The 57,671-nt window shown below is 62.0% G+C and carries 45 protein-coding genes (2 of these 45 only partly in view); 20 read left to right on the forward strand and 25 right to left on the reverse strand.

The window, feature by feature from the left end; translation table 11 throughout:
- The 4 genes from ACFSQR_RS04605 to ACFSQR_RS04620 form a co-directional block, all read left to right on the forward strand.
- Positions 1-222, forward strand: partial view of an EAL domain-containing protein gene (locus ACFSQR_RS04605; RefSeq protein WP_377728446.1) — the end only. Its footprint begins 2,661 nt before the window's first position; 222 of the gene's 2,883 nt are visible here — the last part of the coding sequence; the start codon falls outside the window, past its left edge; its stop codon occupies positions 220-222.
- A 119-nt stretch (positions 223-341) separates the two neighbouring features.
- Positions 342-524, forward strand: coding sequence for a hypothetical protein (locus ACFSQR_RS04610; RefSeq protein WP_377728447.1), 183 nt, complete (start codon positions 342-344; stop codon positions 522-524).
- A gap of 64 nt (positions 525-588) precedes the next feature.
- Positions 589-1,902 carry a M16 family metallopeptidase gene (locus ACFSQR_RS04615; RefSeq protein ID WP_377728448.1) on the forward strand — a complete coding sequence of 438 codons (1,314 nt, stop codon included), beginning with the start codon at positions 589-591 and terminating at the stop codon, positions 1,900-1,902.
- A gap of 3 nt (positions 1,903-1,905) precedes the next feature.
- Complete coding sequence (locus ACFSQR_RS04620; protein ID WP_377728449.1) at positions 1,906-3,288, forward strand: M16 family metallopeptidase; 1,383 nt, start codon at positions 1,906-1,908, stop codon at positions 3,286-3,288.
- An 85-nt stretch (positions 3,289-3,373) separates the two neighbouring features.
- Here the strand turns inward: ACFSQR_RS04620 and ACFSQR_RS04625 are convergent, their stop codons facing one another.
- On the reverse strand, positions 3,374-3,727 hold the full coding sequence (locus tag ACFSQR_RS04625; RefSeq protein ID WP_377728450.1) for a hypothetical protein: 354 nt from the start codon (positions 3,725-3,727) through the stop codon (positions 3,374-3,376).
- A gap of 356 nt (positions 3,728-4,083) precedes the next feature.
- Between ACFSQR_RS04625 and ACFSQR_RS04630 the strand changes: the two genes are divergently transcribed.
- Positions 4,084-4,257 carry a hypothetical protein gene (locus tag ACFSQR_RS04630; protein WP_377728451.1) on the forward strand — a complete coding sequence of 58 codons (174 nt, stop codon included), beginning with the start codon at positions 4,084-4,086 and terminating at the stop codon, positions 4,255-4,257.
- Between the two features lie 137 nt (positions 4,258-4,394).
- On the opposite strand, the gene ACFSQR_RS04635 is transcribed toward ACFSQR_RS04630, so the two are convergent.
- Complete coding sequence (locus ACFSQR_RS04635) at positions 4,395-4,553, reverse strand: hypothetical protein (RefSeq protein WP_377728452.1); 159 nt, start codon at positions 4,551-4,553, stop codon at positions 4,395-4,397.
- A 39-nt stretch (positions 4,554-4,592) separates the two neighbouring features.
- Between ACFSQR_RS04635 and ACFSQR_RS04640 the strand changes: the two genes are divergently transcribed.
- Positions 4,593-5,279 (forward strand): SOS response-associated peptidase family protein, encoded by a 687-nt coding sequence (locus ACFSQR_RS04640; protein WP_377728453.1) that lies wholly within the window; start codon positions 4,593-4,595, stop codon positions 5,277-5,279.
- A 1-nt stretch (position 5,280) separates the two neighbouring features.
- On the opposite strand, the gene ACFSQR_RS04645 is transcribed toward ACFSQR_RS04640, so the two are convergent.
- Positions 5,281-5,454: a hypothetical protein gene (locus ACFSQR_RS04645; protein ID WP_377728454.1), complete on the reverse strand. Its 174-nt coding sequence runs from the start codon at positions 5,452-5,454 to the stop codon at positions 5,281-5,283.
- Between the two features lie 121 nt (positions 5,455-5,575).
- Positions 5,576-5,848, reverse strand: coding sequence for a 2Fe-2S iron-sulfur cluster-binding protein (locus ACFSQR_RS04650; RefSeq protein ID WP_377728455.1), 273 nt, complete (start codon positions 5,846-5,848; stop codon positions 5,576-5,578).
- Positions 5,849-5,954: 106 nt separating this feature from the next.
- On the opposite strand from ACFSQR_RS04650, the gene ACFSQR_RS04655 reads away from it, so the two are divergent.
- The gene (locus tag ACFSQR_RS04655) at positions 5,955-6,086 is read left to right on the forward strand and encodes a hypothetical protein (protein WP_377728456.1); all 132 of its coding nucleotides are present in this window, start codon (positions 5,955-5,957) and stop codon (positions 6,084-6,086) included.
- Positions 6,087-6,106: 20 nt separating this feature from the next.
- On the opposite strand, the gene ACFSQR_RS04660 is transcribed toward ACFSQR_RS04655, so the two are convergent.
- Together ACFSQR_RS04660 and ACFSQR_RS04665 are read right to left on the reverse strand one after the other, a co-directional pair.
- Positions 6,107-7,882, reverse strand: coding sequence for a M4 family metallopeptidase (locus ACFSQR_RS04660; protein WP_377728457.1), 1,776 nt, complete (start codon positions 7,880-7,882; stop codon positions 6,107-6,109).
- A gap of 94 nt (positions 7,883-7,976) precedes the next feature.
- Positions 7,977-9,167 carry an aldose epimerase family protein gene (locus ACFSQR_RS04665; RefSeq protein ID WP_377728458.1) on the reverse strand — a complete coding sequence of 397 codons (1,191 nt, stop codon included), beginning with the start codon at positions 9,165-9,167 and terminating at the stop codon, positions 7,977-7,979.
- Between the two features lie 152 nt (positions 9,168-9,319).
- On the opposite strand from ACFSQR_RS04665, the gene ACFSQR_RS04670 reads away from it, so the two are divergent.
- On the forward strand, positions 9,320-11,302 hold the full coding sequence (locus tag ACFSQR_RS04670) for an ATP-binding protein (RefSeq protein ID WP_377728459.1): 1,983 nt from the start codon (positions 9,320-9,322) through the stop codon (positions 11,300-11,302).
- A gap of 13 nt (positions 11,303-11,315) precedes the next feature.
- Here the strand turns inward: ACFSQR_RS04670 and ACFSQR_RS04675 are convergent, their stop codons facing one another.
- The 3 genes from ACFSQR_RS04675 to ACFSQR_RS04685 all read right to left on the reverse strand — a co-directional run bounded on the left by ACFSQR_RS04675 (position 11,316) and on the right by ACFSQR_RS04685 (position 16,802).
- Positions 11,316-12,836 (reverse strand): FAD-dependent oxidoreductase, encoded by a 1,521-nt coding sequence (locus ACFSQR_RS04675; protein ID WP_377728460.1) that lies wholly within the window; start codon positions 12,834-12,836, stop codon positions 11,316-11,318.
- Between the two features lie 63 nt (positions 12,837-12,899).
- On the reverse strand, positions 12,900-13,847 hold the full coding sequence (locus ACFSQR_RS04680) for a methyltransferase (protein ID WP_377728461.1): 948 nt from the start codon (positions 13,845-13,847) through the stop codon (positions 12,900-12,902).
- 84 nt (positions 13,848-13,931) lie between these two features.
- Positions 13,932-16,802: an EAL domain-containing protein gene (locus ACFSQR_RS04685; protein ID WP_377728462.1), complete on the reverse strand. Its 2,871-nt coding sequence runs from the start codon at positions 16,800-16,802 to the stop codon at positions 13,932-13,934.
- Positions 16,803-17,140: 338 nt separating this feature from the next.
- Here ACFSQR_RS04685 and ACFSQR_RS04690 point away from each other — a divergent pair, with 338 nt between their 5' ends.
- Complete coding sequence (locus ACFSQR_RS04690; RefSeq protein WP_377728463.1) at positions 17,141-18,154, forward strand: porin; 1,014 nt, start codon at positions 17,141-17,143, stop codon at positions 18,152-18,154.
- A 56-nt stretch (positions 18,155-18,210) separates the two neighbouring features.
- Here ACFSQR_RS04690 and ACFSQR_RS04695 read toward each other — a convergent pair whose 3' ends face one another.
- Complete coding sequence (locus ACFSQR_RS04695) at positions 18,211-18,597, reverse strand: cupin domain-containing protein (protein ID WP_377728464.1); 387 nt, start codon at positions 18,595-18,597, stop codon at positions 18,211-18,213.
- A 186-nt stretch (positions 18,598-18,783) separates the two neighbouring features.
- Here ACFSQR_RS04695 and ACFSQR_RS04700 point away from each other — a divergent pair, with 186 nt between their 5' ends.
- The gene (locus ACFSQR_RS04700; protein WP_377728465.1) at positions 18,784-19,839 is read left to right on the forward strand and encodes a hypothetical protein; all 1,056 of its coding nucleotides are present in this window, start codon (positions 18,784-18,786) and stop codon (positions 19,837-19,839) included.
- An 83-nt stretch (positions 19,840-19,922) separates the two neighbouring features.
- Here the strand turns inward: ACFSQR_RS04700 and ACFSQR_RS04705 are convergent, their stop codons facing one another.
- Positions 19,923-21,995: a M13 family metallopeptidase gene (locus ACFSQR_RS04705; RefSeq protein WP_377728466.1), complete on the reverse strand. Its 2,073-nt coding sequence runs from the start codon at positions 21,993-21,995 to the stop codon at positions 19,923-19,925.
- Between the two features lie 241 nt (positions 21,996-22,236).
- Between ACFSQR_RS04705 and ACFSQR_RS04710 the strand changes: the two genes are divergently transcribed.
- The gene (locus ACFSQR_RS04710) at positions 22,237-24,525 is read left to right on the forward strand and encodes a putative bifunctional diguanylate cyclase/phosphodiesterase (protein WP_377728467.1); all 2,289 of its coding nucleotides are present in this window, start codon (positions 22,237-22,239) and stop codon (positions 24,523-24,525) included.
- Positions 24,526-24,584: 59 nt separating this feature from the next.
- On the opposite strand, the gene ACFSQR_RS04715 is transcribed toward ACFSQR_RS04710, so the two are convergent.
- Positions 24,585-26,624: a TonB-dependent receptor gene (locus tag ACFSQR_RS04715; protein WP_377728468.1), complete on the reverse strand. Its 2,040-nt coding sequence runs from the start codon at positions 26,622-26,624 to the stop codon at positions 24,585-24,587.
- A 100-nt stretch (positions 26,625-26,724) separates the two neighbouring features.
- Positions 26,725-27,276 carry a hypothetical protein gene (locus tag ACFSQR_RS04720; protein ID WP_377728469.1) on the reverse strand — a complete coding sequence of 184 codons (552 nt, stop codon included), beginning with the start codon at positions 27,274-27,276 and terminating at the stop codon, positions 26,725-26,727.
- A 209-nt stretch (positions 27,277-27,485) separates the two neighbouring features.
- Here ACFSQR_RS04720 and ACFSQR_RS04725 point away from each other — a divergent pair, with 209 nt between their 5' ends.
- On the forward strand, positions 27,486-29,039 hold the full coding sequence (locus ACFSQR_RS04725) for an EAL domain-containing protein (protein WP_377728470.1): 1,554 nt from the start codon (positions 27,486-27,488) through the stop codon (positions 29,037-29,039).
- A gap of 403 nt (positions 29,040-29,442) precedes the next feature.
- A complete protein-coding gene (locus ACFSQR_RS04730) occupies positions 29,443-30,333 on the forward strand; it encodes a DNA-binding protein (protein WP_377728471.1) in 891 nt (296 codons plus the stop codon).
- 49 nt (positions 30,334-30,382) lie between these two features.
- Here ACFSQR_RS04730 and ACFSQR_RS04735 read toward each other — a convergent pair whose 3' ends face one another.
- Positions 30,383-30,730, reverse strand: a complete 348-nt coding sequence (locus ACFSQR_RS04735; protein WP_377728472.1) for a helix-turn-helix domain-containing protein — start codon at positions 30,728-30,730, stop codon at positions 30,383-30,385.
- Between the two features lie 99 nt (positions 30,731-30,829).
- Between ACFSQR_RS04735 and ACFSQR_RS04740 the strand changes: the two genes are divergently transcribed.
- The 3 genes from ACFSQR_RS04740 (at position 30,830) to ACFSQR_RS04750 (ending at position 34,005) form a co-directional block, all read left to right on the forward strand.
- Entirely contained in the window at positions 30,830-31,384 is a 555-nt protein-coding gene (locus ACFSQR_RS04740; RefSeq protein ID WP_377728473.1) for a YkgJ family cysteine cluster protein, read from the forward strand.
- Positions 31,385-32,826: 1,442 nt separating this feature from the next.
- Entirely contained in the window at positions 32,827-32,952 is a 126-nt protein-coding gene (locus ACFSQR_RS04745; protein WP_377728474.1) for a hypothetical protein, read from the forward strand.
- A gap of 129 nt (positions 32,953-33,081) precedes the next feature.
- On the forward strand, positions 33,082-34,005 hold the full coding sequence (locus ACFSQR_RS04750) for a GTPase family protein (RefSeq protein WP_377728475.1): 924 nt from the start codon (positions 33,082-33,084) through the stop codon (positions 34,003-34,005).
- Between the two features lie 1,803 nt (positions 34,006-35,808).
- Here the strand turns inward: ACFSQR_RS04750 and ACFSQR_RS04755 are convergent.
- From ACFSQR_RS04755 to tssK, 6 genes are all read right to left on the reverse strand, one after another.
- Positions 35,809-38,994, reverse strand: coding sequence for a type I restriction endonuclease subunit R (locus tag ACFSQR_RS04755; protein WP_377728476.1), 3,186 nt, complete (start codon positions 38,992-38,994; stop codon positions 35,809-35,811).
- A gap of 12 nt (positions 38,995-39,006) precedes the next feature.
- The gene (locus ACFSQR_RS04760; protein WP_377728477.1) at positions 39,007-40,902 is read right to left on the reverse strand and encodes a DUF262 domain-containing protein; all 1,896 of its coding nucleotides are present in this window, start codon (positions 40,900-40,902) and stop codon (positions 39,007-39,009) included.
- On the reverse strand, positions 40,899-42,134 hold the full coding sequence (locus ACFSQR_RS04765) for a restriction endonuclease subunit S (protein WP_377728478.1): 1,236 nt from the start codon (positions 42,132-42,134) through the stop codon (positions 40,899-40,901). Before ACFSQR_RS04765 ends, ACFSQR_RS04760 begins: the two co-directional genes overlap by 4 nt.
- Positions 42,135-42,183: 49 nt before the next feature.
- Positions 42,184-43,770, reverse strand: a complete 1,587-nt coding sequence (locus tag ACFSQR_RS04770) for a type I restriction-modification system subunit M (RefSeq protein ID WP_377728479.1) — start codon at positions 43,768-43,770, stop codon at positions 42,184-42,186.
- A gap of 460 nt (positions 43,771-44,230) precedes the next feature.
- The gene (locus tag ACFSQR_RS04775) at positions 44,231-44,815 is read right to left on the reverse strand and encodes a hypothetical protein (protein WP_377728480.1); all 585 of its coding nucleotides are present in this window, start codon (positions 44,813-44,815) and stop codon (positions 44,231-44,233) included.
- A gap of 66 nt (positions 44,816-44,881) precedes the next feature.
- Positions 44,882-46,219: a type VI secretion system baseplate subunit TssK gene (tssK, locus tag ACFSQR_RS04780; RefSeq protein WP_377728481.1), complete on the reverse strand. Its 1,338-nt coding sequence runs from the start codon at positions 46,217-46,219 to the stop codon at positions 44,882-44,884.
- A gap of 138 nt (positions 46,220-46,357) precedes the next feature.
- On the opposite strand from tssK, the gene tssE reads away from it, so the two are divergent.
- Genes tssE through tssG form a run of 3 tightly spaced genes read left to right on the forward strand, consistent with a single transcriptional unit; the run spans position 46,358 to position 49,664 of the window.
- On the forward strand, positions 46,358-46,852 hold the full coding sequence (tssE, locus tag ACFSQR_RS04785) for a type VI secretion system baseplate subunit TssE (RefSeq protein WP_377728482.1): 495 nt from the start codon (positions 46,358-46,360) through the stop codon (positions 46,850-46,852).
- Positions 46,849-48,660 (forward strand): type VI secretion system baseplate subunit TssF, encoded by a 1,812-nt coding sequence (gene tssF / locus ACFSQR_RS04790; protein ID WP_377728483.1) that lies wholly within the window; start codon positions 46,849-46,851, stop codon positions 48,658-48,660. Before tssE ends, tssF begins: the two co-directional genes overlap by 4 nt.
- Positions 48,624-49,664 (forward strand): type VI secretion system baseplate subunit TssG, encoded by a 1,041-nt coding sequence (gene tssG, locus ACFSQR_RS04795; RefSeq protein ID WP_377728484.1) that lies wholly within the window; start codon positions 48,624-48,626, stop codon positions 49,662-49,664. The genes tssF and tssG overlap by 37 nt, the downstream gene beginning before the upstream one ends.
- Before the next feature lie 101 nt (positions 49,665-49,765).
- On the opposite strand, the gene ACFSQR_RS04800 is transcribed toward tssG, so the two are convergent.
- The 5 genes from ACFSQR_RS04800 to ACFSQR_RS04820 form a co-directional block, all read right to left on the reverse strand.
- Positions 49,766-50,401: a hypothetical protein gene (locus ACFSQR_RS04800; protein ID WP_377728485.1), complete on the reverse strand. Its 636-nt coding sequence runs from the start codon at positions 50,399-50,401 to the stop codon at positions 49,766-49,768.
- Positions 50,388-54,263, reverse strand: coding sequence for a type VI secretion system Vgr family protein (locus ACFSQR_RS04805; protein WP_377728486.1), 3,876 nt, complete (start codon positions 54,261-54,263; stop codon positions 50,388-50,390). Before ACFSQR_RS04805 ends, ACFSQR_RS04800 begins: the two co-directional genes overlap by 14 nt.
- Positions 54,264-54,458: 195 nt before the next feature.
- Positions 54,459-54,986, reverse strand: coding sequence for a hypothetical protein (locus tag ACFSQR_RS04810; protein WP_377728487.1), 528 nt, complete (start codon positions 54,984-54,986; stop codon positions 54,459-54,461).
- A gap of 10 nt (positions 54,987-54,996) precedes the next feature.
- The gene (locus ACFSQR_RS04815) at positions 54,997-55,473 is read right to left on the reverse strand and encodes a hypothetical protein (protein WP_377728488.1); all 477 of its coding nucleotides are present in this window, start codon (positions 55,471-55,473) and stop codon (positions 54,997-54,999) included.
- Between the two features lie 180 nt (positions 55,474-55,653).
- Positions 55,654-55,908: a PAAR domain-containing protein gene (locus ACFSQR_RS04820; RefSeq protein ID WP_377728489.1), complete on the reverse strand. Its 255-nt coding sequence runs from the start codon at positions 55,906-55,908 to the stop codon at positions 55,654-55,656.
- 1,162 nt (positions 55,909-57,070) lie between these two features.
- Here ACFSQR_RS04820 and ACFSQR_RS04825 point away from each other — a divergent pair.
- A protein-coding gene (locus tag ACFSQR_RS04825; protein WP_377728490.1) for a phage integrase N-terminal domain-containing protein crosses the window boundary here: on the forward strand, positions 57,071-57,671 show its 5' portion. It continues 266 nt past the right edge of the window; the window shows 601 of its 867 coding nt (coding positions 1-601); the start codon lies at positions 57,071-57,073; its stop codon lies beyond the right edge, outside the window.

A 57,671-nucleotide genomic window follows, 5' to 3' on the forward strand; every position in this document is an offset into this window, starting at 1 on the left:
ATCGTCACCTCGATCATCGCACTGGCGCACAACCTCAAGCTGGCCGTGATCGCGGAAGGCGTCGAGACGGCGGAGCAGCTGGAGTACTTGAGCAAGCACGGCTGCGACGAGATGCAGGGGTATTACTTCAGCCCACCGCTGCCGGCGGCGGAGTTCTACGAGGTGATTCGGCAGCGCAAGGCGCTTGCGGTGCCGGTCCTGGACGTGCCTGAAGCCGCCTGATCGGTCGTCCCCGCGCGGCAATGCCGGGGCGCGCACATTTGTGGCATTTCAGGCATTCTTTCCGGTTTCGGCGTATAGTTGAGCAACGGTCGGCCCTTTCCCGGCCGTCGAGGCTCGCCATGACAACGCGCACACCACATCCACGCACCGACCGCAACACGAGCGCCATCGTCGAGCAGGCGATCGCCGCCCTGCCCCGCGTCGGACTGCGCCAGGCGGCCGAGTTCCTGGCGGCAATGCGCGTTGCGCCCAGGGTTGCCGTCCGCACGCTGGTCTACCCGGGCCGCCGCCGCGCCTCATAACTATCCTTCCAGGCAACAGCGCACTACAATGTGCGCCTGAATCTGCCCCTGGAAAGGAACCCCCATGAAGTGGAAAGCCCTGGCCGCCGCGGCCCTGCTCGGCGTGTCGTGCGCAGCGCACGCGCTGGAAGCCAAGGACGTGAAGACCTTCACGCTCCCGAACGGCATGAAGTTCATCGTGCTCGAAAGCCGCAGCATCCCCAACGCGAACATGTACACCTTCTGGAAGGTCGGCTCGCGCAACGAAACGCCCGGCATCACCGGCCTGTCGCACTTCTTCGAACACATGATGTTCAACGGCTCGAAAAAGTACGGTCCCAAAATGTTCGACCGCACCATGGAAGCCAAGGGCGGCTCGAACAACGCCTACACCAGCAACGACTTGACGGTATACCAGGACTGGTTCCCGGCCTCCTCGATCGAGACCATCTTCTCGCTGGAAGCGGACCGCATCGCGGCGCTGACGATCGACCCGAAAGTGGTCGAGAGCGAGCGCGGCGTGGTGCTGTCCGAGCGCAGCACCGGGCTGGAGAACTCCAACTTGCGCATGCTGTGGGAAGAAGTGAACGGCGTCGCGTTCCAGGCCCACCCGTATTCCTGGCCCGTGATCGGCCACGAGTCCGACATCAAGGCGTGGACCCAGGACGACCTGGTGCGCTACTTCAAGACCTACTACGCGCCCAACAATGCGGTGTCCGTGATCGTCGGCGACGTGAACTTCGACCAGGTCAAGGCGATGGCCACCCGCTACTTCGGTGCGATCCCGAAAGGCCCGATGCCGCCGAAGGTGCGCACCGTGGAACCGGAGCAGAAAGGCGAGCGCCGCGTGTTCGTGGCCAAGCCGTCCGCCACGGCTGCCAACCTGCTGATCGGCTACAAGGCGCCCGAGATCTCGCATCCGGACTACTACGCGATCAACGTGCTGCAGTCGATCCTGTCCGAAGGCCGCACCTCGCGCCTGTACCAGGCGCTGGTGGAGACGCAGCTGGCCACCGACGTCGGCTCCGACAACAGCGACGGCTTCGATCCGGGCCTGCTGTACGTGTACGCGATTGCCAGCGCCAATGTGCCGGCCGCGAAACTGGAACAGGCGCTGCTGGCCGAAGTCGACCGCCTGGTCAAGGACGGCGTCACCGAAGAAGAACTGCAGAAGGTGAAGAACCAGAAGCTGGCCGGCATCTACCGCGCGCTCGAGACCATCAACGGCAAGGCCCAGAACCTCGGCAACTACGAAGTGTTCTTCGGCGACTACCGCACGCTGTTCGATGCGCCGGACGCCTACCGCAAAGTCACCGCGGCCGACATCCAGCGTGTCGCCGCCAAATACATGAAGAAGTCGCAGCGTACCGTCGGCGTGCTGGCTGCGAAGGAGGACTGACCGATGAAAAAACTGATGACCGTGGCCCTGGCCGCGACGGCGCTGCAAGCCGGCGCCGCCGAATTTCGCCTGCCGGCCTATGAAACCACCACGCTGCCGAACGGCCTGACCGTGATCCTGATGGAGCGCCACGAGGTGCCGCTGGTGTCGGTGCGCGCCGTGGTGAAGGCAGGCGCCGTCCATGACGCGTCCAAAGCCGGCCTGGCCGACATGACCGGCGACGCGCTGCTGCTCGGCACCCCGCGCCACACCAAGGCCCAGATCGACCAGGCCTTCGACTTCCGCGGCGCCGATATTTCCGGCGGCAGCGGCGCCGAGCAGTCCGGTCTGTTCGCCAGCTTCAAGGCCGAGGACACGGCCGCCCTGCTCCCGCTGTTCGCCGAGATCGTGCAGCAGCCCGGTTTCGACAAGGCGGAGCTGGGCAAGCTGCGCGACCGCAAGGTCGATGAGCTGAAGCAGGCCAAGGAGCATCCGCGCAACGTGGTGCAGAACTACTACCGCGCGATGCTGTTCGGCTCGACGCCGTACGCCAGCCCGGCCAGCGGCACCGTCTCCACGGTCAGCGCGCTGACGCCGGACGACGTGAAGGGCTTCCACCAGCGCTTCTACCGCCCGGACAACGCCGCCATCGTGGTGGTCGGCGACTTCAAGGCGGCCGACATGAAAGCGCAGCTGGCCAGCCTGTTTGGCGGCTGGAAGGCGTCCGGTCCGGCATTGCCGGCGCAGGTGAACGGCAAGCCGCAGGCCGGCGGTCCGCGCGTGTGGCTGGTGAACAAGCCCGACGCGCTCGAGACGACCTTCCTGATCGGCGGCGCGGGCATCGCGCGCAACGATCCGGACTACGTGCCGCTGCAGGTGGTGAACACGGTGCTGGGCGGGCGCTTTACGTCGTGGCTGAACGACGAGCTGCGTGTGAACTCGGGCCTGACCTACGGGGCGCGCAGCGAATTTGCGACCTTCACCCAGGCCGGCACGTTCGCGATCTCGAGCTTCACCGCGACCGAGAAGACCGCGCCGGCGCTGGAACTCGCGCTCAAGACCTACAACCGCCTGTGGGACAAGGGCATCGACAAGGCGACGCTGGAATCGGCCAAGGCTTACGTCAAGGGCCAGTACCCGCCGCGCTTTGAAACCAGCGCGCAGCTGGCGGGCCTGCTGGGCGAGATGTTCGTGGCCGGCATGGGCCGCGAGCAAATCGACAACTTCATGCGCGACGTCGACAGCCTGACGCCGGCGCGCGTACGCGCGCTGGTGGACAAGCACTTCCCGCGCAAGGCCCTGCAGATGGTCATGATCGGTAATGCGGAGAAGATTCGTCCGATCGCGCAGAAGTACGGCACGGTGACGGAACTGGACATCACGGCCGATGGCTTCCAGCCGCGCTGATCGCGGCGTTTGAATGACAACGGGGCCGGCCAGCATTGCTGACCGGCCCCGTTGTTTATAGCTTGCCCTCGAACAGGTGGGGACGTTAGCGGTCGATGTCGGCGAGCGACTCGCGGCCGCGCGCAGTCACGTCGAACCCGCCTTCGGGACGCTCCGCAATATGCGATTTGCGCAGCAGGAAGGCCGCTACATCGGGCTCCACCGTGCTGGCCGGATCGTCCGAGAGGCCGCGCAGCGCGTTCACGCAGCGGCGCAGGAACAGCACTTCCGTGCCCTTGTCGGTCAGGGTGGCCATGTTGGCGCGGTCCACCTTGACCAGCTTCAGGCCGGACAAACGTTTCGCGTTGCGGCCGACGCAGGCGTTCGCCCGGATCGATTTCGCGCCGCGGCGCAGGAGTTCGAGCGCGTCGAACTCGTCACCAGTCAGTTTCGCTTCCAATTAACGGTATGCCCTCACTGCCAGCCATGCCAGGGCAATCACCATCATCGTTCCAATCGCAACGGCCGTCTGCGCCTTGCGGGAACCGAGCACCGGAGTGCGTCCAAGGTAGATTTTGTTGTGTAAGGAATTGCCCATGATGTGCTTGCTCCGCTCCTGAAAAAAATTTGTCGTTCGATATGGACCAATTATAGGAAGCGAATATGACAGCATTGTGTGATGTCACACACATTCTGCAATTCAATGCTCACGCTGTAGCTTGTCCACAACACAATTTCACCGTTTCTACAGCGCGCCAATGATGGTGACGCGCTGCTACATTTTGATGACAGTTTTTTCAGTGGAGCAGCCAAGCAATGAAACCAAACAAACCCTTCCCCGATCCCGCACAAGCGCATGCGTTGCTGGATGAAGCCGACATCGGGAGCGGAGAAAAAACGCCGGGAGAACGTGAGACCGACGAGATTGTAAGCCAGGTAGGCAAGCGCGAGGAGGACCAGGCCGACAAGCCGGGCAAGGACGGCAAGTAGTCCTGCCGGCAGAACGTGTGGCGGCATCATGCCGCCTGCACCCCGCGCAATGCGGGGACGCATGCCGGACTGGCGCAATCGCCGCGCATGCCCGGATGCGAACGCATGCGGCGTCCCCGCTGTCGCGGGGATGAGCGTCAGACTGCGCGGATGGGCGGGTCGGCCGGATTCGGCTCCTTGACCGGGGCGTATTCCGGTGGCGGCACGTCGTCAGGCTGCGGCGGCTTCTTGTCCGGCGGCGGAATCTCCGGGTCGGGGGTCTGGTGCGCGTCGCGCGGCTGTTCATTCATCTTCATTTCCTCTCTGTTTTCAAAAACTGACTCAAGCTTGCCCACATGTGCGGAAGACTCGACCAGAACCACACAGCCGCCGAATACGTTGCCGCGCTGCGCTGGCTGCGCGGAGCGCCCCATATCGACAGCGAGGCCAGTCCCAGCTACAACGCCTGCCCGGGGACCTACCGTCCCCTGATGCGCATCGCCGGGGACACGCTCACGGTCGAGGACCTCTACTGGGGCTACCGCGCCGCATGGGCCGTGGGCAGGGTCCCGGTCGCGATCAACGCGCGTCTGGAACGCATCTCCAACCGCTACTGGTGCCCCCTGCTGCGCGCCGGCCGCGCAATCGTGCCGGCGGATGGCTGGTACGAATGGACCGGCGAAAAAGGCAACAGGCAGCCCTGGCACATCCACCGCACATCGGGTGAGCCGATGTTCATCGCTGCGCTGGCGAACTTCGGGCCGTTCAGGGAGCACCGCTGCGAATCCGGTTTCGTGCTCGTGACCGTGGATGCGCAAGGCGGCATGGTCGACGTGCATGACCGGCGTCCCATCGTGTTCAGCGCGGAGGACGCGGCCTTGTGGATGGACCCGTCGCTGGACGCGGCCCAGGCCGGCCAGCTCGCGCATTCGGTGGCGCTGGGCGCGGGCGAATTCGCTTGGCATCCGGTCACCCGGGAGGTCGGCAAGACCACCAGTGAGGGTGCCCACCTGGCGGCCCGGCTCGACCCGCCGCCGGCCTGACCTAGCGGCCCTGCTTTTGCTTGGCGCCGCCGCCTGCGCCCTTGGTGGACCCGGCCTTCACGTTCGCCTTGTTGTTGCGGCTGCTCTTGCTGGTCTTGCCGCCCGATCCGGCTTCCGTCTGCGACTGGTCGGACTGCTTGCTGCCTGGACTACCACCCGATTTCGATTGCGCCATTTGTCGATCCTCCTGGGTTGGGAAGCGCGGACCACCCGCGCGTTCAGTTGGAGACTAGCACGCATGAAAACGCGGCGCTAAGCAGGTCCTTCAATCGTGCGCGCGGCGCGCGCCAATGCGCTCAGGCCGGGCCCAGCACGATATCGGAACGGGGCAGCGCGACGCAGGGCAGCACCAGGCCCTCGGCCTTTTCTTCGCGCGTGAGGCCGGGCCACTCGATGGTGTATTCGATGGCGCCGGCGCGCAGCCTGTGCATGCAGGTGCGGCAGCTGCCATTGCGGCAGGAGCTGGGCATGGGGATGCCGGCGCGTTCGGCGGCGAGCAGCACGGGTTCGTCGTCACGCGCGTCGAAGGTGGCGCCGCTGCGCTCCATCGTGATCCGGTAGGTGGGCATGGACCCATTGTAGCGAAGGGGACCGGCCTGCAGGAGGACAGTCCCCTTTATTGCTGGGTTGGGTATCGAACAGACGGGCAGGCGGGCGGCAGCTTAGGCTGTGGGCATGAAAAAAATCCTTACCCTGCTCGCCGGAGTCGCATTCGGCGCGGCGGTGCTGTTCTTCATGCTCGAGCCCCCGACCCAACACACCGCCCCACCCATCGTGATCAAGACTCCCGCCACCACGGGAGACTGACCTGCAGCCGCGCGCGGCTTCTAGCGCCTGCGCACCTTCGGCTCGTCGATGTCCTTGCCCACGTTGATCGCCGCGTAGGCGCGCGTCACCGCCACTTCTTCCGGGCTGCCGCGGCCGTACAGCTGCTGCCCCACTTCGATCATCTTCTTGCGGGCGTCGGCGTAGTTGGTGATCATGGTGAACCTGGTGGTGAGCGCCGTGAACCAGATGCGGTAGGCCTTGTCCATGCCGATTCCGCTCATCGCAGCCGGCTTGCCGGTCAGGTACTTGCTGTACGACTCGCTCGATGGCGAAGCGTCGGAGCCGCGCGACAGGAAGTAGAACATGCGGTTGTTCGGACCGCTGCTGTAGTGGACATCGAGCCCCTTGAGCGAGCTGCTCCAGGCGTCCGGGCTGCGATTGTCGAGCGAGGGCTTGTGCATCCAGCGCAGCGGCATGCCGTCGCGCGCGATCTCCTTCCCGAGCGACCAGTCGTTGCCGTCCGCCGGAATGCTCTCGCCGGTGCCGCCGTTGCGTGCATACGATTCCACCACCTCGCCGATGATGTCAGAGCTCGATTCGTTCAGGCCGCCCGATTCGGCGAAGTACAGCAGGCGCGAAGTGGCCGCGGTGACGCCGTGCGACATCTCGTGGCCGATCACGTCGATCGATCCGAGGTTGTAGAACGTCTGCCCGTCGCCGATCGACATGCAGCGGCATGAGTCGTCGTAGTAGGCGTTATCGTAGGCCCGGTTGACGTGCACGTTGATGTGGGTGGCGGTGTCCTTGCCGTCCAGCGAGTGCCAGCCGAGCGTCCGCTTGAGCATATCGTAGGTATTCGACATGCCCCACATGGCGTTGACGGCGGCGGTCTGCCCGTTCGCCCCGGTGGTGCTGCCGCCCTCGACGAACTGCTTGCCGTCGCCCCACACATTCTCGGTGTGCGAATACACCTCGCCCGTTGCGTTGCCATGGTCGGCGTTGGTGATGGCCAGCCCGCCGAAGGCGCCCCCGCTGCCGCGCGTCGGGTCGATCATGCGGAACAGCTTGCCATCCGGGGTGGTATGGAGCGGTACCTTGCCGTTGTACTGGCTGTGGCCGACGCCTTCGGCAGTCTGCAGCGCGTCCCACTCGGCCAGGATGCTGCCGTCACGCGCACTGACGATGCTGTCGCGGTACACGGGACGGCTGCCGACCACGTAGCGCGAGCGCACGTAATAGGCCAGCTCGTAACCGGTGACCACATCGACCAGGTCGAGCGCGTTGAGCTCTTCTTCGCCCTTGGCCTGCGCTTCCTTCACGCGCTCGGTGCGCACCAGCGGATAGACGATCAGTTCGGCCTGCGGCGGCGCCGCGGCGAAGCGCTTGGGTTCGATCCCGCGGCCGGCGCGGTCGATCGCTTCCTGCGCCGACAGCCGCGGGGTGACGTCGAACGAGGCGGTCACGCCGCCCAGCAGGTTGGACTTTCCCTTGCCGAGGCCCGAGCGGCGGTCGCTGACGGTTTCGCTGACCACCTTGCCCGCTCCATTGGTGACCACCAGCGTCTCCGAGCCGAACACGCGCACGCCTTTGTAGGTGTGGTCGATCCTGACCACCATGGTGCCTTCCGCGCCAGGGTGGTGATGCGATATCCGGTGGCCGTGGTCGGCGTCCAGGCCGAGCGCGGGACGGCGGGCGGCCAGCGCGGCGAGCAGTTGGGCGTCGGCCTGCGCCGGGCGGATCGCCGGAGCGGCCATGCGCGGCAGTTGGGACGCCGCTTGCACATCGATTGCGGCAACCGCGAGTGCGGCTGCCAGCACGGTCCTGGTCAGTTTCATGTGCGCTCCCTGCGAGTGGTGTGGTCCTCGCAATGTCGCGCAAACCGGAGCCGACGTTTTTGCCTTTACGCAAGCTCCGGTGGGATGGCCGTGGCTAGCGGAAGCGGTAGGCCGTGGCGGTACGGTAGGTTTGGCCCGGCCGCAGGATGGTGCTGGGGAAGCCGGGCTGGTTGGGCGAGTCGGGGAAATGCTGCGGCTCGAGGCAGAAGCCGCTGCGGTGCGCGAAGCCGAGCGAGCCGTCGAGGAAGTTCCCGCTGTAGAACTGCAGGCCCGGCTCCTGGGTGTACAGCTCCAGCACGCGGCCCGATTGCGGGTCGCGCACGCGCGCGGCCAGGCGCATCGGCCTGGCGTGCGGACCGCCATCGAGCCCGTCCAGGTCGGCCGAGGCGACCGTGCCCGGCGCCTCGGGCGCCTCGTCGCCGCCGCTCAGGCCGTCCAGGCGCGCCGAGGACACCGTCCCGCGCTCAAGTGCGCCCGGCGCGGCGCTGCCACCCTGCCCTGCGCCGTCGTCCAGCACGAAGTTGTGGTCGTAGCCGCCCCCGAACTGCAGCTGCTGGTCCGCCGCCCCGATGCGCTCGCCGATCCGGTGCGGCTGGCGGAAATCGAACGGCGTGCCGTCCACCGGCGCCAGTTCGCCGGTCGGGATCAGGCCTTCGTCCACCGGCGTGAACCGGCTGGCGAACAGTTCCAGTTCATGGTCGAGGACCGGGCCGCCGCCGGCAAGGTTGAAATAGGTGTGCGAGGTCAGGTTGACCGGCGTCGCACGGTCGGTCGTGGCGCAAAAATCGATGCGCAGCTCGCCGTCTTCCGTCAGTTCATAGGTCACGACCGTGTCGAGGTTGCCCGGATAGCCCTGCTCGCCGTCGTTCGACACGTAGTGCAGGCGCAGTCCCGCCACGCCGTCGCGCTCGTACGGCGAGGACTCCCACACCACCTTGTCGAAACCGTGCGGTCCGCCGTGCAGGTGGTGGTGGTTGTTATTCAGCGGCAGCCGGTACTCGACGCCGTCCAGGGTGAACTTGCCGTGCGCGATCCGGTTGGCATAGCGCCCGACCAGCGCGCCAAAGTACGGCGTGCCTTCCAGGTAGGGCTCGATGCTGTCGAAGCCAAGCGTGATGTTGACAGCCTGCCCGCCGGCGTCCGGAACCTCGATGGCGGTGACGATGCCGCCGTAGTTGGTGACCTTGACGGCCAGCCCCTGGCTGTTGCGCAGCGTGTACAGGGACACTTCGGCGCCGTCCGGCGCCCGCCCGAAAGGGGCCTTGGTGATCGTTGGACCGCTCATGGATACCTCGCTCGCTGTGACAGGCAGATGCTACCAATATTCCAGCACGCGCGACGCAGGCTACCAATAGTCTGCGCACGATTGAAATAAACATTCGTGTACTAAAGGAATCGGATTAAACTCATCCGGGCAAAAAACTAAAAAGGATAAGCATGAATGTTCATCCTGGGGGAATGGCGGACCTGGTTCGCCGCTATGCATGGGAAGCGACGCCGCTCGGCCCAATGAGTGCGTGGCCAGCCGCCCTGCGCACCACCGTCGACCTGATACTCGGGTCGAGTTTCCCGATGTTTATCGCGTGGGGCTCGGCGCACACCGTCATCTACAACGACGCCTACGTCCCGATCCTCGGCAGCCGCCATCCGGCCGGCATCGGCCTGCCCTTTTCCGTGCTGTGGAGCGAGATCTGGGACGAGACCGGCCCGCTGCTCGCTGCCGCGCGCGACGGACGCACCAGCCACTTCGAGAACATGGAAGTGCGCCTGCTGCGCAACGGCTACCCCGAAACCGCCTACTTCACCTTTTCATACTCCCCACTGCGCGGCGAGGACGGCGCCATCGAGGGCGTGTTCGGCGTCTGCCACGAAACCACCTCCACGGTGGTGTCCGAGCGCGCCCAGCGCGGCCAGGCCGAGGTGATGCGCCAGATGTTCGAGCAGGCGCCCGGCTTCATGGCCGTGCTGCGCGGCCCCGGGCATGTGTACGAAATGGAGAACGCGGCCTACCGCCAGCTGCTGGGCGGACGCGAGGCGATCGGCCGGCGGCTGGCCGACGTGGTCCCCGAGATGGTGGGCCAGGGCGTGGTCGACCTGCTGGACCAGGTGCTGCGCACGGGCGAACCCTACGTTGGGCGCTGCGAACGCTTCATCTTCAGCCACCCCAACGGCCGCGAAGAGGAAATCTACCTCGATTACGTCTACCAGCCGATCATCAATGCGCTGGGCGAGGCGGTCGGCATCTTCGTGCAGGGCCATGAGGTGACCGGCCAGTTCCTGGCGCGCCAGGCGCTGCTGGCAGCGGACCACCACAAGGACCAGTTCATCGCGACCCTGGCCCACGAGCTGCGCAACCCGCTGGCGCCGATCCGCGCGGCGGCGCGCCTGCTGGAAAGCGGCAACCTGCGCCGCGAACAGATCTCCCATACCACCGCCGTGATCACGCGCCAGGTGGAACAGATGGCGCACCTGCTGGACGACCTGCTGGACGTGGCGCGCATCACCAAGAACCAGGTGCGCCTGCAGAAGGAGGCGGTCAACGCCGACGAACTGGTGGCGCTGGCGCTCGAGACTTCCGGCCCGCTGATCGAGGCGCGCAAGCACCAGCTGCGCGTGGTGCACCACGACGGCGCGATCGAGCTGGACGCGGACCCCGTGCGCATCGTGCAGGTGATTTCCAACCTGCTGTCGAACGCGGCCAAGTACACCGACCCGGGCGGCAAGATCACGGTCGAGACGCGCCTGGACGGCGACATGTGCGCCGTCAGCGTGCGCGACAACGGCATCGGCCTGCGCCGCGAGGCGCTGCGCGACGTGTTCCGCATGTTCTCGCAAGAACAGAGCGCGCTGGAGCGCTCCGAAGGCGGGCTTGGCATCGGCCTGGCGCTGGTAAAGGGGCTGGTGGACCTGCACGGCGGCACGGTGGAAGCGGAAAGCACCGGCGTCGGCGGCGGCAGCCAGTTCACCGTCAGGCTGCCAGCCGCGCGGCGCGCCAGCTTCAGCCTGTGCCCGGAAGACCCGGTGCGCGAGATCCGCGTGGAGCGGCGCAGCATCCTGCTGGCCGACGACAACCGCGACCTGGTCGACATGCTGTCCCAGTTCCTGGAAATGCAGGGCCACTCGGTGGTCAAGGCGCGCGACGGGCTGGAAGCACTGACGCTGGCGCGCACCGTGCGCCCGGACGTGGCGATCCTCGACATCGGCATGCCGGGCATGAACGGCTACCAGCTCGCGCAGGCTATCCGCAAGGAGCCGTGGGGCGTGAACATGCTGCTGGTGGCGGCGACCGGCTGGGGCCATGACGACGACAAGGGCCGGGCGACGGCGTCCGGCTTCGACACCCATATCACCAAGCCGTTCGGCCTGGACTCGCTCGAAGCGCTGCTGGTGGAGCGGCGCCAGCCGGCCCTGGCCGGCTAGCCTGCAGACGCGCCTAGTCGCGCGGCAGCGACAGGATGGCCAGCGGCGTGACCGCCGGCCCGTGCAGCGGCTCGCCGGTCGTGGAGAAGCGCGAGCCGTGGCATGGGCAGTCCCAGGACTTCTCGGCCGAATTCCAGTGCACCGCGCAGCCCAGGTGGGTGCACTTGGCGGACAGTACCTGCAATGCCCCTTCCACCGGACGGTGCACCGCATACAGCGTCATGCCGCGCCGGATCAGCGCCCCCTCGCCCGGGGCGATGTGCGCGGGCGACTCGGCCTCCCCGCCCTTGATCCAGTCCGTGTACTGCTGCGCCACGTTGGCCTGCTCGGTGGCGAAGTCGCCAATGCCGTGCACCGGCTTGCGCGAAGGTTCGTAAATCTCTTCCCACGGGTTCTCGCGGCCCATGATCTTGTCGGTGACCAGCATGGCGCCGGCCGTGCAGTGGGTCATGCCGTTGCCCGAGTCGCCCGTGATGATGTACACGTTGTCGCTGTCGAGCGGATTGCGGCCCAGGAAGGCGACGCCGTCGGACGGCTCCATCACCTCCCCCGACCAGCGGTACACCACCTCGCCCGCCTCGGGGAATCGGTTGCGGGTCCACATCTCGACTTCGTGCCAGCGGTGCTGCGGCACCTCGTCCTGGCCCGTCTTGTGGTCCTGGCCGCCGACGATCAGGATATCGTCCGGATCGTCGTCGATCGCAGCGAGGCGCACATAATAATAAGGGTCGCCGGTGTCCCACAGCAGGAACGGCTTGTACGCGTTCTTTGGAACACGCAGGCCGATCACGTAGGTGCTGTAGGCCGACTGCTTGGTGTGCATCACCACTTTTTCGTTGAACGGGGTGTGGGTGGCGACCACCACATTGGCGGCATGGACATGGCCGTCCAGCGTGCGCACGGTCTGCTCGGCGCCGCTCTTGTCGATGCCGACCGCGCGCGAACCGCAGTGGATCACGCCGCCGCGGGCGACGAAGGCGCGCGCCAGCCCGTCCAGGTAGCGCAGCGGGTGGAACTGGGCGTTGCCGCCGAAGCGCAGGCAGCGGCCGGTGTCGAACACCATGTCCGGCACGCGCTCGAGCATCTCGACCGGCACGCCGAGGCGCTGCGTGGACACGTACTCGCGCTCGATCGGGTCGATCTGCTTGTACACCTGCGGGACCAGGTAGCCCTCCACGCGCATGAAGTTGCAGTCGATGCCTTCCGCGCGCACGATCGACTCGACCAGGTCGGTGGCGCGGGCATAGCTGTCCGCGATCATGGCCGCGCGCGGCGTGCCGAACTTGCGTTCAAGGATGTAGTAGCGCTCGTCCGGCGGGAAGAAGTGGGCGGTGGTGCGGCCGGTCTCGCCCGAGCCGACGCCGATGGCCTCCAGCACGATGACGGACTTGCCTTCCTTCTGCAACAGGTAGGCGGTGGTCAGGCCGGCGATGCCCGCGCCCACCACGCACACATCGGCGCGCGCTCCGCCGGCCAGCGGCGGGTATTGCTCCACCTCTGCTGTTGCTTTCCAGATCGAGCCCGTGCTTTCCATGTCGCCTCCCCAGTGTGAATGGCCTAGTAAAGCGCGTCCGGGGCGGTTTGACCGTTCGCTGACTCACATTGATGGCTTGCGCACGACCAGCCACACCGCCGCGATCCGGTCGGCGTGGCGGTAGGCCTCGGTCGCGAGCAGGTCACCGAAGATGTCGGGGTCGATCTCGGCATAGTGGAAGGCGGCGCGGCCACCGATGTGCTGCTCCACATGGTCGCGCAAGGGATCGCGCCCGCCGCTGATGGCCACCCCCGTGTAGAGCATCAGCGCGCCGCCCGGCGCCAGCCGTTCCAGCGCGCCTTCCACGATGCGCCGGCTCACGCCCAGGCCGTCGTCCTCCCCGCCGTCGCGGTAGGCGCGCCCGTCCGGGTCGGCAATGAAGGGCGGGTTGGCGACGATCAGGTCGTAGCCGCCGCCCGTATCGTCGTACAGGTCGCTGTGGCGCGTGATCACATTGGGCGCGCCGGCCAGCGCCGCGTTGAGCGATGCCAGGCGCAGCGCCTTGCCGTTGATATCGGTGGCGACCACTTCGGCGCGCGGATAGAGCGCCGCCAACGTGATGGCGCCGGCGCCGGCGCCGCAGCCGAGGTCGAGCGCCTTCGCGCAGTGGACCGGGCGGGACGCCAGTTCGCAGCGCAGCGCGCGCACGAAGCGGTAGCTGTCGGGTCCGAAGAACACCGCATCGCGCGCGGCGCCCGGCCCGCTGGTGTGGAACAGCAGGTGGGCGCCTAGCGTGGCGGCGCGCAGCGGCGTACGCCACTGGCCCTGTTCCTGGCGCGCCAGTCCGGTCTCGATGACGCGGGCCAGCCACGGCGTGGCCTCGGCGTCCTGCGCGCCGTCCATCGGCCGGCCCCAGCCGAAGATGTCGACCGCCTGCCGCGCCCGCGCATGCGGATCGCGGCCATTGACGCGGCGGATGGTGGCGTTGGTCGGCGTCACGAACTGGTAGCGTGCTTCCCGCAGCGCTTCGCCCAGCTTCGACAGCTGGCGCACATCCCAGGGCTCCTGCATTGCTCTCTCCGGTAGGTTTTCGGGCGACTATACCCACCTGACAATTTCCGTGGCGCAGCGTTCGTTTCCCGTCCGTTGCCGGGTTCAGGTCGCCAGCGGCACCGGGTTGAAGCGCTCGGCCGCGATCGGCCGGCCGAACAGGTAGCCCTGGTAGGCATCGCAGTCCAGCCCGGCCAGGAATTCGCGCTGGCGCTCGGTCTCCACCCCTTCGGCAATGATGTCCAGGTCCAGCGCCCGCGCCAGCGCGACGATGCTGCGCGCAATCGAGGCATCGTTCGGGTTGCCCAGCACGTCGTTGACGAAGCTGCGGTCGATCTTGAGCTGGTCCAGCGGCAGGCGCTTGAGGTAGGACAGCGAGGAGTAGCCGGTGCCGAAATCGTCCAGAGCAAAGCACACGCCGCGCGCCTTCAGTTCGCGCATCTTGGCGATGGTCTCCTCGACGTTCTCGATCAGCAGCGTTTCGGTCAGTTCCAGCTTGAGCAGGGACGGGTTGGCGCCGGCCTGGTCGAGGATCTCCAGCGTTTCCTGGACAAAGTCGGGATGGCGGAACTGGTGCGCGCTGACGTTGACCGCCATCGACAGGTGCGCGGTTTCGGCGGCCCCGGCCCATGTGGCCAGCTGCTCGCACGCGGTGCGCAGCACCCAGCGGCCGAGCGGCACGATCAGGCCCGATGCTTCGGCCACGTGGATGAAGGTCGCCGGACCGATCAGGCCGCGCTCGGGGTGCTTCCAGCGCACCAGCGCTTCGGCCCCGGTGATACCGGCGTCGCGGCCGACCTGCGGCTGGTAATACAGCACGAATTCGTGGTTGCGCACCGCCTCGCGCATCTCCGACTCCAGCGCGATGCGCTGGCGCACTGCCGACTCCATGTCGGCGCGGAAGAAGCGCAAGGTATTGCGGCCTGCGCGCTTGGCTTCGTACATGGCCAGGTCGCCGCGCTTCATCAGCTCGTCGATCTGGGTGCAGTCGTCATCGCACAGGGTCACGCCGATGCTGCATGTGGTGTGATAGGCGGTGCCGGCAATCGAATAGGGCCGGTTGACGGCATCATGGATCTTCCAGCCGATGGCGCCGGCATGCGTGGCCGCGTCCTCGGCGCCGCCCTCGATCCCCTCCAGCAGGATCACGAACTCGTCGCCCCCAAGGCGCGCCACCGTGTCGCCTTCGCGCACGCAGCCGAGGATGCGATCGGCCACATGGCGCAGCAGCTGGTCGCCGGCCGCGTGGCCGCTGGTGTCGTTCAGGTCCTTGAAATTATCGAGGTCGAGGAACAGCAGCGCCGCGAGGCCCTTGCGGCGCGCATGCCCGGCCAGCCAGTGCTGCAGGCGTTCCATCAGCAGGCGCCGGTTCGGCAGGTTGGTCAGCGGGTCGTAGTTGGCCAGGCGCGCGATCTCGCCCTGCGCGATCTTCTGCTGAGTGATGTCGGCCAGCGCGCACACGTAGTGCGTGATGGCGCCGTGATCGTCCTGCACCGCGTTGATGGCCAGCCAGCAGTGCAGCTCGCCCCCGCCCTTGCGCAGCAGCCGCACCTCACCCTGCCATTTGCCGTCCTGCTCCACGCCCGACCACATGGTAGGCTGCGCGCTGTCGCCGTCTTCGTGCACGAACACGTCGGGAGGCTCGCTGCCGGCCAGCTCGCCCTGGCGGAAACCGGTCATGCGGGTGAATGCGTCGTTCGCGCGCAGCACGCGGCGCCGGTCGTCGGTGACGAACATGCCCTCCTGCGACTGGAACACGATGGCGGCCACGCGCAGTTCACGCTCGGTCTCTTTTTGCGCCGAGATGTCGGTGGCGATGCCGCACAAGGCATAGATGCTGCCGTCGTCGCGCCGCAGCGGCGCTTTGGTCGACAGCAGCGTCAGGTTGCGCACCCCGTCGGTCACTTCGACTTCCTCGGCGGTGATGTGTTCGCCCTGTTCCAGCACGCGCCGGTCGCTCTCGGTCGATTCCTTGTAGAACCGCGGGCCGACCAGATTTTCCGTGGTGCGGCCGATCAGCTCCGATGCGGGCCGCTGGGCCAGCCTGCTGCCGGCCCGGTTAATGTACTGGAGGCGGTAATCGCGGTCCTTGATATAGATGATGCTGTCGGTACCGTCGAGGATGGCGTTGAGCTTGTCCTGGCTTTCGGCCAGCTCGCGCTCCTTCTGCCTGATCCGCTTGCGCAGCACCAGCGTGGCCAGGATGGCCGATACCAGCATCGCACCGGCCACCGCCAGCGCCAGCCAGTAGGCCAGCGGCACCCGCGACAGCAGGGTGCGCGATTCCCAGCGCGCCAGCACGTCGTAATAGACCGAGTCCGGATCGTCGTGCCAGGGGCCGATATAGCGGTCGATGGTCGCGAGTATGTCCTGGTGGCGTCCGTACGGAGTGGCGAAATACAGCCGCAACGGCGGCGGCACGATGGTGGTCGATACCAGCCGGTACCTTTCCGCATGCAGCTCGCCGTAGTACTTGTTGGTGATCGCCGCATCGACCCGGGCCTCTCCCGCCAGCTCGAACGCTTCGTCGAAGGTCGACGTCGGCACGATCACGGCGCTGACCCCGTACTCGTCCAGGAAGCCGCCGATCGACTCGGCCTGCACCGATCCGGCCAGCACCGCGATGCGCCTGCCGTCCAGGTCGATCGGCGTTGCGATCGGCACGTCCGGCCGGCGGTAGACCAGGGACCAGCTGTACAGTGCCGGCTTGCTGTGGAAGCTGTAGGTGGCTTCGCGTTCCGGTGTGCGGGCCACGTCCGGCATCAGGTCCAGGCGCCCTTCGCGCAGCTGGCGCAGGCAATCTTCCCACTCGCAGCGGACGTAGCGGATCGACCAGTTCTCGCGCCGCGCGATCTCTTCCAGCAGGTCGGGAAAGATGCCGTCGGCATTGCCTTGGCGGTTGATGAAGATCTTGGGAGCGTTCTCGTACACGCCGACTGTCAGCGTGCGGACCTGCGGAGCGGCACTGCCCGCCATTGAGACGGCCGCTAGCAGCCACAGCAGAAAACGTAACAGCCGCAGACGCACACTTCCTCCGATTGGCCGCCGGGCGTGCCTTGCCCGGAAGGGCGAGCGCACGCCGGCTGTTGCCAGAATATAGCCTAGCGGCGGCAAACTCCGCGTCCGGTTAGTCGCCCCGACGCGACGGTGCACACGGATCGAAAAACAACATATGAATTATGAATGACGTTTTCCGGATATTGCATTTGACTAACTTTCTGGCCAGAACATATACTTGTACCAATAGGAAAACAGACAACACCAAGATCCGTTTTCCCCATGTGTCGATCTCAACACGAATAACCGGAGAAAGTATGAAACTGAAAATGATCGCTGCGCTGTTTGCCGCAGTCCTTCCCCTGTCGGCGTCCGCCGACACCGGCGTCCAGCTGTACGGTATCGTCGACCTGGCGATGGCACGCGAAGACGCGGATGCGCCTGGCGTGGCTAGCCGCACCGCGATGCACGCGGGCCGCGACAGCAGCCGCTTCGGCCTGCGCGGCACGGAAGACCTGGGCAACGGCCTGACCGCGATGTTCAACGTGGAAGGCGGCTTTGACGCGAGCACCGGCGTGGGCGACTCCGCCCTGTTCGGCCGCCGCGCCGTGGTCGGCCTGCAAGGCAGCTTCGGCGAACTGACCGCCGGCCGTGAATACACCCCGCTGGACAACGTCAGCGGCGCCAGCACCACCATGGGCCAGGGCTTCTACGGCAGCAACCTGAACGCGTTCTCGCAGGGCGGCATGACCCGCCGCATCAGCAACTCGGTCAACTACAAGTCCAAGGCGACCAGCGGCTTCCGCGTCAGCCTGGCCTACGGTGCGGGCGAGACCGCAACCGGCCAGCCATCGAACGACTACATCGGCTATGGCCTCGAGTACAAGAACGGTCCGCTGTTCGTTGCTGCCGCAGCCGGCGAAACCGAACGTGCCGCAGGCCGCGACAAGGAATACATCGTCGGCGCCGCGTACAAGCTGGGCGTAGCCGAAGTGAAGGGCAACTACATGGTGCACAACCGCGCCAGCGACAGCAACACCTTCACCCAGGTGAACCTGGGCGTGGCGTTCCCGGTCACCGCGGCAGGCACCGTGCTGTTCAGCGTGCAGCAGAGCGAATTCGACAACGGCGGCGAAGGCCGCGGCTTCGCAGTGGCGTACACCCACAACCTGTCCAAGCGTACCTTCGTGTACGGCTCGTTCGGCCACCTGTCCAACAACGGACAAGCCACCTTCGCGCTGGCGTCGGCAGGCAGTTCGGTGACCCCGCCGGCAACGGCGTTCGGCGCCGATCCGCGCGCACTGGCCATCGGCCTGCGCCACGCCTTCTAAACCAGGCAGGCAGCAACGATCAAAGCCACCCCCGGGTGGCTTTTTTCATGAGCGGTTCAATGACCGTGCTGCTTCTCGTACTCGTCCGCGTCGGCCTTGGTGGCGTGCACGATGCCGTCGGGATGCTCCGGCGGCGTGTACAGCGTGTACAGGCGCAGCGGCGACGTACTGGACGTATTGATGACGTTGTGCTCGGTGCCCGCAGGGATCACCACGGCAGTGCCGTCTTCCAGCGGATGCTTCTCGCCGCCCAGGATCGCCACGCCCTCGCCCTGCTCCACGCGGATGAACTGGTCATGGCCTTCGTGGTGCTCGGTGCCGATCTCCTCGCCCGGTTGCAGGGTCATGATGACCAGCTGGCTGCGCTGGGTCGTGTAGAGCACTTCACGGAAGTTGTTGCCTGATAGGGTCTTTTGTTCGATGTTGACGCTGAATCCCGACATGCTATCTCCTGAAAAAAATGGAATGGCCCGGTCCGGGCGCCTGCAGGTCATTGTATAAAGAGGCACACAAAGGCCGCGCGAGCCAGGCGGTCGGCGTGGGCTATGGGCCAAAGTTGCTACAAACCCATTTCCGCCCAGTTGACCGCTCGTTACAATGCCTGATTACCGAACCCCTCAAACAAAAGCATGCGAGCTGCCACCCTCCTCCTCTCCCTGTTGCTGGCGCCTGCGCTGCATGCGGCCGATAACCCGGCCCTGCTCGGCGACAGCGACTGCCGCGTCGTCAACCTCTTCCCCGCCCAGGCGAACCGGGTCGAGTGGTCAGGTCCGTGCAAGGACGGCTTTGCGCACGGCAGGGGCGTCCTGCTGTGGGAACTCAAGCAGCTCCATTATTCGAAGGTGTTCGTCGCGCGCTACGAAGGCGATGTCGAGCGCGGCCTGCCCAATGGCAGCGGCCGCAAGACGTTCTGGGAAACCAGCGTGTACGAGGGTGGGTTCCGCAACGGCAGGTTCGACGGCATTGGCACGATGCGCGATGCGGACGGCCGCTACGAAGGCGAATGGAAAGAGGGCTTGCGCGAGGGTCGCGGCACGATGGTGTTCCACGCGGGCGGCAGTTATGAGGGCGAATGGAAATCCAACAGCTATCACGGCAAGGGCGTCGTGACGTTCCCGGGCGGGCGCAAGCTCAATGCGGTGATCAGCGACATGCCGGCGTTCGCGGGCCACGGTGACGAACTCGCTTCGCCTTATTATGTGCTGCGCTTCGGCGGCGCCGCGCCGGTCGATCCCGCGGCGGCCCGGCAGAACTATGGCCTCGATTTCGGGCGCCCGCTGGTGGGCGAGGAGGCGAAGTCCGAAGAGGTGAAGGGGTCCAATGTGCCGTACCGGAAGGCATACGACGAGCTGTCCGCCGAGCAGAAGCAGCTGGTGCGCGCCCACTACCCGCTCATGGACGATGCGGACGAACCGCCCTACCCCCAGCACGGCACGCAAGGGATCATGGAACAGGTGCGGCGCGAACAAGGCGCGCGCTTCGCCCGCGGCACCGCGATTATCTACGTGACGGTCAACCCGGATGGGACGGCGAAATCGGCCCTGGTCGCGCGCACGCCCAAGCAGTCGCTGACCGACGACATCAAGGCGATCCTCATGAACACCCGCTACAAGCCGGGAATGTGCGGCGGCACGCCGTGCGAGATGGTGTACCCGTTCCTGATGCACTTCAGTGTGAAGATGTAGTCATCCCGTCGCAGGCTGCGGTCCATGCCCGTCCGGGGCTCCCCAAAAAAAACGCCACCCGAAGGTGGCGTTTGTCTTTCCCGTTACCAGAAGATGACGCGCTGCTCCGGCGCCAGGTACATCTTGTCGCCCGGCTTGACGTCGAACGCTTCGTAGTACCCCGGATGGTTGCGCAGGCTGCCGTTGACGCGGAACTCCGCCGGCGAGTGCGGATCGGACTTGATCTGCGCGATCAGGCTCGGGTCGCGCGCCTTGCCGCGGCGCGCCTGGGCCAGGCCCATGAACAGGCGCTGCTCGCCGGTGAAGCCGTCGATGACCGGGGACGGCTTGCCGCCCAGCGAGAGCTTGTAGGCGCGGCTGGCCATGATGGCGCCGGCGTTGTCGGCGATGTTCTCGCCCAGCGTCAGTTCGCCGTTGATGGTGTAGCCGGGCAGCGGGCTGTAGGCGCCGTACTGCGCCACCAGCACCTTGCCGCGCGCCGCGAACTTCTCGCGGTCGGCGTCCGTCCACCAGTTGCGCAGGTTGCCGTCGCCGTCGAACTGCGAGCCCTGGTCGTCGAACGCGTGGCTGATCTCGTGGCCGATGGAGATGCCCACCGCGCCGTAGTTGATCGCCGGCTCGGCGTTGGCGTCATACAGCGGGTATTGCAGGCGCGCGGCCGGGAACACGATCTCGTTGAGTTCCGGATTGTAGTAGGCGTTGACGGTTTGCGGCGTCATCGCCCATTCGCTGCGGTCCACCGGCTTGCCCAGCTTGTCCACCTGGCGCTGGTGCGAGAATTCGCGCGCGCGGATCACGTTGCCCACCAGGTCGCCCGGCTTCACATTCAGCGCGCTGTAGTCGCGCCATGTGTCGGGGTAGCCGACCTTCACGCTGATCTTGGACAGCTTGATGCGCGCCTGCTGCTTGGTCTCCGGCGACATCCAGTCCAGCGTGCCGATGCCTTCGTCGAAGGCGGCCAGGAAGTGCTTGACCATGGTCTCGACCTGCTGCTTGCGCTCGGCCGGGAAGTGCCTGCCGACGTAGGCCTTGCCGACCACCTCGCCCAGCGAGCGGTTCACTTCGGACAGGGCGCGCTTTTGCAGCGGGCGGTTGACCTTGGCGCCGGACAGCACGGTGCCGCGGAACGCGAAGCTCTCGTCCACGAACGGCTGCGACAGGAACGGCGCGTAGGCGCTGATCAGGCGGAACTCGAAATACGACTTCCACACCGGCAGCGGGGTCGACTGGATGATGGCATCGAGCTTCGACAGGTAGCTTGGCTGGCTCACGATCAGCGTCGCGGTGCCGGCGGCGCCGACGCCTTTCAGGTAGCCCTTCCAGTCGAAGTGCGGCATCAGCTTCGCCAGCTGCGCCATATCGAGCTTGTTGTAGGCCTTGACCGGATCGCGGTTCTCGACAGCGGACCAGTGGGCGCGGGCGATGCTGGTTTCCAGCGCGACGATCTGCGCGGCTTCGGTCGCGGCATCCTTGTGGCCGGCCAGCGCCAGCATCTTCTCGACGTGCGCCTGGTATTTGGCGCGGATCTCGGCCAGCCGGGCGTCGCCCTCGCTGATGTAGTAGTCGCGGTTCGGCATGCCCAGGCCGGACTGGCCGATGTCGACGATGTAGCGGGTCGAATCCTTGTTGTCCTGGTGGACGTACATGTCCAGCGGCGCGCCGGCGCCGATGCGCGCGAAGCGTGCGCTGATCGCGGCGATCGCCTTCCTGTCGGCCAGCGCGGCGATGCGCGCGAGCTCCGCCTTCAGCGGCGCCAGCCCGATGGCGTTGCGGTGCTGCTCGTCCATGTAGCTGGCGTAGAAATCACCCATCTTCTGCGCATCCGAGCCCGGCTTCTTGGACTTGTCCTGGTCGGCCTCTTCGATGATCGCTTTGATCTGCTGCTCGACCTTGTCTTGCGCGATATTGAAGGCGCCCCAGCTCGAACGGTCCGACGGGATCTCCACGTCCTTCAGCCACGTGCCTTGCGCGTAGCGGAAGAAATCGTCCTGCGAGCGCACGGCCTTGTCGATCGACGGCAGGTCGACGCCGGAATGCAGGTGATGCGCCGGGGCGATGGCGGCGCCGGCCGCCGTGGCCGGGGTGTCGTTCGGTTGGGCGCAGGCACTGCCGGCGATCAGGCCGGCGATCAGGCTGCTGCACAGGGTACGTTTCATGCTTCTCTCTCCATCTTCTTGTCGGTCGGCCGTGGACGGCCGGAATCCGATGCTAAAGCATATTGTTTAGTGCGCCAAGGCAAAATCTATATGCATGTGCCTGCAACGGCAGGGTTTGTGCTGTGTCTTTACCGCGACAACGCCCGTCTTATTCTCCGGAGAGATCTTGAACAAAGGGATATAATGTTGCGTTGCAGCAATTCAGGCGGTCATACCTCAGGCCGCATCATGAGGCCCTTCCATGCTTGCCTATACCGATATCGACCACTGGCGCAGCCAGATCTTTTCCCGCCTGCTGACCATCGTTGCCGTGCTCGGCACAGTATTGGCCATCCCCAGTATTGCCCTGTCCTTCAAGGAAGGCCTTTACTCGCTCATCCTTGCGGACGTCGCCGGACTGGGCTGGATCCTGGCGTTGTGGCGCCTCAGGCGGATCCCCTACAAGACCCGGGTGCTGAACTTCCTCGCAGTCCTGAACCTGATCGGCATCTCCCTGATGCTGTCGGTGGGCCCGGTCAGCATGATCTTCCTGCTGGCGCCCCCGGTCATGGCGGCGGTGCTGCTGGGGACCATCCCGGCGCTGCTGGCACTGGCGCTGGGCGCCCTGTCGATCTTCGTCCTTGGCCTGACGGGGCACGCCAAGCTGTACGTGACCGGAATGCCGGACTATGCGCTGGTGCCGACGCTGATGATCACCTTTAACTTCATCTGCGTTGGCTTCCTGATCACGATTCCGGGCGCGGTCCTGCTGCGCAGGCTTTCCAAGTCGGTCGACAGTCTCCAGGTGTTCGCCGAGTCGCTCGAACGTGGACAGGATGACCTGCGCAAGCTCAACGCGGAACTGAGCCTGCATGCCGCCGCGGTAGCGCGCCTGAACGACATGGTGCTGATCGCGCAGGTCGCCGGCAGCTCCGCCGAGGGCGACCAGCCCATCATCTTCGTCAACGAGGCGTTCGAGCAACGCACCGGCTACCGCCGCGAGGACGTGATCGGCCGCAGCCTGCGCGTGCTGCAGGGGCCCGCGACGGACCAGGCGGAAGTGGCCCGGATCATGCAGGCGATGGCGCGCGTGGAGCCCGTTACGTCAGAAATCCTGAGTTACACCAAGTCGGGCGAGCAGTTCTGGGCCGAAATGGAGCTGGTGCCGTTCGCCGACGAAGGCGGCGTGCACACGCACCTGGTCGTGGTGGCGCGCGACATCACCGAGCGCAAGAAGTCGGCGCGGGCCATCCACCGCCTCGCGTTCTACGACGTGCTCACCGGATTGCCGAACCGGCGCATGCTGATGGACCGGCTCGAGCAGCTGCTCAAGCTGGCGCAGGCCGGCGCAGGCTTTGGCGCGGTGATGTTTGTCGACCTTGACCACTTCAAGTTCATCAACGATGCGCGCGGCCACGCCACGGGCGACGCGGTCCTGCGTGCGGCGGCAGAGCGGCTGGAACAGCTGGTGCGCAAGGAAGACACCATCGCGCGCCTGGGCGGCGACGAGTTCGTGGTGCTGCTCGCTAACCTGGGGAACGACACCGACAGCGCGATGCGCGCATCGCTGCGCGTGGCGGAAAAGGTGCGCAACGTGCTGGCGGAAGGCTTCGAGTTCGAAGGCCAGGTCTACACCTCGTCGGCCAGTATCGGCGTATCGCTGCTGCCCAAGCCGGGCCAGACCGCCCAGGACCTGCTGCGCGAAGCCGATACCGCGATGTACCGCGCCAAGGCTGCCGGCCGCAATAGCGTGATGTTCTACGAAGCGAAGATGCAGGCCGATATGGAGCACAGGCTGACGCTGGAGCGCGACCTCGGCGCCGCCCTGGCCAACGGCGAGCTGGCGATGCACATGCAAATCCAGGTGGACAGTGCCGGCAAGCCCACCGGGGCCGAACTCCTGATGCGCTGGCAGCGCGCGCACGGTGCGATGGTGCCGCCGGACGTCTTCATCCCGGTCGCGGAAGCCTCCGGCCTGATCGTGCCGATCGGCCACTGGGCGCTGCGCCAGGCCTGCCTTGCATGGCTGGAGCTGGATCGTGCAGGGCGCGCGGTGCCGCTATCGGTCAATGTCAGTCCCTCGCAGTTCCGGCAGCCGGACTTTGTTGCGAAGGTGCGCGCGGTACTGGAGGAGACCGGCGCCCCGGCCGGGCAGCTGATCTTCGAAGTGACCGAAGGCCTGCTGATCGATGACCTCGACAAGACCATCTCCCGCATGCACGAACTGGCTGCGATGGGGATCCGCTTCTCGATCGACGATTTCGGCACGGGCTATTCCAATCTCGGCTACCTCAAGCGCATGCCGCTCTACGAACTGAAGATCGACAAGAGCTTCATCCGCGATACGCCGGGCGATGCCAACAGCGCCGCGCTGGTGCAGTCGATCCTGGCGATGGCCGGACACCTCGGGCTGCGCGTGGTGGCCGAGGGAGTCGAGACCGTCGAGCAGGCGCAGTTCCTGGCGTCGAACGGCAGTCCGCAGATGCAGGGCTACCTGTTCGGGCGCCCCGCCCCGCTCGCCAGCTTAATCGCCACGCTGCAAGCGGCCTGATACTTTCTGCGACTCGAAAACGCCCCTGTGATACTTTCCGTGTATCACAGGAACGGGGTTCACCAGTTCAGGTGCAGCGTGAGCCGGGCCGATCGCGGCTCGACCGGGTGGAAGTGGACATCCTCCCGGGGCGCCGCCTCCGCCTTCAGCTGCGAGGCGTAGAAGTAATCGATCGCCGAATCACGCCGGTTGGCCAGGTTGAAGCCTTCCAGCTCCAGCCGCATCGATTTGTCGATGCGGTAGCCGATCCGCCCGTTCAGGGTGGCGGTCGCGCCGGAGCGCACGCTGTTGTCCTCGACCAGCGGACGTGGCCCGAAATAACGCAAACGCAAGCTGCCCGACCAGGGCCCCACCTGGTCCACGGTGAACGCCAGCTGGCCAATGCCCTCCACCGCTCCGGGAATGTGGTTCCCCGCCGGGTCGCCGCCGCGCGAGCGTGCGCGCGCATACGCCAGATCGAGATCGATGGTCAGCCACTTCAGCGGCTTGTAATAGTTGGACAGCTCGATGCCGGTGCGCCGGCTCGGTCGCCCTGCTTCCGTGGTGCCCGCATCGCCCACGAAGGTCAGCTCCGAGTCGAAGTCCAGCCGGTACACCGACAGCATGGTCTGCAGGCCGCGCAGGTACTCGCTGCGCACGCCGAACTCCATGCCGCGCGAGCGGATCAGCCCCGGAACGGGATCGGCGGCGGCCAGCGTCCTGGGGTCGATGGTGGTGAGCGTGCCGCGCGCATCGTTGCTGTGGAAGCCCGTGCCCGCGTTCAGGTATAGCTCGACGGCGGGATCGGCCGCATAGACCAGGCTGAGCGACGGGCTGGCCAAGCTCGTGTCGCTCCGGCCGCTGTTGGCGGCACGGTCGCTGCGCACGTGGAAGCGGTAATGGTCGCCGCGCACACCGGCCACGGTGCGAAACCGCGGGCTCCAGCTGGTGTGGTTTTCGACGAACACGCCTGCGCTGCTTTCCACGATATGGTCGGAGCGCGTGGTCGACAGCACTTGCCGCTGGCGCGTGCTGTGCAGGGCGTTGAAGATGTTGTCGTGCTGGACCTGTACGCCGGCGACGACATCGCTGCTGGTCTTGCCGATGTGGCCGTGCCAGGTCCGCGTCGCATTCAGGCCCGCAGTGACGCGGCGGTCCGGCTGGCTGAACTGGTCGCCATTCACCGGGTCGTCCATGAAGTAGGTGAAGTTTGAATACAGCTCGAGCCGGTTGCGGATGACGTAGGCGGACACCGCGGTGCCGCCCTCATCGCCCGAGCTGCGCCACAGCGCCGACAGGCTGTAGCGCTCCGCTTCGCCGCCATCGCTGCCGTCGATCGCATCGAAGCGGCCGATCAGGCCTCCTTCGACGGCGCGCTGCGGGACCTGGTCGGTCGCGTTCCAGCTCCCGCGGTAGGCCATCGCCGTGACGCTGAATCCGTTGCTGGGGGTGCCCTGGCCGTAGCGCAGCACGGCGTTGGTCTTCTTGTAGTCGTCGCCGCGCGTGAAGGGGCCGTCGTTGCGCGTCAGCTCCAGCGCATACAGCAGGTTGCCCTGCCCTGCCCGCGGCGCGCCGCTCACCAGGCCGCGGCGGTAGTTTCCATGGCCAGCGGTCAGGCTGGCGCTGCGCGCGGTCCGGTTGGCGTAGGCGATGGCCGCGCTGCCGGCGGGGGCGAAGTCGCCCGCCTGCGCGGAATACGGACCTTTGCGGAAGTCGAGGCGCCCCACCAGTTCGGGAATCACGAAGTTCATGTCGGTCCAGCCTTGCCCATGCGCGTGGCTGCGCTGGTTCACCGGCATCCCGTCAAGCGTGGTGCGCAGGTCGGTGCCATGGTCCAGGTTGAAGCCGCGCAGGTAGAACTGGTTGGCCTTGCCTTCTCCGCTATGCTGGCTCGCGACCAGTCCCGGCATGGCTTCCAGCAGCTCGCCGGGTCGGAACGCGGTGCGCATCTCGAGCTGGCGGCCGGCGATCGTGCCCATGTTCGCCGAGTCGGCCACGCCCAGCTGGCTGTTGCGGGAGGCGTCCACGAACACGCGGTGCCCGAAAACGTCGTCGGCGTGCGCAAGGGGGTGGGAAAAGGCGGTGGCGATCGCCAGCGTGATCGGGCTAAGTCGGTGCATGTGTCGGATCTCGGGAATCCGCAAGTATGCCCGTCAACGCGCGGAATCCAAAGTCTTGACAGCGTAAAAACCGGCCCTCGCGGGGCCGGTGGGGGATGCGTCAGAAAATCTTGGAAGGCCAGCGTTCGTCGACCATGTCGCGGCCGGTGCAGCGTGCGGGATCGAGCAGCTGTTTGCTCTGCACGCCGCGGCAGCCCCATACCAGCGCGCCGCTGGCATTGGCGTACTGGTCCCAGTCGGCTGCTTCGACGGGGATTGGCGGTGCCGGCGGTGCCGGCGGCACATCGATGCTGATGTCGATATAGGTCTCGCGGCTGCCGCGGCCGTGGTGGTGATGTCCGTAGTCCTCGTCCTTGCTGCTGGCGGCGGCTGCGACGATTGCCGCGCCCACCAGCACGCCCGCGCCGATGGCCAGGTTCTGGTTGTCGACGATGGCTTTGCAATCGGCTTCGTTCACGCCGCGCATGCGCAGTTCCGAGCGCAGGGCGTCCTGGAAGTCGGGGTCAAGCCGTGCTTCGTCCCCGGCCAGGGTGCGGCAGATTTCCGCATTGCCGACGGCGACAGGATCCGCGTAGAAGCTGCTGCGCGATGTGGCGCAACCCGTGAGCATGGTCAGCAGCAGGATTCCCGCAACCACCTTATTTGTTTTCATCACTTCCTCTGTCGTGTCAATGCGACCAATGCCGCGATGACTGGATGCTATGGCCCCGCTTACCGGCTGTAAAGCATTTTGCCACCATCGGTCAAAATGTAGCGGAAATTGCTACCTCAAGTAGCAACAACAGGCTACCGAAGCCGGCGGGAAACGAACCGCGTCGCCCGGGTCGTACCAGTATCATTCATTACAGACTCGACAATACAATGAATAAATCAGCTGCCTTCGCCCTCACCCTGGTGGTGGCCACCCTTGCGATCGGCGTGCCCATCTGGTTCGCAGTCGAAGAGTCCCGGCAGCAGGGACTTCGCGTGGAGACCGAGCGCGTCCAGACGTACGCCAGGGACGTGCTGTACCGGTCGGACTCGACTGCGGACCAGATATCGCGCGCCATCCTCAAACTGCGGGGCTTGTCCGGCCGAGCCCCGTGTTCCGACGCGGGCATTGCCATGATGCGCGAGGTCGATCTTGCATCCAGCTACATCCAGGCGTTCGGGCACGTCGTTGGCGACCAGCTGATGTGCTCATCGCTCGGAACGCCCGATGAGCCCTGGCTGCTCGGGCCCGCAGATATCAGGACTCCCGCAGGGGCATCGATACGGGCCAACGTGAGGTTTCCGTTTGCCCCCAACAGCAGCTTCATCGTCATCGAACAGCAGGGCTTTGCCGGCGTCATTCACAAGGACCTGCCGATCGATACCACCACGAACGAGAAGGACGTTGCGCTGGCGATCTTTTCGCTGTTCCGCCCTATCCCGCTCAGCGCCCGCGGCACAATCGACCCGGGCTGGATCTCCCGGTTGCAGGGCCGTGCCGATATCACGTTTTCCGATGGCGACCACATCGTGGCCATCGTCAGGTCCAGGCGCTATCAGACTGCCGCGCTGGCGGCGATACCGATCTCCTACGCCGAGGCGCGCACGGTCGAGGCCGCCAAGCGCCTGGTGCCGATCGGGCTGATCGCCGGCATCGTGCTGACGCTCGCCATCCTTCAACTGGCACGCTCGCAACTGGCGCTCCCTGCGGCCATCAAGGCTGGCCTCAAGCGCGACGAGTTCTACCTGGTTTACCAGCCGATCGTGGAGCTGGGTTCGGGCAGATGCGTCGGCGCAGAGGCGCTGATGCGCTGGCTCCGCCCGGCCGGCGAGGTGGTGGGACCGGACTTGTTCATCCCCATTGCAGAACAGACCGGACTGGTGCGACGGCTTACGGCACGCGTGCTGCACCTGGCAGCGGCCGACCTGGGAGATATATTCAGCAGGCACCCTGGCTTCCACGTTGCCGTCAACCTGTCCCAGGCGGACTTGCATTCGGCCGAGACGCCGGGCATGCTGGCCGACTTCCTGATCCGCACAAAGGCGGGGCCGTGCAATCTGATTATCGAAGCCACCGAGCGTGGCTTCCTCGAAGTGAACGTGGCGCGCGAGATCATGGCCGCGATCCGCGCGCAGGGCATCGGCATCGCGATCGACGATTTCGGCACCGGCTATTCCAGCCTGTCGTACCTGCAGACCTTCGACCTGGACTACCTGAAGATCGACAAGTCCTTCGTCGAAGCGATCGGCACGGAATCGCCCACCAGCCACGTGATCGAGCACATCATCGAGATGGCGAAATCGCTGCGGCTCGACATGATCGCCGAAGGCGTGGAAACCGAAGCGCAGGCGCAATACCTGCGCGAACGCGGCGTCCAGTACGCGCAGGGCTGGCTGTTCGGGCGGCCGGCGCCGTTCTTCGACATCACGCGCCTGCTGGAATAATCCGCAGCGTCACGTCAACGATTCCGCAGAAAACAAAAAAGCCACCCGAGGGTGGCTTCTTCGTTTGTTCTGGCGGAGAGGGTGGGATTCGAACCCACGGTAGGGGGACACCCTACGCCTGATTTCGAGTCCGAAACCAACTTCAATATTCACTGAAAAATCAATCACTTGCACCGCTTGCCAGCGATACGTAACCAACCCTGTCCACTCACGGCACATCCGAGCCTCTGGCTTCCACGTCACGTTCTCGTCACACCGAACCTGGGGGCCAGCGACAACGCCGAGGCAGCTCAACCCAACGCAATGGCGGCTTTTTCTTGATGACGCACTTTACGCAAATCGTATCGGTATACCGGAATGCCGAACGTTACGGAATAGGAGATCAATCATGGGACGTACATCAATGCTCACCTACGAGCAGGTCATCACCTCGGTGGATTCTCTCCGGGCGCAGGGGATCAAGCCCACCGTCGACCGAGTCTGGAAGGATCTCGGCAACGTCGGAAGCAAGGGAACAGTTCACAAGCTGGTTAAGCGATACCTCGCTGAACTCGACGAAACACAAAAGCCTCCCCAAAGTCTGCGTATGCTGCCCCTTGAAATCAAAGCCAGCATCTTTGCCTTCGCCGATCAATCAGCGAGCACTGCTCGCGAAGCGGTTGCCCACGAGCTGCTGGAAGCCAAACAAGAAGCGGCCACGCTGGCCGAAGAAAGCATTCGCCTGGATGCTGAATTGGCGTATCTACGTGCGCAGCTAGCGCAAACAGATGCCGATCGCGCGACTATCTCCGGACGTGCTTTGCAGCTCGAAGCTGAATTGGCTGCGGCCCGCGCAGAGAGGGTGGCAGAGCGAGCGCTCCTCGACCAGGCACGCAATGAACTTGCCCGAGCAGAACAGCAACTCCAAGCGGCCACTGCATTGGAAGAAGAGCTACGAGATCTCCGTGCCGAGCGCGACATCCGGCGCGATGCTTGTGTCGACGCCGAGCGGAAGTCCGCAGTGCTCGAAGTGAAGCACGCGCAGGCTGAGGCACAGCTCGCGGAAAAGAAGGACTTGCTGGCCCGGATGCATGAGAGCTGCGCTCGCCTCGAAGAGAGGAACCGTGAACTACAGGAGGATCTGGACAGCGAGCGGCAAAAGACTGCCGCTTTGGAGCGAGACTTGGCTGTCCAGATGGCACTCGAGGAAAATCGCGCCCGCGTCACGACAGGCGCGAAAAAGCGACAGTTCAAGCAGGTCGACATGTTCGCGGACACCAGCGGGCCGGCGCTGGAGGTGACGATGAACGACTGACGAGTGCCAGGCACCCTGTCCTGCCCGGGCCAATGGCAGGTGCCGCCTATTAGGTTGAATCGCCCGTTTCGATCGACAACAGGTCTCTTGTCGACGCGAGCAGTGCGTGGCGCCCCGCCTCTGAAAGTTGGGAATAGCCGAGGATGATTTCCGCCAAGCCGTCATCATCGCAATACAGGAATGCCGTAGGGATGCGGAGTACCTCTGCAAGCGATGAGGCAAACCGATGGGAAGGCTCATGAATGCCGCTCTCGTATCGGCTGATACGCGCGCTGCTCGAAGACTCCTCGAGACCGGCGAGGACACCAAGCACGTCCTGTGGGAGCTGATGGCGCTCTCGCGCCTGCCGCAATCTGCGGCCAAAGACAGTTGGAGGTGGATTAGAGCGCGGCGGCATCTTTCGATAATCGTAGATTTCCTAGCGACGGTCTCTACGAATAACGTAGAATTGCGAGCTGCCGACAGCGCATTCCTATCCACCCACCGGACTTCAAACATGAAACGCAGCAAGAAGTTAATCGATCTATTATCCGATCCCCAGCTCAACGAAGTGCTCCTGATGGAGCGGCTGGACCGCATCTCCACAGAAAACTCGAGCGTCAAGGTTCGGAGAGCAAAGATCATAAAAGCAGTCGACCAAGTGGGAGAACTGTTGGCGCCGCACGTCACGTGCCGGCCCGGGTGCGTTACCTGCTGCCACGGGCCGGTTCTAATCCAGGAGCACGAAGCGAAGCGACTGGCCGAGGTCACAAATAGAAAAATGGTTCCCGTGTCACACCATTCCCCCGTGCAATACCTTGCCTTGGCGGGGGAACGCCATTCCAGGCCATGTCCATTTCTAAAAGATGACTTGTGTTCTGTATACCCGCATCGTCCACTTCGATGCCGCACTCATCACACAACCAATAAGAACCCGAAGCAGTGCTCAACCAAGGCATTCGAAGGTGGACGAGGCGTTGTTGTGCATCCCATCGCGCTGGAAGGGATTTATCTCGGCGACTGGAACGGCGACGATCCCTGGGGATCGATCCATGAGTTCTTCCCGGACTAGCAAGTCCGGCAGCTCCCGCTGGCCCAGCTACGATCGCTCTGTTGCCTTCCTCTGGCCGATCACCCCCGCAGTACTGCCGCCGGCATTATTGGACCAGCGCCGGATGAAAATCCGCGCACGCTCGCTAATGCCTCAGAAGCTGCACACGCGCACGCGGCGCCAGCCGTGTGCTCTCCATCTGACTGCCGGCGCAGCGCGGCTGCAAGCGGCCGCAGGCCGCGCGCATCGTACCTCTGACTACTGGCGAAGCACAGCCGCAAGCGGCGACGGGCCGCGCGCGCCGTAGCACCATCCCCTGGCGTAGCGCAGCCGGTCGCGCGCCAGCGCGACCTTGTCGACCATATTGGCTTTTGACTTGGCAGTAACGGCGGGGCGCGAGACATAAGGTCTCTTATGTCTACCCGAAGGGCGCGGAGCGATCCGGACACCGAGCCAACTCTGTTGGCGAATGTCCGGATTGGACATAAGGGCACCTTATGTGAAATCGCGCAGCGATTTCCCCCGCCGTTACTGCCCTTCCTCTGACCACCGGCGAAGCCGGCCGCAGTGCCGCAGGCACTGCGCTCTTCCCTCTGACTTCCGGCGGAGCGCGGCCGCAAGCGCCGCAGGCGCGACGCCCCTCAACTGACTTCCGGCGGAGCGCGGCCGCAAGCGCCGCAGGCGCGACGCCTGTCAACTGACTTCCGGCGCAGCGCGGCCGCAAGCGCCGCAGGCGCGAAGCCTGTGAACTGGCTTCCGGCGGAGCGCGGCCGTAAGCGCCCGCAGACGCGAAGCCTGTCAACTGGCTTCCGGCGGATTTCTCCATCGGCTGAGTCTCAGCCCAAACGAGCAGGACAACCAGAGGAGATCCACATGACGATGCAATCGAAATTGGCGGGTGCGGCAGCGCTGCTGTGCGCCCCGGTGCTGGCGGCGATGGCTCAGCGCCACGGCAGGCTGCCACTGCGGGACGGCCGGGGCAGCATCGCCACCGCCCGGCGTGCCGCCACCGCCGCCCGGCGTGCCACCTCCGTCCGGGGTGCTGCCGCCGCCGGTGTTGCCGCTACCCGGATTGCTGCCACCGCCGCCCGGATCGCCGCCGCCGGGTACTGCCTCCACCGCCGGGCTGCTGGGGAGCCAGCTGCGCGCCGGGACCGCCGCCTCTGGCTGGCCGCAGCCCACGGGGTGTACAGCGCTGCCACGCACCCGGGCCCGGCTGGAGCGCGCCGCAGCGCCTCGACGGCGGCACCGCCACGATGGCACCGAGCGTGCAGGTGGCGCTCGCTGCGGGCGGGCGCGCCGTGGCGGTTTGGTCCGAACTGGTCAGCGAGAAGGCGACGGCCGGCAGCGTCTGATGGCTCGAGCCGCCCGAGGGCGCGCGGCCGGACCAGCTCGACAAGCTGGTCGACACGGTCGAACGCTGCTGGCACCTGGCGCCGCGCCTGTACCTGAGCTGCCAGGACATGGCGTCGCATGGCCCGGCCAGGCCGCTGCCGGCGGCGCTGCAGGATGCGCTGGCGAAGGTCGCCAGCCCCCGCCAGATGTGGAATCCCGGTCGCCAGGCGCTCGACGCGGACAGCCCTTCCTAGTCGCGCCTGGCGCCGCCTGACGCCACGCTAGTGCCCTCATGCCGAACACGGAGCGCGCCCTCTGATATTTTGGGCCGCGTGAGTTCCTGATGGTAACATTGCGATCATTACCACTACGTTAATGCCTCCATGGTCACGCGCAAAAAGAAAACTTCGCGGCTGGACAATTCGGCCGAGTTCGCTGCATTCATTGACCGCATCAAAGCCGACGGCATCCAGGCCACGCCGGCGCAAGTTCGCAAGCTGAAAACCAAGCTCAAGCAGATGGAGTCGTATCAGCCTAAGATCGGCGTGCTGGGAAAAACCGGGGTCGGGAAGTCCTCGCTGTGCAATGCCCTGTTCGGCCAGCGCACTGCCAAGGTGAGCAACGTGAAAGCCTGCACTAGGTCGCCTCAGGAAATGCTGGTCAATCTAACTCCGGATGGTGCCGGCATGACGCTGGTGGATGTACCTGGGGTCGGCGAGAGCGAGGAACGCGATATCGAGTACCAGGAACTGTACGAGCGCTTAATCCCGGAACTGGACCTGGTGCTGTGGGTGTTGAAAGGCGACGACCGGGCATTTAGCGTCGACCAACGCTTTTACCAGGAAGTGGTGCTGCCGGTGGTCGGCAAGCGCGAGATTATTTTCGTGGTCAACCAGGTCGACAAGATTGCCCCATTTCGCGAGTGGGACGTCGCCGCAGCCGAACCGGGCAAGCGGCAGGCGCTGAACATCAAGAAAAAGGTTGCCGATGTCGGGAGCAAGTTCAAGAGTAAGCGCGGCAAGACCCCGACCGTGGTCGCCGTATCGGCAGACGAGCGCTACGGACTGGTGGACCTAGTCAACACCATCGTCGACAGGCTGCCCGACGCAAAAAAGTTCGGGTTCGCGCGCGAGGTGCGCGATGAACACGTGTCGCCGAAAGCCGAATTGAAGGCAAAGCGCGGGATCTGGAACGAGTTGAAAGTGATGGCGCGTGACATCCTCGTCGACCATGCACCGGTGCTCATCAAGGCGCTCGTCGAGTGGATCATCAAGTCGCTGCCCGGGGCGTTGAAGGCCGTCCGCTAAGCGGCGCAGCGTCTGCGGTGCGAGATCACCTTGCTGCGCAGCCCGTGCTGGCCGTTGTGCTCATCGATTAGGCGCTGCAGCGCGCGCCCCCAGCGCCCCCTTCGCCGGTCTTGCCCATGTCCCCTGCCCTGAAAAAAACCGCATCGCGGGAGGGCTGCGCGCGCGGCCGTGCCCGGGCGCGGTGTTGCGTGTCGCTGCGCTTAGCTGCTGTCGTGCCGCTGCCGCCGCACGGCCCATGGGCGGCGGGAATCGATAACACGTGGATACACGTTCGCCGCTGGCGCGGCATAGCGTCTTAAAAATGTACTGCCACGCTCCGACCTGATTTCGCCGGTGCGGGCGCCCCGGGTGCCCCCGGAACGATGGAACCGCGTGCATCCCTGCCAGGCCGGGGCAAAACACTTGCTGCATCTGGATGGTCGGTACTTCCCCGCCGCTACCCCAGCCCCTGCCACCAGGCCCCTCACTTCCGGCGGAGCGCGGCTGCAAGCGCCGAAGAAGCCTGATAACTGGTTTCCGGCGAAGCGCGGCCCGCAAGCGCCGCAGGCGCGACGCCTTGTCAACTGACTTCCAGCGGGGCGCGGCCGCAAGCGCAGCAGGCGTGACGCCTGCCAACCGACTTCCGGCGCAGCTCGGTCGCAAGCGCCGCAAGCGCGACGCTAGTCAACTCGTTTCGAGCAGAAGCGCGGCTGCAAGTTCCGAAGGCGCCACGCACGTCACTTGGCTCGCTGCAAGGCACAGGTGAAAAGCGCCCCTCAACTCACCTTCTGGCAGCGCGACCGTAGATCGCAGGTGCGACGTTCGCATGCGGATTTGAAACGGCTGGGAAAAATGCAGATACGCTTGAAGGGGCTCAAATCGTTCGAAACCAAACCGATCGATTTGAGCCACAAAACCTACTTACGGTTCTTCAACAGCAAAAGAAGAGGATCTGGCGAAATACCAGTCTTAGCCAATGAGGCACCAAGGATCGGCTTTATCGAAGTTCGGAGCCCGACTCTGGCGGGAGTTACCACAGGCCGATTCATAATACCAACGACGCTGAACGACCCAGAACCATTAAGCGTATTGCCGATCTGAGGGGACGAAGTTACAAGCCCGTGCATAGGGCCGGTCCCTCCTGGGAGAGGCGGGCCCGAACGATACATTCTATTCAGCTTCGGGTTGAACAAGCTGATCAACTCCTGCTCAATGCGATTACGCTCGCCTTGGGTGGGCACATCTAAGAACGACAGATGTGTTGCACCCGCCTCAACCGCCGCATCCCATCGCTCATGGCCAGTCAATCGTGCCTGAATACTCGTAGCCTGTCCGATATAAAGACACTGGCAGTACTGCCCTGGAGAAGTTGAGTACACGTAGATGCCTGGACGATTAGGCCACAAATATCGGGACCCAATGGGAGCACCAACGAAACAGTGCCCGTTTAATTGCAATATATGCATTTGCACGCTCCTAGTTGAGGTGGACAGGCCAAATACTGTTTAAACGTCAGGATTGACATTTCCCGCGCTCTTCCACACACTTCCAGGTCTCTAGTCCGGATCGGTGAACCACGGGTCCTTGGCGCCCGAAGGCACACGCCTTCGGGTGACCACCACAGTGCTATTTCCTAGCACCAATGGGATTGTACTGCTTGCTAAGCATCCCACAAGCCTAGAAGTTGCGAAATACAAATCCAGTACGTTAGCATTTAAGCAACCGTAGTTCGTCCAGAATTTCCGGGCTGGTGGATACCTTCCGAGCCTTTGCATTAAAACGACACGCTAGGTAATGCAAATGCATTAAATTCCACGAAGCTCGTCAGGCTGTAGCCCATTCCGCAGACAGGGACTCAGCCTGCTTAAGGACAGTATCAGTTGCTTCTTCTTGGCGATCTGGGGGGTACTTGTACCGACGCAGCAGCGTCTTTACCATCACGCGCAGCTTCGCCCGCACGGTCTCACGCTTGGCCCAGTCCACGCTGACCGATTTCCGCAGGCTCTGCGTCAGCTCGACCGCGATTGCTTTTAACGTTGCGTCCCCAAGCTCACGCACCGCGGCCTCGTTCATGGCAAGCGCATCGTAGAACGCCATTTCATCGCTGCTCAACCCCATACTCTCGCCCCGCTGGGCCGCGTCTTGGAACTTCCTGGCCATCTCGATCAGCTCTTCAATGACCTGTGCCGTCTCGATCGCCTGGTTGCGGTAGCGCGTCAAGCTCTGCTGCAGCAGCTCCGAGAACTTCGCGCTCTGTACCACATTGGTCTTGAAGCGCGATTTGATCTCACCCTTTAGCAGGCGCTCCAGCAGCTCCACCGCCAGATTCCGTTCCTTCATGTGACGCACATCTTCCAGGAACTCCTCGGACAGCACACCGATATCGGGCCGTTTCAGGCCGGCGGCCGAGAAGATATCGACCACCTCGTCGCTGATGATCGCGCGGCTGATGATCTGGCGGAGGGCATGCTCCTTCTGCTCATCCGTTAGCTTTTGGTCGGTGCTCGCATGTTTGGTCAACGCTGCCTTCACGGCCTGCAAGAAGGCCAGTTCGTCGCGGTGGCCAAGTGCTTCATCTAACGTACAGCACAAAGCAAATGCCTTGCTTGCAGCAAGCACCGTATCCGCGAAGCGCTTCTTTCCATCGTCAAGTCCCAGGACGTGGTTCGCCACAGCCGGCAACAGCTGCCAGGCTTTGCTGCGAAACTCGGCATAGTCCATCCCGTAGAGCATGTCGTGAAGCACATCCATTTGCTCTTGTAGCACCGCCAGCGCTTCATGCGCATCGATCGTCGGCTTGCCTCGCCCATGAGCCTGCGTGTAGTCGGCCAATGCGGCCTTAAGCTCGTTCGCAATTCCGATGTAGTCGACGACCAGGCCCCCAGGCTTGTCCTTGAACACGCGGTTCACGCGCGCGATAGCCTGCATCAAATTGTGGCCTCGCATTGGTTTGTCCGCGTACATGGTGTGCAGGCAGGGAGCATCGAACCCAGTCAACCACATGTCGCGCACGATCACCAGCTTGAAGGGGTCGCCAGGGTTCTTGAAACGCGTCTCCAGACGCTTGCGCACATCCTTCCGATAGATGTGTGGCTTCAGAAGTGCCTTATCGGAGGCAGAACCGGTCATCACCACCTTAATGGCCCCCTGCATGGGGTCATCGCTGTGCCATTCCGGCCGTAGCTCGACAATGGCGTTATAGAGGTGCACGCAAATATCTCGACTCATGGCCACAACCATCGCCTTACCGTCCATGACCGTCAGGCGACTCTCGAAGTGGGCGACGATGTCTGCTGCGACCTTCTGGATACGTGGCGGCGCGCCTACCAGCTGCTCCAGCGCAGCCCAGCGGCGCAGCTTTGCCACCTTGTTTGCGTCGCCCTCCTCATCCTCGGTCAGACCTTCGACCTCGTTGTCCAGACGCGTAACATTCGACTCGTCCAGCTCCAATCGCGCCAAACGACTTTCGTAGTAAATGGGCACCGTGGCGCCGTCGCGCACGGCCTGTTCGATGTCGTAAATGTGGACGTAGTCTCCGAAGACCGCGCGCGTGTCGCGATCATCCAGGCTTACAGGTGTGCCAGTAAAGGCAACAAAGGTGGCACCGGGCAGTGCATCGCGCAGGTGCTGCGCATAGCCATAACGAACTGCGCTGTGGACTTCGTACGGGGCTGCAACCTGTGCGGCCTGCAGCACTTGAACATCATTCGCCACCAGGTCTGCACGCGGGCCCTTGCCGCCCACCAGACGCGCCTCGAAGCCGTACTGGCTACGGTGTGCTTCATCGCAGATCACTACGATATTGCGGCGGTCGGAAAGTACAGGGAAGGTATCCTCGTCTTCGCCCGGCGTGAACTTCTGAATGGTTGTGAAGATGATGCCGCCTGACGGCCGGTTGGTCAGCAGTCTGCGCAACTCCGGCCGCGTATCGGCCTGAGCCGGGGTCTCGCGCAGCATTTCACTGGCCGCGGCAAACACTCCGTATAGCTGGTTGTCCAAGTCGTTCCTGTCCGTGACGACGAGCAGCGTTGGGTTACCCATTTCGGGGTGCGCCATCAAAGCACCGGCCAAGCAGGTCATTTCGATGCTCTTACCCGCACCTTGGGTGTGCCACACCACCCCGCCCTTGCGCGTGCCGCCAGGTGCTGAGGCGATAAGAACACTCTGCACCACAGCGCGGACAGCGTGGAATTGGTGGTAACCGGCCACCTTCTTCACCAACCGCCCTTCATCCTCGAAGAGCACGAAGTGGCGCAAGTACTCGAGTAGGAGCTCTCGCTGGAACAGGCCCAGCACCAACGTCTCCAGCTCACGCATTGCGCCCAGCGGATCTGTGGCCACGCCGTCAATCGTGCGCCAGGCCATGAAGCGCTCACGATCGCTGGTGAGTGAGCCCATGCGTGCCTGAATGCCGTCGCTGATTAACTGCAGCACGTTAGTGTGAAACAGGTCGGGGATGTCCTGCTGGTAGGCCTGTAGCTGGTTCCACGCCGCCCAAATGTCGGCGTCCTCGTCGCCGGGGTTCTTCAGCTCGACGACAACCAACGGCAGGCCGTTGACGAACAGTATCACGTCGGGCCGGCGCGTGAGCTTCGGACCCTGCACGCTAAATTGGTTCACGGCCAGCCAGTCATTGGACGCCACATCGGCGAAGTCGATCAGGCGCACGCGGTCGCCGCGCGTTTCACCGTCTTTCTGGAATTCGACAGGCACGCCATCTACCAACCAGCGGTGCACCTGACGATTTGCATTGACGAGGCCTGGCATGTCAGGGTTCAGCATGCGACGCAACGCGTCGTCGCGTGCTCCTGGCGGAATATGCGGATTAAGCCGCTCAATCGCGTCACGCAGCCTACTGGCCAGCACTACCTCACGGTAGCTCGCGCGCTCGATGCCTGGTTTTTGGGCTTCAGGAGGAGAGATGTCGGGGCCATGGGCGGTCTCCCAGCCCAGATCGGCCAGCCATCCAAGCATGGATTGTTCGACTGCGTCTTCGCTAATGCCGTTCATGCCCATCGCCCCTCAGCAGTCTAATTCCAACGCCGCTTCGTGCGGCTCGCCCCCTGCGTTCTTAGCTTCGCGCAGCAGTTGTTCCAGCGTTAGTACTCGTCCTTCAGCTAGATAGCGTGCAGCCAAGGCCACTAAGGCAGCTCTACTCTCAAGGAAGCGATCGAAGTCGGTGCGCAGCCGGGCCGCCAAGGCATCCCCGCGAAGCGGCTCACCATCGGCTTCATAGGTGGCCTGCGACAGCGTGTCGTAGTCGAGCAGATGAGTGCGCAACCGTTGGCGAACCGTATCTTCGTCGGCCCACTCGACGCGATCACGCAGATATGCCAGCGGATCCTTGCGACCGATACTACGATTGGTTTTCCACGTCACTAGGGCGCAGTTGAGCGCGAGGTAGCTATTGATGCCGACCTCCTGCAGTAGCGCGTCTGGAAAGATATGGTGGTATTCGCGGTGCCGCAGTGACTCATACGACACTGGGTGCCCGTCTGCAAAATCCAATGCACCAAAGTGAAGGTTGGCAGCGAGTACAGCGCGAGCCAACCTGTCGGCGCCTTTCGGCCAGCCGACACGGGTCAGTTGCTCTGGCGTTGGGAGCGGATAGTCAACTCGGCGGAGGACGGGCACATGGGCGTAGTCGGCAGGCCCGAAATGCGGCCGCTCCAGCAATTCGACGAGTGCTTTGTAATCTTGGTATGCCCGAGTGGCTGCTGCCCCTTCGTATCGAGTCGTAAAGAAGCATGACCACATATACGCACGCAACAACTGCTCGGCGCGCCCTAATTCGTCCCCGTGCTCCGGCACTTTGTCGAAGCACGCAGCGATAACCGCTACGACCGGGGCTGAAGGTAGACGTTCTTCGTCATAGATGTGCTGACGTGCCATGAAGTGCGCTGCCCGTACCAAGGCGCGCTCCACACGCGGCCAAGCGGTCACCATGGTCGCCATACCCATTGCTCCGACACCGCCGCGATTTGGCATTTTTCCTTGCATGAGCGCTGCTGAGGTCAGCAATGTCCAGGACACGTCACCATAGTGCGTCAACTCGATGTACGCAGCCTCCGTGGCTTCTTGCATTGCATGCAGCGATGCTCCGGCTTCACTCTCAACCTTTGCTACCGTCAGGTCGTACATCGACAGCGGCTTACTGTTCGTGTTCATGTTCACGAACACCTGCAGCGCGACGTCCGCGCTGGTAGTAGCTGGCAGCGAAAGGAACGGCAAATTAAAGTGCGTAACTCGCTCGCGCAACATGGCCAACGTAGCACGCAGTTCCTGACGCCGCTTTTCCAAAGCACGGAGCAGTTTTACTGCATCTGGCGCGTCATCAGAAGGCTCAAGTTCGGAAGTCGCATCTGCTATCCACTTCTCCAGTTGTACGCCGTGGTCGCCCGGACACAACAGATTCACCGGCACGAGCCCCCGCTCCAGACAACGAGCCGGTGAGTCCGCCCATACCGGGTAACGTAGGCCTGGCTCTTTTTTCTTGGCCCAACGCGGCTGGCAATGAACGGTCACTTCGTCGTACTCGATGCCGTCCGTCGGGTGGGCATCAAATTCCGGCAGGTAGATAAAGTATGTCTCGCCCTCATAGTTGTTATGCACCGACCGCCAGAACGCCGTGAGGCGCTGCTGGCCGTCTAACAGGTGCTCAGTCACCCTATTGCCTGTCTCAGGCGCACTGGTGATGTAACGCGAGATGAACTGCTCCTTGTCGCCAACCTGTAACAACAGGGTCACGCCTACCGGGAGATTCTGAATGATAGTGTTGAGGAAGCCAGTCACCCTCGCGCGGTCCCATGCTTCGAAGCGCTGGAAACGTGGCAGCTTGAGAGTTCCCGACTGGACCTGCACATACCATGTTCCTAATGTACGATCCTGGGCTTTGCTCGATTGCTGCAAAATATTCATGCGAGCACTCCTTCGGCTTCAACTTGTTCCACTGCTTCCGGAAGCCGCAGCTTCCCGGAGGTGAAGCGCGGGAGCAGCGTGTCGCGCAAGCTGGCAAGCTCGCGTGCCTGCAGCGAGTTAGCGATGCGCCGCTCTAACAATGGCTCAACGACTTGACCAAGTAGTGCCATCAATGGCCGCGGTGGCACCGCAAGCCGTGCCTCGGTTAAGTGCTTCCTTTGAATGTGTCCCATCGTAGTGGCTTTATGGGCTGCGATCTCTCTAAAAGCCGGCAGAAAATGACGATTAGCCAAGTAGTAGAACCATTTCGGCACTTCAACAGAAGTAACCTTGAATAAGTGCTGATTTAATGCGCCTTCGCCACCGCACCAGAACTCGACTTCAAGAGATCCGGACCAAGAGAACAGTACATCGCCATCATTCACAATGTACTCCGGCTTTAGACTCGTACTAGCGCGATCTGAACCGTTAGTATTCCCAGCACGAAGCTGAGCAATTTTTATGACGGGCAGATACTCGTCCTCGCTATCAGGGGGAAACTTCTGCATTGCCAATCCGTTCAGGTAGGTGGCAAATGAATCGAGCGAGCGGAGTGTCCACTCCTTGGGAATCAAACCCTGCGCCGATTCCTCGAACTCGGCGGGGAACAGAGCCGCCGTGGCGAAATCCATGCCTTCCGGTTCACGGCCTTCGGCCTTGGCGCGCACCGGATCGAAGTCGATGAACCAGCTTTTGAACAGGGCTTGGGCGATGGATTCAAGCGTGGCATTGGTTTGACGCAGGAGTGCGATCCGAGCATCTAAGTGTTTCAGCAAATCGACCATAGCTTCTTGCGTTTCGACGGGAGGTTGCGGCACCTCCAGAGCGGCTAAGGCCTTGCCGGTCAAATGCTTGATGGTTGTGCCGGTAAAGTACGGCTCAAGCAGTCCGGTCTTTGCTGCTAGTTGGAACCAATAGAAGAGGTAGTAGTTATTGAAAGTTGACTTTGGCCTGATCCGATGAAGCGCCTTCTGGATTTTCATCCCCGGTACAGAACCGCTCCAAATTGCACATCGCCCAGGCTCTCCACCTTCGCAGACAACTAGATCGCCCTCAGCTAACCCATAGCGTTCTTCTTCCTGTGGTTCGAACCGCATCTCGGCGAGACGCTCGAGCTCAAAAGATCCCCAACGGACATTGCTGTTACCCAAATATGGCTGAAGAGTGCCCTTATTCTTTTTGGCATCGAGCATCTTACCAAGACATGCATCTACGTGGTCCCCGAGCCGTACCTTTGGCCATCTAGACTGCATAACCAATAGCTCCTAACTTTTCACGGATCGCTGCATCAAGTTCCGCCCCCTTGACCATCTGCTCGGCGAGTTGCGCAGTCAACCGCTCCAACTTCTCGCCGAACGCCTCATCGTCATCGCCGGCTGCCTCCGCACCAACGTAGCGCCCCGGCGTCAGCACATGCCCATGCTCGGCAATCTCGACCAGCTTTACTGCGCGGCAGAACCCAGGCAGGTCGGCATAGGGTTCGTTAGCGCCATCTTCGCCATCGGCGCGCCAGCGGTGCACAGTGGCAGCGATGCGCTCCACATCCTTGTCCTCGAACACGCGGTTAACGCGTGTGGCCATGCGGCCTAGCTTGCGCGCATCGATGAACAGCACCTCGCCGCGACGGTTGCGGCCCTTCTGGCCGCCTGGCACCGCTGCGCCGCTCTTGTCCTTGGACAGGAACCAAAGGCAGGCTGGAATCTGCGTATTAAAGAACAGCTGCGGCGGCAGCGCCACCATCACGTCCACTACGTCAGCCTCAACCATCGCCTTGCGGATCGCACCTTCGTTGTTCTGGTTGCTGCTCATGCTGCCGTTTGCCAGCACCACACCGGCCTGGCCGCGTGGGCTCAGGTGGTGCAGGATGTGCTGCAGCCAGGCGTAGTTGGCATTGCCGGTCGGCGGAACTCCGTACACCCAGCGCCGGTCCTCAAGCAGGCGTTCGCCGCCCCAGTCGCTGATGTTGAATGGCGGATTGGCAAGCACATAGTCAGCGCGCAGGTCTTGGTGTTGATCACGGAGAAAAGTGTCTGCTGGCTCCTTGCCCAGGTCCGCCGAAAAACCTCGTATCGCCAGGTTCATCGCGACAAGACGCCAAGTAGTCGGATTGGCCTCCTGGCCATAGATGCTAATGTCATCCGCGTTGCCGCCGTGCGCCTCAATAAACTTCTCACTCTGCACGAACATACCGCCGGATCCACAACAAGGGTCGTAAACACGCCCCTGATGCGGCGCCAGCACTTCGACTAGCACCTTTACTACCGAGGCCGGCGTATAGAACTGGCCGCCCTTCTTGCCTTCGGAGCTGGCGAACTGGCCCAAGAAGTACTCGTAGACCTCGCCCAGCAGGTCCTTTGCGCGGTGCCCCTCCCCGAAGCCAATAGTCGAAATCAAATCGATCAGTTCGCCCAAGCGGCCAGGTTCAAGCTGCGAGCGACCAAAGCGTTTGTCGAGGATTCCTTTCAGGCGCGGATTGTCTGCCTCGATCGCCTCGAGCGCGCCATCGACACGTACGCCGATATCGGCCTGCTTCGCATAGGCGCGAATGGTCTCCCAGCGCGCAGATGCCGGAACCCAGAACACATTTGCCATCGTGTAGTAGTCTCGCTCTTCCAGAGCATGGTCGTGGTCGGCGGCGTCGGGCAGGTACAGGTCATCTTCCTCGTTCGCGAACGCAGCGGCCAGCTGCGCACGGCGCTCGTCGAACGCATCGGAAATGTACTTTAGGAAGATGAGCCCCAGAACAATGTGCTTGTACTCGGCGGCGTCCATTGAGGAGCGCAGCTTGTCTGCCGCGGCCCATAATGTTCTCTTGAGGTCTTGGTTCATGAAACGGTAGTGCGACTTGCAAAAAGAAAAGTCCAATCATACCGGACTGTAATGCGGAACAGGGAATAATCAGGGAGGATGGCCGGACGACCGCATCACTAGCCCGCTCACCAGAGGAGGCGGAAGCGGGAACATCGCAATGACAGCGTGCTCCCCGTGCCCGTGATGCCGCGAGAAACGCGCACGCAAAACCATGTCGTGATCTATTACGTCAACGGTTAACTCATCAATCTCCGGATAACCAACGTAGCCCCGCCAATCATCCGGATTCGCGGCATTTAATTTCGCGGCTTTAACAAGAGCTCGCCACGTTGATAATCGCATGTCTTCAGCCTCGCGCAGTTGCTCGCCACGCTTCGGTCTTTTAACGGGACAGCCAAACCGTACCAGCCCTCTACCAGATCGCCCGGACCTCGCGCTGCAGGGTTCCCGCTGCCAGCGCCCATGCAAACGCGGATGGTTACGGCGAAGCCGATCTCTTATGAAGGCTGGCTTGCAACGCACGAGCAGACTTCGTGGCCAATCGGGCCAGACTGGCTGCCGAGCTTTTTAGCTGAGCGCGAAGCCGTGCCTGCTCGCGGATGTCGATGACTCGGCATTGTGCAAGATGTGCAAGCCAGACCAGCAGGTCGTCAATGCGGTGAAGGAGCATAAGGTATGACGCGACGTGCCCCGAGAATATGCGCACGGTGAGTTCCAGCGGATTAGCGGGTCGGCATATTTCGAAGGACGGCACCGTTATTAGTGCCTGAATCCATTGAATCTCTAACTCGACCATCTCCATCGTACTACTGATGTGCGCCGCTATTTCATCGAGATAAGGCGTACCGGCCCGAAGCCTCCACAAGTCCTTTTCTTGTGCATTTCCCAGCGAGAGGACGCTAATCTGGAATGCGTGAAAATGGCGAGTGAACAGACGCTTCACGTCTGAACTGTAGAACTTGAGAGACACTTTTCGGCTCGCCACTTCCAGCCAATCGTAGCTGACTGCCGAATGCCGCGCGATCACGTGTTGATTGAGATATTCGGGGTCGTCGGCATTCAACTCATCTATCCTTCGGGTCGAATTGGACAGGCAGAGAAATAGCATGGGCACTCCGCACCGTTTCCATTAATTTATGATAGCGAACAGTTCGAGCTTGAGCCCCGGCAGCCCTGAGGGCGCAAAGAGAGCGACAGCCTGCGCTTTCAGCATGGCTTCAAATAGGGGGGACTTATTTTCCAGCGAGAAATAATACGTATTAGGGCGCGCAGGAATCTCAGACGGCGGCTGGACAAGATGTGTCAGCGGTATCCCCGGTAGTGCGCCCATAACGAGCAGTTCCAGGTCTTCGGGTGACGCAATTTTGATCCGCAGCGGGATCGCCTCCAAGAGCTCGATGGCCGGCATGTCGGCGTTGACAGCCAGGCACAAGCTCGTATTGCCAACAATCCGCGTGGGATCCAGCTTGCCGACGTGTTGCGAGGGTCGATTCGGCTCTGAAGAAAGCGGAATTATCAAGTACTTCGTTGAAATGACAGTGTCGATCAGATCCCTTATGACCGCCGTCACCTTTCCGAAGCATTGCCCCGGATCGTCATGCTGATAGTTCGGCAGATCCCTCAGTGAATAGCGCGTCGAAAACGTCATCAGGGAACCCGCCAGCGTGGTCAGCTCACGAAACAACTGTTCCGGGTGAAGATGATCGTACTTGGAATAGTGCGAGAACCCTGCGGCGGCCGTATTTAGTGCGTGCAGCATCCAGAAAGACACGAGATCGCCATTTTGCACCTCGAGTACTTGGCCTCCTCGTTGCCGATGCCGACTGTAGAGCGACTCGATCTTTGCGTTCGCTTTGGCCAGCAGACTGTCTACCATGAATCGCAGAGGGGGAATTGCTCGGACCATCAAGCCGGGTGCCATGTAGTCTGGATCTTCTTCGAAGCCACCGCCCTCGCGTCGCTGAATTTTGACGACCGGCACGGATGTGAAGCCATCGCGTGACTCAGACTCATTCAATAAGCGAACGGTACGGCGCAGGCCGTGGACCTCCACTGGAAGCCCATCCGTGAACAGATCTGGTGCTGACCTCACAACTGGCGCGAACCGGGCGGACTCTCCGTCAAGGTTGCCGCCGTGAAGGCGGAGCGTGGGCAGTGATGCGTAGAACACAAACGCATGTTGGTCAGCCGGCAGCCGGCCAAGGTCTACTGCTTCAGGAAGAGCCTCGTATTCTGAGCCTTCGAAATATTCACCGTCCGGAAACACAAGTGACAATGAAGTCGGCACCAGGACGTTATTGGCCAAGTGCTCCTTCGACCAACTGGCATGCCGTAGCCCCCATAGATGCGGACTGATGATTGACGACAGTCGCTGCAGGCGTGCTTCATGGTATTCATCGGACTGTTGGAAATGTTGCGGCCCGAGGGTGAGGCCCTCTCCCCATAGCACCCTAAGCGGTAAGCTCATTGCGAATCTCCAGGTTAGAACGGATCAGTCAATTTTGCCGGAAACCTACCCGCCCGGATCAAAACACCCTTCCCTCTTGCTTAGTATCAATAGCGTTAGACGTCGCGCCTGAATAATGACCTTTTAACGGAGGCAATCTTGGCTCAACGCTTTGAACCAACCCTGTTCGATAAACTGTTTGGCGCCGCCGACGTCAGTGAGCGCGGTTGGACGCTGGAACAGCTAAAGGAATCAGTAGCGCGAGACCTCGAGGCACTTCTCAACACCCGAACCGCGTTGACCGAGGAATCATTAGAAGGCTATCCCCATGCCGCAGCTTCAGTTCTCACCTACGGCATGCGCGACTTCGCAGACCTTTGCCTTACCAGCGATGAAGACCAGAAAAAGGTTTGCGCCGCTGTCAAGCTGGCCGTGGAACGGCACGAACCTCGGCTGGTTAATGTGACTGCAGCAGTACGCGTACAGCGGCGCCCAGTTCTGCGCGTGCAGATTCAAATCGAGGGAACCCTCAGGGCGGCTCAGGAGTCAGGTGCGGTACGCTTCAGCGCCATGCTGAAGCCATGGTCCCAGCAATATTCGGTCAAGCAGACGCCAGCGACTGAAGACCTCCCAACCGAGGAAGGTCCAGCGTGAGCATCGAACCCCTTATTCCTTATATCGAGCGCGAACTTGTCGCCCTCCGCCGATCGCTGCGCGAGCTATGCGAACGATATCCCACACTAGCTAAGAATCTGAAGATTGACAACGATGGGGGCGCAGATCCCAGCACCGAGCGTCTGATCCAGTCCCTTGCGATCCTGGCGGCCCGCGCCGCCAAGCGATATGACGACGGTTTCCCACAACTGGCAGAGGGCCTGCTCGAAACGTTGTTCCCCCATTACCTCCGGCCCTTTCCTTCTTGCGCAATCGCGCACGTCGAACCTGGGCACGCCACCCTTCCGCGCGGGACGGAATTGGACACTGAGCCCATCGACGGCATTCGCTGCAGATTCAAGACGGCCTACGACGTTCCCGCGACAGAGATCTCCCTGACCGATGCCCGTTTTGATCCGGCAGCAAAACTACCGACCACGGTACGCATCCCAACTGGTGCCACCGCGGTCATCAGTCTCGCCTTAGGCTCACTGCCGATTCGCCGTCCCGAGCAAACCACAATTCGACTCTACATTGATGGAGAACCGTCATTCTGCGCGGTGCTGCGGGACACGCTTTTCCTCCGCTGCACTGGCGCAATCCTTGAGTCGCACGGTGGGGAGGCGCGCAAACTCGCCACGGTACCGCTCACTGGAGTTGGCTTTGCCGACGAAGATGCACTCATTCCCTTCACTGCCAGGTCCCACGCCGCCAGCAGAATCCTTCTGGAGTATTTTGCGTTCCCGGAAAAATTCAACTTCGTCGACCTCGCGCTATCTGATCTGTGGGCCAAACCCGAAGGCAACGGGACGGTAGCGACCATCCATTTCCTTCTACGAGACATCCGGCATGACTCGGACGCCGCCCGACTGTTGGCATCCTTGTCAAAAAAGAACTTGCGCATCGGCTGCACCCCCGTGGTCAATCTGTTCAAGCGGCCCGGGGAGCCCATCGCAGTGACGCGCACCGCGCCCGACTACCCGGTGAGCGCACATCCAAATTATGCCCACAATTTCGAGATCTATTCCATTGACAAGGTTTATATGCAGCACCAGTCGGGGAAGAACGCTAGCGTCACCGAGTTTCGGCCACTCTACGCGTTGCGCCATGCGGAAGACCCGTCTGCCGGCGGACACTATTGGGTGCTCAGGCATGACGCCGCGCTCGGAAGATCACACCCTGGGAGCGACAAACGAATTTCTTTCGTCGACTCATCGTTCAATCCAGCAGTAGTCGGGAAGACCAGCGTCTCGTTGAGCCTGACCTGCACTAACCGCGATCTGCCGTTGCGGATCAAGGATACGGGTGTTGGCGGTAGCCTTCAGCCGATTGCCGGGACGAGCCGCGCGCCCATCCGCTTTATCAGGCGTCCGTCGCCGAGCTACCGTTTCAGGGTCGACGCTGGGCTACATTGGCGCCTGATCTCGCACCTGACGCTGAATCATCGCTCCCTGACCAACGATGGAGCGAGCGGCTTCCAAGAGATGTTGCTCTTGTACGATGTCACCCAATCGGCCGCAACCCAACGTCAGATCAGCGGCGTCGTTGGGTTCGAGCACCGGGACGCCGCGACCTGGATCAAGAGTAAATATGGAGCCTCGCTGGTCCATGGCACCGAAGTGCGCATCACCGTTGACGAAGACGCCTTTGTCGGCCGGAGCATTCATTTGTTTGCTCAGGTACTCGACCACTTCCTTGCGATGTATGCGCAACTCAACAGCTTTATCGAACTAGTGATCGTGTCGCAGCAATCGAGGGAGGAGATCATCCGATGCAAGCCGCGGACGGGCAAGAAAGCACTTCTGTAATCGACCAGCTGCTTGAGCATCCAAGTAGCTTTAGCTTTTTCCAGGCGGTCACTCTGCTATTGCGCTATTACGACCAGAGGCCGCCCGCTGGCCGAGATCCACTGAGCGCAAGGATTCGATTCGGCAGCAGTATCTCGTTGGGGTTCCCCGCGAGCGAGATCGAAGCTCTAGACTGGGGTCCCTCTACCGGCGACAGCTCGGAAAAAAAAAACCTTACGGAAAACACGGCAACTCTCATCACAGCGTTCACTGGCTTGCTGGGCATCAGTGGAACACTGCCGCTGGAATACACGGAGCGGATTGGACGTCTGCCGTCAACCTATCGCCAATTAGCCCGGGACTTCCTCGATTTGCTCGCCACCCCTCTGGTCCGCGCGTTTTATTCGGCATGGAATCACTACCGCATCGAGCACAAGGCAGGACAGGATACGCAGGACGACTATCTGGGGATCTTGACCGCCATCGCCGGCGTCTGTTTGAATCCGGTCCGACCTGCCTCAGACCGAGCCAGGTTCGCGGGATATTATGCTGGACTCGTGGGAACTCAAACGTTATCAGCCTCGACGCTGGAGGCAGTCCTTTCGAATCACTTCGGCGTCCCCATTGAGATTGAAGAGTTCGTTGGAAGCTGGGACTACCTTGCGCCATCAGCGCGCAGCACGCTCGGGAGGACTGCGCCTCGCTTAGGCTACAGTGCAACCGCTGGGTTCCGGCAGTGGCGGCATGACCGCAACGTCCGAATCCACGTCGGTCCGCTGGACCGCGTGGGATTTCAGCGCTTCTTGAAACACGGAGCAGCTGCTCGCGAACTGGCCGATATCCTGAGTATGTTTTCGCTCCCCATTTTGCAATTTGAAGTTGCTCTCAGTCAAAAACCGGGTTGCGTCGAAGCGCTCGAGCTCCGCTCCTTCGGTCGTGCCGGGCAATTGGGATACGATACCGTGTTGATGACCCGGCCGTTCACTCATCCCCGCCGTATTTCGTATCGATTAGATATTGCTTGACTTGCGGGCGCTTGGCTACTTACTGTGGGGCGCGCTAATTCCTCAGGTCTGGTGGTTTAATGGGCGGTTGTGGCTCAGATAGGTCAGCCCAAGCTCAACTGTCATTTTTCTTGAGTCACCACTATGCGTACCACGTTTGATTGCGTCTGCCCAAACTCAACGAACACATCATAAGTGGCAGGCTCCTTTGGAAAGGCGACGAATGTAGAGATGTCGTAGTTGAAGTATTCGACCACGGACTGCCGCGCAAGCATCTCCGGCTCTGGCGACTTCGACGGCGGGGGGGGAATCATAAGATGCTCGTACTTCTCCACAGCTTCTCCGTGATATACGGTACCCGTACGAGTGTTGGTCAGAGAAATAGCTAACGGCTTTTGTCCAAAAACCTTACCCAAATTTATCCTATAGAATCCGCACAGCGGGATTCGAATACCATCAATTCGTACATTTTCGCGAGACAGTACAACGGTACGCGGAGCACGGATCAGGATCCCTTCCCAGTCCATGCCTGGGTCTGACGGCGAACATTCAGTCTTCCCGAACGTATTAAGCTTAACAGAGCGAAACACATCGTCTTCACTTGACATAGACCCTCCTACTCCTACTGTGTCGATGATTTGGTATGGACCCACAAACCCCAGGCTAGCTAGAGCTGGCGCAACGGCGAAAGTTGCGAGCACCCCCGCACAAACCAAAACTAGAAAGCGAGGATGAAGAGCCGCCTCACTCTTGTTCATAAATCGGATCCCAGCCTGCGCTTAAATCCATCTTACGCACCGCCTCACTGCAATTCGGACAAAACGCACTGTGCCCCGTGATCTTTCCATACATAACGCACTTAGCTGAAGCTGCGTCAACTGCTGAATCGTACCGGCTCTGACCAGAGGGCAGTCCGTAGAAACAGTGCGGTCCACGGTGCCCTTTAGCGTCATCGTACCAAGTCGATGATTTATCCGGACGATCATGTGTCCCGTCGGGTACTAACCACATCTTGTGACCGAACTCGTGGATCATGGCTCTATTTTGCTCCGCGGTGCTAACAGGTCGCCACCACGCCTTGGTACAAATCGCAATCAAATTGGAGTTCGGGTAAGCAAGACCTCCGGCCATCGCCTCTACAATATTCACTTCGATTGAAATTGACCCATGAGCCGCGGGTAGCTGATCAACATTCACAACGATAATCGAGCACTTCATCGGCTCGCGTGGATCGTCAGCCACAGCGGTCAACGCAGTCCTTGCGATTGGAATCGAGCCATGAGCACCGGTACCGGCTGCAGTAAACGTCGCCGAGATGAACCAATCCTCACCTGGCACGATGTCTTTCCAGAGAAATCGCATTCCGGAGGCGGCGGTAACAGTTCGAACAGGACTGCATCCGGGTCCCACTGCCACGTTTGTAACCTGAACCACGAACCTCTCCCGCTTGATGGCTAAATGGTCGGTATAAGCCATGGCAATGACTCGTCGCGGGCGTCGGAGGGCTTCAGATTTAGCATATGCGTCGCAAACGCTGTCCATGAGTTGCTCGTTTTCCTGGCGAACACGGCTATTTACGTTTGCAAGATATTGCATGTCTACCGGGGGCAGGTCGACAAGGGTGACGTTATGTTTCCCGAACTCCTCCGTCAATGTCCTGAGCCCGCTTGCAGCGCTTAAAAGTCCGCGCATTTTCAACTCAACAAAGTAAATCAAACGGTATGTCTCTAGCTCCCCAGTGCGAACGACGGTCCCAGCACTGTCCTTTGCTTCGAAAACATATCGGCATTTTCCCGCAGCCGAGACGAAAAAATCGTGGAGCGGCAGAATCAATGTCCCGTCGCTCGTCGTTTGATATGCCCGTTCATTTTCCTGGTGTCTGAAACTATTGTTGCGAATTCTCTCACTCGCCGAATAGGCAGTGTTTGCAGGGTGCGGAACGCACTTTACAGAGAAGCGATGTGAACCCGGCCGGTCAAAACGGACCCTAAGGCGTATATGTCGCCCAACCCGGTCGATGTTGATGTCGGTTCCGATGGCAAATTTGTCGGCCTTTGTTAAATTCACCCACTGGCGAGCACTTTGCACCTCCTTCTGCTCGCTTCCGTCCAAAAACGCGATGGACTCGATTTTTGCCACCGGGACCGCGACGGCGCTGTCTTGTAACACTGCAGCGACTTCGTCCGGCTCTGGAGTGGCCTCATTTTCAACCGCCGCCGAACTGGCAGAAGGCAAGGTCTCCAAATTTCCATGAAATTGCGTGGGACTGGAGGTGAAAAACTGTACAGAATCACTAATTTCGACGAGAGAGCCGGCGCCCTGGATCCGCACACCCTTTTTGCCGCTGATCTGGACCCAGTCCGACTCGCTCAACAAGTGCAGGACTTTCTTCGCGATGACATCGATGTCGTCAGAGCGTGCACGCAGGCTAATCTTCCCCTGCGCCGCGACGAACTTCATGCCCGCCTTCTGCACGAATAGCCGGAAGGTGTCAGTTATACTCCCAAACCATTGCGCAGCAGCGATCGACAGACTGCTCCCACTAGTAATAAGCGTGTGTGTCTCGCTTGCAATATGAGTTGCGCCGGACGTTGTTGTGGCAATACCGCTAGGACTGGCCAGCATTAGATGAGGTGCTTGAAACTCTCCACCTCCTTCTTCGGCTGGTTTCACTTTCGTAAATTTGCTATTTTGCTCAGCAATTGCTTCCGCTGCCCTATCTTGCTGTCCTGCTTCCTGGGCACCGCTCCGAACTGCAGCACTGCTGAGATTGCGGTGAAACGCTTCAGCATTCGAAAGACGTTCCACCTCTTTGTCCATACTCGTGATGTGCTGTTCTGCACGCAAGCGAGGCTCAGTCGTGATCAACATCCCCGAGCCAGCGCGGGCAGTTCCACGGGCGTCCGTGCGTAGCTCCCAGCCCTCGCCGCGATGCTCGTGCCGCCCGGTCGAATCCTCGACGCGAGTGATATGCCCGAGCGATAACTGACTATGCTCATGGTCGCTTCTCAATTGCACTTGGAGTTGTTCTCGCGTGTCGTCAAAGAGCAAATGGTTCCCTCGCGATCCCCCACCGAGTTCGCGGCTCCGAATTCCCGACAAGACATGTTGCGAGGGCAAATTCCAAGGCGGTAGATTGCTCGCGTTGTGAACCAACCCAATGATGATTGGACGGTCGATGTTCTTGCCCAAAAAATCCACGAGAACTTCTTGCCCCACGCGAGGCAAGGCACTGTGCCCAAACGTGTCTCCGGCCATCGGCATCGCTACTCTGACCCAGGCGGAGCTGTTTTCGTCACGCTGACCGGTACGATCCCAGTGGAACTGAACTTTTACTGAGCCGTAGCCGTCCGTATAAATCTCCTGGCCATGCGGCCCTACAACGGTAGCCGTCAAAAGGCCAGGATAAGGAGATGCGCCACTGTTGAACCCAAGCCCTGGCCGCCAAGGGATCTCCTTCGGGATACATGTGAAATCGTTGGCGTACTCAGAGCGGGACGCAGCGCCGACGTGGTAGTTATTCGTTGCGGTATGGGTGGTCCTGATAATGAAGAATTCTTCGGCGCCGCGAGGTAAGTCACCTTCATCACCGGCAACTGAAACAGCTGGGTTGTAATGACCACTTAGCGCAAATGAACGTCCAGCCTGTACAACACGGGCATTTCCCGATGCATGAAAGTACCGACGGCGACTGTCGATTTCTTCCATTCGGCGACGCGCCAGGGACTCCCCATCATCGGCGTTCTTGAAACCATACGCGCTCTCGTCTTCATACGACTCGAACCGCTCGCCCTCGCCCCCAGCGGTCAATGAACCCATCGTCGCCAATTCCTGCCGGGCCTTCTTGAAGTCGTAGCTTGCCAAAGTCGTGATTGCAGATTCAACCTGTTGAGATGCCAACCAACGGCATATGCCGTCACCTTCTTCAGATCCCGACTGACTCCGGAACTCGATGCTGACTGGAACGGAATCGTCTACGGCGCCATCCACAAAATTGCTCGTAGTCGTGTTATCGCTCAGCCAGAGCGTGTGTCCATCCGCTCGGTGCTCGTACCAATAATGCAGCCCAAACTCTTCCCATCGTCTATGGAGATAATTGTGGTCCGATTCATTGTATTGAGTGACGCATGTGAGCGGAGGGAGTTCAGCGGTAAAGCTGTAGTTCCAATCGCGGAACTCATAATTTTGGAGGATGTCCTCGGTAATCTCGAGGACGCTACGGTTCAGGAAGGACTGGCAGTTCTTTCGATACTTGGTCAGGGCCAACCACGGTTCGAGAACCATCTCATAAAATGCAAAGCCGCCATTAGCGTGGGTATGCCGGAATTGAGTCACATACCCGTTGAAATAGCGAAGTGAACCGTCGACGCGCACGAGTGAAATCGTGACCATTTTGCCGAGCACGCTCGCCAACGGGATGCCGGCGTCGTCCGAAAGTACCTCAACCTGGAAGTGAAAATCGCGCGAAACTTCCTCGTCAGCGTGGAGTCGGTTGACCAGCAGCAGGGAGTGTGGGCCGTCCTGTCTTGGAAACTCCAGTCGCAGGAGTCGATTGTGCTGGGATCCGGCGGTGAGGGCCGACAACCGCGCGCTTAGCGTCTCCAGTATGCCTCGTTCCATAGATCCTCCACAGTAGCTGCCAAATAGAAAGACAGGCACAAACTATAAGGAGCTCAGCAGCAGGTCAGTTGAGCAAGCTCAAGCGTTGACAGGAGCGTCGCCCAGCTGTCAGGCGTCATCAGCACCTCAGTTGTCTCAATATGCTGCAGCGCAAAGTTACACCTGTCCTCAATCGATGCCAAAGTATCGACGTACCTATTTGATGACAAAGCTGCCGCAGCTGGATATCTTGGGATGCCCCGCGGTGAGCAGTGGCAGGGACAGCGGGGTGTGCGGAGATATGGAACTGTGGTACACCACAGTGAGCGTATAGCTTTCCCCTATTTTCAAATCATAGTCAGCAAGTGGTACGTTCAAAATTACCCGCTTGCTCGCGCCGGGCTTCAACTCTTCCAGTTGGGCCACCGACGTAATCGGTGGATCCAGTTCGTCCGCCCAAAAATCACTACTTACGATCTTACCAAATCGGTCGTTTATCCAAACCGACACACTTGAGCTTTCGCCCCAACCAATAAAGCGGCGAATAAACAGATTTTGCTTGGATTTGTTCGTAAGCGTGATGTTAACGGCAATCTCGTCTGTGCGGAGATACTCCTTCTTCGGCAACGCGAGGGTAATTCCCACTTCTCGCACAACCATAGGTTTCACTTGGTTTTTTTCGGCAGCGGCCGTAGGTATGGAAAAAGCGATCGCCGAAACGAAGAAGCAGAGTATAGACTTCATTGAAGAGAGGTCAATAAAAATTAACGTTATAAGCGGTGTGACGATCGCGGCGAATCGTGTTCATCTCTTCCGCAGTGAGGCCAAAGATAGACCCAACGCCGAGCATTGCCATGTTGGCTTCTTTCTCGAGACTGGCAGCGTTTTTTTCATCGTATATTGCGCCGCGCTGTTTTTGCAGAATGTGCGTCCCGTCATGTACAAAAGTGGCCGCCAACCACGCTGTGGACGCGCTTTTCACATAGTCCGTCCTCATGTTATAGAGCTGTCTTGAGACCGAAACTCCCGTATGCCGCGTTGGGTCAGCATGTACTTCCTTAATAGCGCGAATCGCGCCTTTCTGCAGTTCACTGAGCCGCCTTTCATTGGCGTTGATCAGACCGATCGTCAGATCCAGCCTCCGCCGCACCTCTATCACATCGGCCGCTCCTAGCCTACTAACGATCTTTACCTGCAGGCACCTGCCCAAGATATCCGTTTGATAGCTCAAACCATAAATTCCATTCGCGAGCTCCTTAATTAACCCGTGTGGTGTGGCCACCTGTGGAGAACAAGATGTCATCTGGTTGGTCTAGGTCGACTTGGTTCGCAGGAAAAATGGTGAAACTTGCAACTACTCAGCTTGATCTCGGTGCAACCGTTCGGGCAGCGCGATCGCGAGCGGCTGCGTTCACACCGTCGAGATCAGCCTCGCGCCGCATGCCGTCTTGTCGCCGTCGTACGCATATTGGCGGCCAATATGCAGAGCTCCTTCGCTTCCCCGAACAATTTGAAAAGTCCCCTTGCACTTTGGGCAGGCCGTTAGGTCGCCCACCAACGCAGCTTCCAAACCCATCGCGATGGTGTCCGAAGAAACCTCGGTCACAACTCCGCCATGATCGGTTTTGTCCCCCAGTCGAATAACTCCTCGTCCGGCGTGTCTCATGAATATGCCTTTCTGTCGACCCAGGTTGAAAACGGACTGCACGTGCAATGGGCCTAATACTGGCTGGAAACAACGACTATGTCTTTGATCGGATTCCGCTTTTCTGCTGATTTCTATCAAGCTGGAAGTCTTGCAGTCGAGCGGCCTCAGGTGTAATGTGAGCTCAGTTCCACGGACAGCTGGTCCATAAGCAGCGAACGGTATTACACCGCCAGCCTGAAAAACGGCTACTCCGGCAAACGCGGCCAGGTCACGTTGCCATTCGATCCTGCTCGTTCGACGCTTGCGTTGAGCGATCCGCAATACACATCACTGTAGTCCCATCATTCCGCCTTCCTGGCGATACGCCGGGATGTATGCCCCTGGCAGATTCACTCTGCTGTTGACGAGAAGAGCTGGCCAGAGCCAGATCGGCGTCGCCGCGGTTCCGCCGCAGGCCGTCGCACACGCCCAGTGCGTGCTCCGTCACCACATACGCTCACCTGACTGAAAATACCGCGTCGCCGGCCAATCCCGCCAGCGCAGCGCTCGCAACCTTCCCGAAGATGCCTAACTGATCGTCACAACGAGCTGACAGTGACGATGTCCGAATCGACTCAACTCCCATCCTGGAGCCAGCACTTTTCGATACGTGACGCGGCAAGTGACGGCGCCGCCAGCATCAATCCTCCTCTGATCAGTAGCAAATCAACCGCCCCGGACGGGGAGTGTTTGTAGCACCGATGACATTTCCGTTCGCCAGAGCGCACTCCGGCAGTGGCCGCAATAAGGCCACATCAACAGCCCGCTGATCGGCTGACGCTACGTGCACGATGTGCACCCCGTGGACCCCGGGTGACTGGTCCGACCGCGCTCACCGAGCGCCGGCGCAGGCCGCAAAGCCGCCCCGCCGCAAGCCTGTTAGTCAGGCAAACGAACGTGCACAAAGTGCACCCCATGGTCCCTGGGTTACTGGTCCATCCGTTGTAGGGGCCCCGCGGCCATACAGCGACGCCAAGCGCATGCGGCGCAGGCGGGCAGCAAACGAACCGCATGATCGGGAATGGTGTCCCGCGGCCTTCGACAGCCCTTCCTTGCCACGGCAAGAAGGCGGCCAGAAACACTTACCAATCAGAACCAACACCACGCTGTAAATCGACTCATTTTTTGCTAGGAGTGGAACATGCGAGACCTGAATTACCAACTGAAGAGGCTGGCCGAACGCAACTGCGACGGCAGCTTCGCTACCAGGTCCGACCGCAACCGGATGCTGAGCCTGATCGCAAACCAACTGTATGCTCTCGGCTTTCGCCACATGACCGCCGCGAGCCTGAAGCCGAAGCACGTCGCTGCCCTAGTCGCACTTTGGCACAGCGAGAAGCTAAGCACTGGCACCATCAAGAACCGCATGTCGGCACTGCGCTGGTGGGCCGAAAAGATCGGTAAACCAAATGTTATGGACCGCGGCAATGGTGTCTACGGTATCGCCGATCGGGTATTCGTGACCAATGAATCGAAAGCGGTCACGGTCGGGCCGGACCAGCTGGCACTGATCAAGGACGAGTTCACAGCAATGTCACTTCGGATGCAGGCTGCCTTTGGCCTCAGGCGGGAGGAGAGCATTAAGCTCATTCCGGATTGGGCAGACCAGGGCGACTTCCTGCGGCTGAAGGACTCTTGGACCAAGGGGGGCCGCTATCGGGAGGTGCCCGTCATCACGCTAATGCAACGTGCGACGCTGAACGATGCCAAGGTGCTCGTTGGGAAAGGCAGCCTGATTCCGC

The organism is Pseudoduganella sp. GCM10020061, from assembly GCF_042683405.1.
Taxonomy (GTDB): Bacteria; Pseudomonadota; Gammaproteobacteria; order Burkholderiales; family Burkholderiaceae_D; genus Telluria.

Excerpts from the sequence above, each read along its gene's own strand:
- ACFSQR_RS04675 (WP_377728460.1), bottom strand. The coding sequence starts at position 12,836 with ATGGAAAGCACGGGCTCGATCTGGAAAGCAACAGCAGAGGTGGAGCAA.
- ACFSQR_RS04655 (WP_377728456.1), top strand. The coding sequence starts at position 5,955 with ATGAAAAAAATCCTTACCCTGCTCGCCGGAGTCGCATTCGGCGCGGCG.
- ACFSQR_RS04745 (WP_377728474.1), top strand. The coding sequence starts at position 32,827 with ATGGCGTCGCATGGCCCGGCCAGGCCGCTGCCGGCGGCGCTGCAGGAT.
- ACFSQR_RS04710 (WP_377728467.1), top strand. The coding sequence starts at position 22,237 with ATGCTTGCCTATACCGATATCGACCACTGGCGCAGCCAGATCTTTTCC.
- ACFSQR_RS04820 (WP_377728489.1), bottom strand. The coding sequence starts at position 55,908 with ATGAGACACGCCGGACGAGGAGTTATTCGACTGGGGGACAAAACCGAT.
- ACFSQR_RS04620 (WP_377728449.1), top strand. The coding sequence starts at position 1,906 with ATGAAAAAACTGATGACCGTGGCCCTGGCCGCGACGGCGCTGCAAGCC.
- ACFSQR_RS04700 (WP_377728465.1), top strand. The coding sequence starts at position 18,784 with ATGCGAGCTGCCACCCTCCTCCTCTCCCTGTTGCTGGCGCCTGCGCTG.
- ACFSQR_RS04760 (WP_377728477.1), bottom strand. The coding sequence starts at position 40,902 with ATGAATATTTTGCAGCAATCGAGCAAAGCCCAGGATCGTACATTAGGA.
- ACFSQR_RS04640 (WP_377728453.1), top strand. The coding sequence starts at position 4,593 with ATGTGCGGAAGACTCGACCAGAACCACACAGCCGCCGAATACGTTGCC.
- ACFSQR_RS04725 (WP_377728470.1), top strand. The coding sequence starts at position 27,486 with ATGAATAAATCAGCTGCCTTCGCCCTCACCCTGGTGGTGGCCACCCTT.
- ACFSQR_RS04690 (WP_377728463.1), top strand. The coding sequence starts at position 17,141 with ATGAAACTGAAAATGATCGCTGCGCTGTTTGCCGCAGTCCTTCCCCTG.
- ACFSQR_RS04695 (WP_377728464.1), bottom strand. The coding sequence starts at position 18,597 with ATGTCGGGATTCAGCGTCAACATCGAACAAAAGACCCTATCAGGCAAC.
- ACFSQR_RS04705 (WP_377728466.1), bottom strand. The coding sequence starts at position 21,995 with ATGAAACGTACCCTGTGCAGCAGCCTGATCGCCGGCCTGATCGCCGGC.
- ACFSQR_RS04730 (WP_377728471.1), top strand. The coding sequence starts at position 29,443 with ATGCTCACCTACGAGCAGGTCATCACCTCGGTGGATTCTCTCCGGGCG.
- ACFSQR_RS04765 (WP_377728478.1), bottom strand. The coding sequence starts at position 42,134 with ATGCTCGATGCCAAAAAGAATAAGGGCACTCTTCAGCCATATTTGGGT.
- ACFSQR_RS04630 (WP_377728451.1), top strand. The coding sequence starts at position 4,084 with ATGAAACCAAACAAACCCTTCCCCGATCCCGCACAAGCGCATGCGTTG.
- ACFSQR_RS04720 (WP_377728469.1), bottom strand. The coding sequence starts at position 27,276 with ATGAAAACAAATAAGGTGGTTGCGGGAATCCTGCTGCTGACCATGCTC.
- ACFSQR_RS04680 (WP_377728461.1), bottom strand. The coding sequence starts at position 13,847 with ATGCAGGAGCCCTGGGATGTGCGCCAGCTGTCGAAGCTGGGCGAAGCG.
- ACFSQR_RS04665 (WP_377728458.1), bottom strand. The coding sequence starts at position 9,167 with ATGAGCGGTCCAACGATCACCAAGGCCCCTTTCGGGCGGGCGCCGGAC.
- ACFSQR_RS04755 (WP_377728476.1), bottom strand. The coding sequence starts at position 38,994 with ATGAACGGCATTAGCGAAGACGCAGTCGAACAATCCATGCTTGGATGG.
- tssK (WP_377728481.1), bottom strand. The coding sequence starts at position 46,219 with ATGAGCTTACCGCTTAGGGTGCTATGGGGAGAGGGCCTCACCCTCGGG.
- ACFSQR_RS04670 (WP_377728459.1), top strand. The coding sequence starts at position 9,320 with ATGAATGTTCATCCTGGGGGAATGGCGGACCTGGTTCGCCGCTATGCA.
- tssG (WP_377728484.1), top strand. The coding sequence starts at position 48,624 with ATGCAAGCCGCGGACGGGCAAGAAAGCACTTCTGTAATCGACCAGCTG.
- ACFSQR_RS04685 (WP_377728462.1), bottom strand. The coding sequence starts at position 16,802 with ATGGCGGGCAGTGCCGCTCCGCAGGTCCGCACGCTGACAGTCGGCGTG.
- ACFSQR_RS04800 (WP_377728485.1), bottom strand. The coding sequence starts at position 50,401 with ATGAACAAGAGTGAGGCGGCTCTTCATCCTCGCTTTCTAGTTTTGGTT.
- ACFSQR_RS04735 (WP_377728472.1), bottom strand. The coding sequence starts at position 30,730 with ATGCCGCCGCGCTCTAATCCACCTCCAACTGTCTTTGGCCGCAGATTG.
- ACFSQR_RS04650 (WP_377728455.1), bottom strand. The coding sequence starts at position 5,848 with ATGCCCACCTACCGGATCACGATGGAGCGCAGCGGCGCCACCTTCGAC.
- ACFSQR_RS04770 (WP_377728479.1), bottom strand. The coding sequence starts at position 43,770 with ATGAACCAAGACCTCAAGAGAACATTATGGGCCGCGGCAGACAAGCTG.
- ACFSQR_RS04810 (WP_377728487.1), bottom strand. The coding sequence starts at position 54,986 with ATGAAGTCTATACTCTGCTTCTTCGTTTCGGCGATCGCTTTTTCCATA.
- ACFSQR_RS04740 (WP_377728473.1), top strand. The coding sequence starts at position 30,830 with ATGAAACGCAGCAAGAAGTTAATCGATCTATTATCCGATCCCCAGCTC.
- ACFSQR_RS04750 (WP_377728475.1), top strand. The coding sequence starts at position 33,082 with ATGGTCACGCGCAAAAAGAAAACTTCGCGGCTGGACAATTCGGCCGAG.
- ACFSQR_RS04805 (WP_377728486.1), bottom strand. The coding sequence starts at position 54,263 with ATGGAACGAGGCATACTGGAGACGCTAAGCGCGCGGTTGTCGGCCCTC.
- ACFSQR_RS04635 (WP_377728452.1), bottom strand. The coding sequence starts at position 4,553 with ATGAAGATGAATGAACAGCCGCGCGACGCGCACCAGACCCCCGACCCG.
- ACFSQR_RS04645 (WP_377728454.1), bottom strand. The coding sequence starts at position 5,454 with ATGGCGCAATCGAAATCGGGTGGTAGTCCAGGCAGCAAGCAGTCCGAC.
- ACFSQR_RS04615 (WP_377728448.1), top strand. The coding sequence starts at position 589 with ATGAAGTGGAAAGCCCTGGCCGCCGCGGCCCTGCTCGGCGTGTCGTGC.
- ACFSQR_RS04715 (WP_377728468.1), bottom strand. The coding sequence starts at position 26,624 with ATGCACCGACTTAGCCCGATCACGCTGGCGATCGCCACCGCCTTTTCC.
- ACFSQR_RS04660 (WP_377728457.1), bottom strand. The coding sequence starts at position 7,882 with ATGAAACTGACCAGGACCGTGCTGGCAGCCGCACTCGCGGTTGCCGCA.
- ACFSQR_RS04610 (WP_377728447.1), top strand. The coding sequence starts at position 342 with ATGACAACGCGCACACCACATCCACGCACCGACCGCAACACGAGCGCC.